Origin of the sequence: Chitinophaga sancti (assembly GCF_034087045.1) — a bacterium.
GTDB classification, from domain to species: Bacteria; Bacteroidota; Bacteroidia; order Chitinophagales; family Chitinophagaceae; genus Chitinophaga; species Chitinophaga sancti_B.
This window is the reverse complement of the sequence record NZ_CP139247.1, coordinates 1844796-1902466: the sequence shown is the minus strand read 5'-3', so window position 1 is coordinate 1902466 and position 57671 is coordinate 1844796. Positions and strand designations below refer to the sequence as shown.

Sequence of the window (57671 nt, the reverse complement as noted above, 5' to 3'; positions counted from 1 at the left end):
AAAAGTGGAGCGGTATCTATTGCTGCTCCGTAAACGAGAGATCGTAACTGCGTTTTAAATTGCAGATGCCTCGTTCTTGCCTGGTCAAATTCAAGCCTGGTCAAATTCATTGTCATCGCCGATTGTAAGCGTTGTTTTCTTAAAAGGAAATAAAGAATTTATCCCGTTTAGGGTATCTTTCATTGGTATCCCAATCAATAGACAACATTTCTGCTATTGCTTTCATAAGTTCCGAAAAGGAAGATGGCTTCCTGATATATCGGTTAGCTCCTGAAATGTACACCTGTTCTATAAATTCCGGTTGTGATGAGGTAGAAAAGATAATTACGGGAATGGACTTGAGACGCTGATCTGTCCTGATTTCCCTGAGACATTCAAAACCATTTTTACGTGGCATATTCAAGTCCAGGAAGATCATGTCAGGAGGCGGGGGAACGCGATCGTCCAACATATCCATGAGTTCTTTGCCATCAGAGATTGTAGTCAGAATAATATCATCCGCGACCTCTTTCAGAGCGTCTTCAAAAAGCAGACAATCGTCGGCGTCGTCATCGGCTAAAAATATATTCTTTCCACTTTTTGACATCGTCTTACATTTATCACTGAAACAAATACTTAGACAAAACCATGTGCTTTTATAGGTCAATAGGGATGGCGTATGTACGCATGTTATTTAAACTTACGCAAAATACACCAAAAGCCCCAGTGAATTTTTATTAAGTTCCAGTATTTAATGATATTATAATCATTTCCACTTGTACATTTCATCGCTTCTCTCGTCTTTCCTTTCCGGAACATCTTTTGCTCTCGTCTTACGGGCAAATTATCTTTAACTTTAAGTTATGGTAAACATTTCCACTGAATGGCTACAATCAGTCGAGGCGTTCAAAGACGTACCCGTCGAACAACTTAAATGGCTGGCTGAAAACAGCGAATCCAAAACGCTTCTACCAGGGGATTTCATGTTCAAAACAGGCGCCCCCCTCGATGCTACCTACATCCTTATTTCAGGAAAGCTCCGCCTGTACTACCTGCAGAACAACGATCCCGTCGAAATTACCGTCATGGAAGCAGGTACTATCAGTGGCTACCTCCCCTTCTCCCGCGGTATGACAGCGACCATCTACAGCGAAGCAGTAGAGGAATCACAACTCATGTGTTTCCCTATCGAAAAGATCGATGCCATGATCCATACCCAGTTTGAACTCACCCAGGCATTAGTGCATGTGATGACAAACAGGGTCAGGGAATATACCACCATGATGCGTCAGAATGAAAAGATGATGGCATTGGGCAAGCTCTCCGCCGGTCTGGCACATGAACTGAACAACCCCGCAGCCGCCATTGTTCGGGGCGCCTCCTCTTTAAGAAAACACCTGCAACTCATGCCGGATACCTTCCAGGAGATCATGGCTATACAGATGACCCCGGAAGATGTCACTTTTGTAAAAGAGAAAATGTTCGCCATCCTCAAATCTACCGACAGACCCAAACTTACCATGATGGAAAGAGGTGCAAAGGAAGATGACATGGTGGACTGGCTGGATGACCACGATGTGGCCAATGGTGTGGAAATAGCAGAAAATTTCGTGGAATTCGGCATTACCATCGACATACTGGAAGAATTCAAATCACATATGTCGCCAGGTTCACTATCGGCTGTCCTCAACTGGATCGACAAAAACCTCGTCACCGAAAGGATGGTGCTGGACATCGAAGAAGCTTCTGCCCGCATCGTAAAACTGGTCAGCTCTGTGAAGACCTTTACCCACATGGACCAATCCCATGATAAAAGACTCACAGATATTCATGATGGTATCCGGAATACGCTCAACATCATGGAGTACAAACTCCGCAAAGGACATGTACACCTCATCGAAAACTACGATACTTCTCTCCCGCCTGTCAGCATCATGATCGGGGAAATGAACCAGGTATGGACCAACCTGATCGATAATGCAGTAGATGCTATGCAGGGCAGGGAAAACAGTACCCTCGAAATAAAAACAGAGAAAGATGGCACCTGTGTAAAGGTCTCTATCATCGACAACGGGCCCGGTATTCCTGAGAATATCCAGTCCAGGATCTTTGACCCCTTCTTTACTACCAAAGAAATTGGTAAAGGTACCGGACTCGGTCTGGACATTTCCTGCCAGATCGTGAAGCAACATCATGGAAATATTAAAGTAAATTCAGTCCCGGGGAAAACACTATTTTCTGTGTTGATTCCAATCCATTAATTCACTAAAAAAACGGTGCGCTTATGCCAGATAAAGACACTGAGAAAAATACGAATCAACCTATTATTCTTTGTATTGACGATGATCCGCATGTTTTGCGGGCGATTGTGCGTGACTTGAAAAACAAGTATAGACAGCATTATAAGATCATCAGTACCACCGATGTGCAGGAAGCGCTCAATAGCCTGCTGGAACTGAAGAACAAAGGGGAAACCATCGCCATGTTCATCAGCGATCAGCGCATGCCGGTGATGGATGGGGTGACTTTCCTTGAAAAGGCGATCAAATTTTACCCGGATGCAAAAAGGGTATTGCTCACGGCTTACTCTGATACGGATGCAGCTATTAAAGCCATCAATACTGTACAACTGGATTACTATCTGGTTAAGCCATGGGATCCGCCAGAAGACAAACTCTACCCTGTGATAGATGATCTGCTGGATGACTGGAAAAGTGATTATCACCCGGAATTCAAAGGCATCAAGGTCGTTGGGTACCAGTACTCCCGCACCTGCCATGCCATTAAAGATTTTCTGGCAGGGAACCTCATTCCTTATAAATGGCTGGATATACATACCAACCAGGAAGGTTGTAACCTGCTTGCCCTGAATAAACTGGATGAAAAGGATGTACCTGTGATCTTCTTCGAAGATGGCACTTTCCTCTCCAATCCTTCTATACAGGACACTGCCCGCAAAGTAGGCCTGAATCCACAGATCAAGCATGAGGTATACGATGTAGTGATTATTGGTGCAGGACCTGCAGGTTTAGCAGCGGGTGTGTATGGCGCTTCTGAAGGATTGAAAACACTGCTGATAGAGAAACGTGCCCCCGGCGGACAGGCAGGCACCAGTTCCAGAATTGAAAACTACTTAGGTTTTCCAAAGGGATTGAGTGGTGCTGATCTGGCCCGCAGAGCCATCTCTCAGGCACAACGTTTAGGAACAGAGTTCATCACCCCACAGTCTGTGAAAGCCATTGAGCAAACAGGTGGATACAATAAGATCATCATGGAAGACGACACATTTGTAAACAGCCGGAGTGTGGTAATTACCACAGGTGTGGATTACCGCACACTGGATACAAAGGGTGTAGCTGATTTTACAGGTGCCGGTATTTATTATGGTGCTGCTATGACAGAGGCCCCTGCCTGCAAAGATAAAGATGTGTTCATAGTAGGTGGCGGTAACTCTGCCGGACAGGCAGCTATGTATCTTTCCAAGTTTGCAAGGAATGTGAATATCCTCATTCGCAGAGAAGATTTGTCCAGTACTATGTCTGCCTACCTTATAGACAGGATCGTGGAAACGGATAATATTCATGTACGCCCATTTGCTGAAGTGGTGGAAGCCAGAGGATCTGACAGACTGGAATGCCTGATTATTTCCAACACCAAAACAGGTGAGCAGACACAGGAACATGCAGATGGATTGTACATCTTTATTGGTGCGAAACCATTTACAGAGTGGCTGGAAATGAATATCATCAAGAACGATAAAGGCTTTATAGAAACGGGTCGGGACCTGTTCACGCACCCTGAGTTTGAGCAGATCTGGAAACAGCAGAGAGATCCTTATCTGTTGGAAACCAGTTGTCCGGGCATTTTTGCAGCCGGCGATGTAAGGGCAAATGCCATGAACAGGGTGGCGGCAGCTGTAGGCGAAGGGTCTATGGCCATCAGTTTTGTACACAAATACCTCGCAGAGGTGAAATAAATAACTATGTCAGAAATTTGTTCACATATTACAGCGATCAAAACACTCAAAGTTGATGAGGAGCATGTATGCGAAGAGTGCGTAAAAATAGGTTCGGACTGGGTGCACCTTCGTACCTGTCAGACCTGCGGCGCAACTTTATGTTGCGACCAGTCGCCGGAGAAGCATATGACGAAGCATTTTCATAAAACACAACATCCGGTGGTGATCTCGGCAGAGCCGGGAGAGAGATGGTTGTGGTGTTATGTGGATGAACAGTTTGTTGATTATTAAATAGCATTTTCCGGCTAACCGATGAATACCTGATAGCCTTCCCAGCCGGCCGCAGGCCATACCCCTTGCGAAAAAATCGATTTTACCTTCGGTAAAATCGATTTTTTCGTGGTTTTGTTTTCCTACATTTGCCTGCCCCATCAGGGAATGTAATTTATGAAGGTTTGCATTGCAGAAAAACCCAGTGTCGCCCGCGACATCGCTGAAGTAATCGGCGCTAAAACACGCAAAGATGGATACTATGAAGGAAACGGGTACCAGGTCACCTGGACCTTCGGGCACTTCTGTACCCTCAAAGAACCCCACGATTACACCGAGCAATGGAAATTCTGGCGACTGGAAGATCTACCCATGATCCCCTCCCACTTCGGTATTAAACTCATATCTAACAGTGGGGTAGAAAAGCAATTCAAAGTCATCGAAACCTTAGTGCAAGCCTGTGATGAGGTGATCAACTGCGGGGATGCCGGGCAGGAAGGAGAACTCATTCAACGTTGGGTATTACTCAAAGCCCAATGTTCCGCACCTGTGAAAAGGCTGTGGATTTCCTCCCTGACAGAACAAGCCATCCGCGATGGTTTCCAGAAACTCAAAGACGCTAACCAGTACGATAACTTATACGCAGCAGGTAGTGCCCGCGCTATTGGCGACTGGCTACTGGGTATGAACGCCACCCGCCTCTTTACCAAGAAGTTTGCCATCGGCAAAACCGTCTTGTCCATAGGCCGTGTGCAAACCCCTACCCTCGCCATGATCGTACAAAGACAAAAGGAAATTAACGCCTTCGTATCAGAAGAATACTGGGAGCTCAAAACCATCTATCGCGACACAGAATTCACGGCCACTATTGACCGTATCAAAAACCTGGATAGAGCCAATAAGGGATTGGAATACCTGAAACAACATCCTTTCGAAATCACAAGTTTCGAAAAGAAGGAAGGAAAAGAAGGTAACCCTCGTTTATTTGACCTGACAGGTTTGCAGGTAGAAGCCAACAAGAAATTCGCATTCACTGCAGACGATACCTTAAAATATATCCAGAGCCTGTACGAAAAAAAACTGGTCACCTACCCAAGAGTGGATACCACCTACCTCTCTGAAGATCTCCATCCAAAAGTTGAAGGGATCTTACAGGACCTGAAACCATACGCCAACCTGACGGCCCCTATACTGGCGAAACCGATCCCCAAACTTAAAACCGTCTTTGACGATAAAAAGGTAACGGATCACCATGCCATCATTCCTACGGGTGAATATCCCAGCAATCTTCCGCTGGAAGAAAAGCGCATTTACGACCTGGTGGCCAGACGCTTTATCGCTGCCTTCTACCCGGAATGTAAGATTTCGAACACCACCGTATTGGGTGTAGTAGGCCAGGTTGAATTCAAGGTGACAGGTAAACAGATATTGGAACCCGGCTGGAAAGAAGTGTATGCCAATGATGCACCCGCTCCAAAAGAAACCAAAGACGGCAAAGAAGAAATCGAGGAAAAAGTACTGCCCGTATTTGTAGTGGGTGAAAGCGGTCCTCATACTCCAAGGGTACACCAGGGTAAAACCACGCCTCCAAAAGCATTTACGGAAGCCACCTTGCTCCGTGCTATGGAAACCGCCGGTAAGCAGGTAGACGACGAAGAAATGAGAGAACTAATGAAGGACAACGGTATCGGCCGTCCTTCTACCCGTGCGAATATCATCGAAACCCTGTTCAGACGTAAATACATAGAGAAGAGAAAGAAGAACCTGTTCGCTACCCAAACCGGTATGGACCTGATCGATACCATTACTTCCGACCTGCTGAAAAGTGCAGAGCTGACTGGTCAATGGGAGCGGAAATTAAGACAGATAGAAAAAGGGGAATACCAGCTGGATACCTTTAAACAGGAACTGATCCAGATGGTGGTGGACCTGACACAAGAAGTGAAGAACGCCTCTTACAAAACAATTGTAGCTGTGCAAACGCCAGCGCCCGCACCAGCAACGGCGCCTGAAAAAGAAGATAAACCTAAAAAAGCACCTAAACCCAAACAGGAAATTTCCAGCATGCAATGCCCCAAATGTAAAGAGCATCCTTTACTCAAAGGGAATGCAGCGTATGGGTGTTCCAACTTTAAAGTATGCGGATTCAAGGTTCCTTTTGAAACCCATGGGAAGAAACTATCAGATAAACAAATGATTGATCTGCTGACCAAAGGGAAAACCACTAAATTAAAAGGACTGAAATTACCTGATGGCACAACGGCAGAGGGTAAGTTGGTACTGAATGCAGAATTTGGTATTTCAGTAGAAAATTAACCTATTTTCACATTACAATTTTAAACTATGCAAACCTCAATTAAGGCCAGGTTCTGGCGTCTCTTCCGCTGGGGAGCGGGAGTATTCTGTGTGCTATTTATTTTCAGATTGATTTATGGATATGTCGCGTCAAACACGAATAGTACCGGGGATTATTATGAGAATTACTTTGATCAGGTGAATGGACTGAGAAAGAATTATGCCACATCTAAAATGAAAATGGCTCCTACAGCAGGCCCACAACCGGATTTTTCCACTAATCAAAAGTATGAGAAAACCGCAGTGGTAAGAACGACCACCAGTAACTTTCCAAAGGACGAAGAAAATGTGCGAAAGAAAATAGAATCCTACAAAGCCATGATCCAATATGAAAAAGCATTAGGGAGAAAAGGTGACCGGGAGTTGCATTTGATGATTGGCGTGAATCCTGAAACGTTTGATTCGTTCTATCATGAGATACAGGGTATTGGTGTCATCAGGTCTATGTCAATTACGAAAGTTGATAAAACGAATGAGTATAGACAACTGAATGCGCAGAAAGTTTCTTTAGAAAAAACTGTTGCATCATTAGAAGCGTTGAAAAAACAACCCGGTACGAACCAGGAATTGTTACCTATTTATGATAGACAATTGGAATTGGAAGACAGGTTGCAAAACCTCGGTGTTGATTTAGGAAATTTCAATACAGAAAATGAATTCTGTACAGTTAAGTTGTCATTGTATGAAGGTGCGACTGCTCAATCTATCTCATTTATCCACAGGTTGAAAATTGCTTTGCAATGGACCATCCACTACTTTGCTTATACAGTCATTGGCTTTACGGTTTTATCAATCTTTGTTTTTGTATTGTTACTGATAATAGACAAACTAAATATTCTTGGTTTATTTAAGTAAAAAAGAAGTTGTATCAATAATAAATAAACCTCTCAAAATTACTTAATAGACTACCCCACCTCCACCAGGAACCCGAATTAAAAGAGGCCGTATCAAAGTATGATACGGCCTCTCCTTTTAAATTTTCAGGAACAATTTATTCCTGTACAAAACATACAACAAACATAACTGTACAAACGTCACTGACATTGCCGCAAACACCGGCTGCCACAATAACGGCGCATATTGTATTACCCCATTAAACACAAACCCTGCAGTATATCTAAAATCTACCATCCCCTCTGCCGCCATATAGATCAGGATTGAATTCGTACCAATAATCACAAATGGGAATGCCCATTTCCTAAATCCCCACACATCTATTATCAGATAAAACACTGCCAGGAACAACAAGCTAAAACCACCTGCATACAATACAAAAGAACTCGTCCACAGTCGCTTATTAATAGGGAAACTGAAACCCCATACATATCCTAACAACACCAACACCGCTCCAAAGACAAATATCATTACACCTTTTCTCAACGGCGTTTGCACCCCTCTCTGTATAAAAGTTCCTGCCAGCGTGCCTAACAGCGCCGTCCCGATCGCCGGCAATGTTGACAACACACCCTCCGGATCATGCACCTTATCATGCAACCTCCCTGGCACTAACACCCTATCAATATAAGACTCCAACGATCCATCCATCGTCAATACCCCCGCTCCATACCCCGGCACCGGCACCCACATCATCAATGCCCAATATCCCAACAGTATCCCAACTAACCAATACACCTGTCCCTTCACAGAAAAGTTCAAACTAATCAATCCTGCAAAGAACCACGCCAATCCTATCCTTCCCAACACACTTGGAAATCTTGTATTCTCCAATCCATTAAACTTCAATAACCCATTCACGATAAAACCCAATACCACCAATATCAAAGCCCGCTTCAGCATTACCTTATAGAGCTTCCGCTTCTCCTCGCCGGGCAATAAATAAGTATACTTTACACCCGCCACATCCATCTTCTTTTGCAACGACAATGGCATCGTCACCCCGGCTATAAACAGGAACAACGGAAATATCATATCATAAAAAGTAAACCCATTCCACTCCGTATGATTCAACTGTGCTGACATCCATTCTACCGGCGCCCACTTCATGGCCTTCGCCATTGTATGAATAATATGCTCCCCACTCATAATCCAGAACATATCAAACCCTCTCAGTGCGTCCAATGACTGCAATCGTTGATTATCTTTCATAAGCTGCAACTATTAGGTCATGATATTTTGTATACATCTGCAGTGATACCACGACCGGATCGCCACTGGTAGTCAAAGGATAGTTCTTCTGTGTCTTTACAAACTGCCACTCCCACTGACTGATCTTCTTATCAAACGCTTTGAAATCCGGTCGTTCCTCCGTCATCAGGTAATCAAAGAACTGCTCCCAGCGTGCCTTGTAAAAATCCTTGAGCAACCCACTCCATTGCCTGTTTGCATATTCATGCAATGGACTCTCCGCATCTCCCCACAAGGTGATCAGGTCACGGGCATTCTGTTCGTACAGCGCCTTTTCTGCAGGAGTAGTACCCCAGTTGCGCGCACTCGCAATCCATGGTCCTAACAGAAAATCTTTTTTCGTAGCTAATAAGCGATCCATATCATCTATCAATTCCAGATATGCTTTGCTATATTTATGAAACCCGGCCATATTGCGTGCCTTATAAGCGCTCACAAACTGCTGTTGCAAAGGCGTGGCATAGTTCGCCATCACCTGTCTTGTCACATCTACCAGGTCATACGTAAATCCATCCGTACGCACGCCTTTCTTAGCAGCCTGTATGAATAAGTCCCATGCAGGAACCAGGTCCAATGGCGCATAGTTCAGCTTAGTTCTTGTCCATATGGTAGTACTATCAAATGTAGGTCTGCCGGTAATGATCGACTCTGCTCCATCGCGTATCGTCTGTCCATTATAAGCCGTCTTTCTCAATACCTGCCATGCCTGTACCAAAGCATCATTATCCACACCATAACGGTTACGTGCATATTTTTTCAGCCACTCATCCAGCTGTATAGGGTCTGTTTGCCAGGTATGCTGCATGGTCAGTTCATAGATCACCGGATTATTCTCTATCGCTTCCATGGTCAATCCAATCCCTTTCAGGTTCTTTGAATTCGGATCCTGCAATGCCAGTGCGGGTCCTGCCGCTACACCTTCCAAACGACCAAACAGGTTCACATTGCCACCGAAGTTGTTCAGCTGGTTCCAGATCCATGGCTTGCCATAGAATGCATCTGTTCTTTTCCATACTGGTTCAATCTCTGCGGCCAGGTCTAACAGGATCATTTTATTATCCGGCACTGCTTTCAACAGCGCTTCGATCTGTGGAGCCTTCCAGAACTTACGATCACTATAAAACAGCCATCCCTGCATGACCCACACCGCACTGGTATCCGCCTGTCTCATGCCCTCATAAATCCGTGCACTTAATTTAGAGAGGAACTCCGGATCATCAGAAGGGGGTTCATTCTCATTGAATGTATCTGCTGAATACAAATGATCTGTTCCAAACAGCTTTGTCTGTGTTTCTAAAAACTGCTTACCAATTTTTGCAAACAAAGGATCTTCTGAATCTAAGATGTAGGTATCTGCAAAACCATTATTCCAGTTCGTCGCTTTCAGTTTTGCCTGAGGATATTTCTCTTTGAAGGCTGCCGGTACATGTCCTGTAAATGCAGGTAATACGGGTGTCATTCCTAACTCACGTTCCTGCTTTACGATTTGTTGTTGCAAGGTCTTATGACTCTTCATCCAGCTAAGAGGCAACGGGCCACCCCAGCCATCTAAGTTACCCATCCAGAACCAGGAGAAGTAAGCCGGGCCACAAAAGAACCCTTCCAGCTCTTTGTCTGTAAAGCCCATTTGTTTATACACCTCATACCAGGTATACTCTTCCCCTGTAATGGCCAGCGGCATATTGATACCATGCATCGCCATCCAGTCGATCTCCTTTTGCCAGCGCTTCCAATCCCACCAGCTCATGCTGTAGTTGAATGTGCAATAGTTCAGGTAATAACGATATTGATAAGGTGTGGTTTTCTTTACGGTAGCTACCGGCATTGGCAATTTTGCCGGTAGTTTCAGATGTGTACCATTCCAGGTGATCTGGCAATGGCAATATTCAGTCAGGTAATAATACAGGGCAGAAGCAACTGCAACTCCATTATTCCCTTTTAACAAGATCTTTCCCTGGTATGGTGTAATCTCAAATACATCTTTTGCTTCGGAAGCAGGCAATTCACCTACCTCAAAAGAAGCTGCCTGTGTAGGCAAAACACGTTTAATGAGTGCAAGTGCTGCCGGCTTATTCAATTGTGCCGACACAGACGAGTGTGCAAACATGACAAACCCACAGATAGTAAATACCCTCCTAAAAACTTTCATAGACCCTGTTTTCTTATTATTTGTGTATACGCAATAATACTGCACTATGTGGTTGTACAGTCTGCTTTATCATAACTTTGGTTGTTCCCTGTTCTTTTCCATAGATCTTTAGCCTGCCAGCTCCTTTTATAACTGAATATCCAGTACTTTCTTATTAATCAGTAATTTATTAATAATATCTATATTCTCCGGCATATTTCCTCTCATCATAAACGGAGATTGGAACATACACCATAAAGTAACGTGGGTACGGTGCTCACCACCATGACCAGTAATACATAACGGAAATTCATTGCATAATAGTTTAGGATAAATATATAATATAAGTGTCACAAAGACAACCTTTATACCCACAGAGATCCTGCTATCCTTCAATCGTGCACTAAACCCCTGAATTTATTATCAAATCGCTGGTCCTGATCAAAGTTTAATGCTGACCGTTGTGGAGGATTTTGTTTTTAAAAGAGAATCCTCTATCTTCACAAAATACTTGACATATCAAGTATTTTACAACTAAATACTATGACTACCATTAGTCCATCATTAAAGCTCATACTCAACCTCTCGAAGGCCCATGTGATTCTTTCCAGAAGATTAGAAACCCGGCTATCCGGCCATGGAATTGGCTATACCGACTTTGCCATCCTTTTGATATTACACGAAGCACCGGGGCAAAAGCTTCGCCGTGTGGACCTTGCCGAGAAAGTAGGTTTTACTGCCTCCGGCGTTACCCGCATGCTGATACCCTTAGAGAAAATAGGTCTTGTACAGCGGGAGGCTTATGAAAGAGATGCCCGTGTTAGTTATGTAGGTTTGACCGACATAGGTAAACAGATCTTTGAAGAAGCCCTTGCTTCTGCCGAAGTTGTAGCCCAGGACATTTTCTCTACAGATACCATCACCACTGCCAAAGCCAAAAAACTGGATGCTTTTTCTGACATGCTCACAGAACTTGGCGGCAACATTATTTAATTGTATGCACAACTCCTTACTTTCCATTTTGCCCCCGCACAAGCTGAAGGCGGTAGAAACTGCCCTGCAGCAAACCTTTGGAACATCCACTGTAGAAGCCATTGAACTCATGACAAGGGGACTATCGCCCGCTTTAGTGTATAAGATCCAGGTAAACGGGCAGGCCTATATCTTAAGGCTTGTTATGGCCATCAATGAACTGATTGACCCTGCACGTGAATACGCCTGTCTGCGTGCTGCGGCGGATGCTGGTATTGCACCAGCCGTATTATATGCTGATGCAAATGCTGCGGTGTCCATTTGCCGGTTTATTGCAGGACCTCCTATATGGGTAGGTCTGCCGGAAAAAGATGTGCAGCTGAAAAGCATTGCTGAAAAGGTAAAGGCGATTCATGCCCTCCCACTCTTTCCGCCATTGATCAATTTTCTCGAGGGGATGACGCATTTCAGGGATCGTTTTCTGGAAATGAATATGTTTCCGGAAAGTGCCACTGCAGAGCATTTCGCACACTTTGACCAGATAAAAAGTATTTATCCCATCAACGAAGAACTCGTGTCTTCACACAATGACCTGAATCCTGCTAATATACTTTTTGATGGAGAAAGGATCTGGCTCATCGACTGGGAAGCGAGTTTTAAAAATGACCGATATGTAGATCTGGCAATAGTGGCCTTGTATTTTGCAGCAAATGAACAGCATATCGATACATTCCTGACTGCTTATTTTGGGGAGACGCCTACTGCGTTGCAAAAGGCAAAGTTCTACCTGATGAGACAAGTAGTGTTCCTGTATTATGGTACGATCTTCTTAAGAATGGCAGCGGAAATGAAGGAGACACATGATCAGGATATGAAAGTACCTACGTTACTCGAAGTGAAAAAGATGATGAGTAAGGGAGAGGTGAACTTAGGAAGCTATAAAGGAAAGATATTGTATGGGAAGATGCTGATGCAGGAGGCATTAACTGAAATGAAACGCCCAGCATTTGAACAGGCGCTTTCTTTATTAAATTAAAACTGCAAATAAACGGGGCCGTGTCTTACTTAAGATACGGCCCCGTTTTATTCGGATACCCAATGGAGATAGGTAGTCCTTTAAGCACTTCTGAGGAGGTTTATTAATTTTTGATACACTCTCTTTTATTTGGTCGCTTATGGCCTGCGGCCGGCCAAATGCCATATTTTTTATCACGGATTTGTAGACCAGATACCCGCCTCCTTCACAAACACTCTCCTGTTCAGCTTCAGCTGACTTACAATCAACTCCGCAAAATCTTCTGCCTGCATCACCTTCTCAGGATTACCATCAGTCAGTTTCAGATCAATCGCCATATCAGTTGCAATAGTGCTGGGTGTTAACGTCGTCACACGGATGTTAGACTTACGCACTTCCTGCATCAGTGATTCAGACATACCAATCAAACCAAACTTCGATGCGCTGTAAGCACTGGTCACTGCAGCCCCATTCTTACCAGCTGTAGAAGAGATATTTACGATATCTCCTGTCTGGCGGGACAGCATACCAGGCAAAACCGCGCGTACAGTGTAGTAAGCACCGAACAGGTTTACCTTCACAATATTCTCCCACTCTTCTGGTGACAGATCCAGGAATTTACCAAACTTACCCACACCGGCGTTGTTGATCAGTATATCGATCGTACCCAGTTCTGCAGTCAGTTTAGCAATCGCAGTTTCTACTGCCTGTCTGTCTGCTACGTCAGCCGTAGCATATACAATCTTTACACCTGTACCTGCCAGTTCAGCAGCAACTGACTGTAAATCTTTTTCTGTACGTGCAATTAGTGCCAGGTTCACACCTTCTGCTGCCAACTGTTGAGCCACTGCCTTCCCGATCCCCTTACCTGCGCCTGTGATCAACGCATTTTTACCTTTTAATGATTCCATAAGTTAGCTGATTTTTATTGTTGCAAATATAAGCTCACCCACACGAAAAAATCGCTTCAGCCGAAGGCTGAAGCGATTTTTTCGCCTTTGCCCGCTAACCAAAAACATTGACCTATGAATTATTTTTATTTACTTTCACCCCTGCTAAAATATCCACAATCATGCTTAGAAAAGGTCTCATGCTGTGCAGTCTTTTGTACTGCCAGTCCCTATTTGCTGACACTACTGACCTGGTCAGGTACGTAAATACCCTTCAAGGTACCAATTCCAGTTTCACCCTCACCAGAGGCAACACCTATCCCACCACTGCCCTTCCATTTGGAATGCATACCTGGACACCACAAACAGGTAAAAATGGTGATGGCTGGAAATACCAGTACGAAAAAGACAGCATTCGCGGGTTTCAACAAGCCCATCAATGTAGCTCATGGTCTAATGACTATTGTGTATTCTCGCTCATGCCCGTTACCGGCACACTGGCCGTAAACCAGTTTCAGCGTGCGGCACGATTCAGCCACAAAAATGAAATTGCGAAACCCAACTATTACAAGGTTACGCTCGACAACAAAATCACTACAGAAATTGCACCTTCAGAAAGAGGAGCACACCTGCGGTTTACATTTCCCCGCTCCGGCGATGCATGGGTAGTGCTGGATGGATATACCCGTATCAGTAATGTAAAGATCATTCCTGCCGAAAGAAAAGTCATCGGGTATATTAACAACGGCCAGCAGTTATCCAGAGAGCTGCGTAGCTATTTTGTATTACAATTCGATCAGCCATTCACTGCGTTTGGTGTGTGGGATAGTAAGACAGGCACCATCACTGCCGATACACTCAGTGGTAAAAACGCATATATAAAATTCAAAAAAGGTGCTGTTGTACAGGTAAAAGTTGCCAGCAGTTATATCAGCCAGGATCAGGCTGAACTGAACCTGCAAAGAGAATTGGGTAACTTTGCGTCCTTTGATCAGACAAAGGCTGCTGCATGGAAAGTATGGAACGACTATCTGGGTAAGGTAAAGGTCGAAGGCGGTACACCTGCACAAAAAGCCACCTTCTATTCCTGCTTTTTCAGAGCCAGTTTATTCTCCCGCCAGTTCTTTGAATATGATAAGGATGGATTACCTTATTACTATAGCCCATATGATGATAAAGTGCATGCAGGTTACCTGTATACAGATACTGGGTTCTGGGATACCTTCCGTGCCCAGTTTCCGCTCAATGCGTTGCTGCATCCCACTATGCATGGTCGTTATGTAGCAGCATTGCTGGATGCATATGATCAATGTGGCTGGTTACCTTCATGGTCTTTTCCTGGTGAAGGTGGAAGTATGATCGGAAATCATGCGATCTCTTTATTGGCAGATGCATGGGTGAAAGGACTGCATACTTTTGATCCGCAAAAAGCATTGAAAGCTTATTTGCATGAGGCGACGAACAAAGGTCCATGGGGACCGGCGAATGGCCGTGATGGCTGGAAAGAGTATTATACTTTAGGATATGTACCTTATCCTGGTGTGAGAGAAGCGACTGCCAAAACACTGGAATATGCATATGATGATTTCTGCGGGTATACCCTGGCGAAGGAAACAGGTAATACATTTTGTGAAGGTGTGTTTAGCAGGCAGATGTACAACTATAAAAATGTGTGGGATAGTGTGACAGGGTTTATGAGAGGAAGAGAGGCGGATGGCAGTTTCAAAGCAGATTTTGATCCGATCGAATGGGGAGGCCCGTTTACCGAGGGGAATGCATGGCATTGGCAATGGTCAGTATTTCATGATATACAGGGATTGATCAACCTGATGGGGGGTGATAGTAATTTTGTGCATAAGCTGGATGCGGTGTTTGCTTCTCCTAATAATTATAAAGTAGGGACTTATGGTGGGCCGATACATGAGATGACGGAGATGGTAATGGCGAATATGGGGCAGTATGCACATGGCAATCAGCCCATACAGCACATGGTCTATTTGTATAACTATGCAGGGCAGCCGTGGAAGGCGCAGTATTGGGCGAGAGCTGTGATGGAGAAGTTGTATAATGCGACGGAGAATGGATATCCGGGAGATGAGGATCAGGGACAGACCTCTTCATGGTATGTGTTGAGTGCATTAGGGTTTTATAGTGTGTGCCCGGGAACGGATCAGTATGTGATAGGTAGTCCGGTGTTTAATAAAACCACCATCACTTTAGAGAATGGGAAGCAGTTTGTGATAGAGGCGAATAATAATAGTATGAAGAATGTGTATATCAAATCGGCTACGCTGAATGGACAGGTGTTGACGAAAGATTGGTTATCTCATACCATTATTACTAATGGCGGCATCTTACATTTAGAAATGTCCGATCAACCAGAGAGGTCTCGTGGTATTGCCATAGCCGATAGACCATTCTCCTTAACTCAATATGGCAAATAACAGCCCGAACAAAAGCGTCCTCCGCAGGAGGACGCTTTTGTTCGGGCTGTGCTGAATTCTACATGGTGGCTCTGCCACCATGTAGAATTCAGCACATATTTCATTTTATATCGTGCGCCCCATTACCGGGTCTGTAATACTCATTGCTCCTGTTTCCACCCTGCCTGCATACCTCCTTGCACAACCATCCACCATCACACTGAAATCATACCAACCACCATGATCTGATAAAGCAAACATCACCTGTTTCTTTGCCTTTGTCTCCAACATCAACTCCTGCTGTTCTCCTCTTTTATAACCATTATCCTTCACAAAGACCGTGTGGTTCCTACTATCCAGATTATTCAAATGAAACACTATCTTCGCCATCCTCGCATTCACCTCATACTTACACACACATTCCACCTGCGGATCTTTACTGTTCCCTCTGAACTCCCTTAAGAAACCATTCGGCCCATACACACTCAAATAATACCCTCCATTTTCAAACTGCGTCAACGGCCACTCATCCTTCAAAGTATCTCCTGCTGCAACCGTATATGCCCAATTCTTTGCAATGTCATGCGCATATACATTGAATGGCGCACCAATCCCTTTGCCACTGCCAAAGCTGATTTCAAAATGCTTTTTATCTTTACTCAACATCCCCTCTACATGCAAATCATACGGTAATGCAGAAGACGGCTTTGTTCCCTTTTCCTGCCTCGCCATATATGGTGCATTCGCAGGATCTGCATTGATAGCTGCAATTTCATCTTTTGACAATAACTTAAACCCTGCAGGAATCTCTTTGAACTTCGCCATGTGAATCGTTTGAATATATTCATCCCTCACAATCGGCTTCAGCTCCGTCGGCTTATCTCCGGTAAATGGTTGGAACACAGAACTCAAATCCCCACACACCGTACGTCTCCATGTACTGATATTCGTTTCTATCACTTTCTTGCCCGTCTTATGCTCCAGGAATTTCTCCAGGAACTGTAAGGTAGAAGTATGATCAAATACCTGTGAATTCACCACCCCTCCTCTACTCCAGGGCGATGCGATGACTAATGGTACACGATAACCTAATCCAATAACACTCTCGCGTATATCTTCCTCTTCCCAACCTTTCTTCTTCATCTCCTGCTCACGTGTTACGAATTCCGCTGCCAGATCAATCCCTTTAGACGCCTTCCCATGGCCCTCTCCATGGGGAGGTACAAATGGTGGCACATGGTCAAAGTCGCCATCATTTTCATCATATGCTAAGATGAACACCGTCTTCTTCCACACTTCCGGATTCTGTGTGAGTATATCCATTACTTCCGAAATATACCACGCACCATACCATGGTGAACCAGGATGATCAGAGAAGGCTTCAGGTGCTACCAGCCATGATACAGTCGGTAACTGCCCTGTTTTCACATCTTCGCGGAACTGGTATAGCACATCTCCTTTGGGTACATTCACCACTCTTTCCACATTGCCATCATGATAATGCAGTGGGGTGAGTTTGTGATAATCAGGGTCTTTCTTATTCGTTACAAAAGCTTTGTCATGCAGGTTCTTTTCACGTTGCGACAATGCAGCATACTTCTCAGCATTGTACTGTTCATGGTGTTTTTTCCATTCTGCCAGTTTCTCTTCGCGATCAGCTCTCTCATCATGCGGCAGTGCTTTATCTTCTAACTCTTTTTCCAAACGTGCAATTTCTCTCTGCACATGTTGCAAATGTGCTTCGGATAATTGCGGCTTATATTGTGTAAAGAACTCCAATGGATTGTCTGTGAAATTCGCCAGCCATGCATCCTCCTCTCCATCTAAACCTACCCCCACACTCAGTTCATTCTGGTACACTTTCCAGGAAATACCGGCATCTTCCAGTCTTTCAGGATACGTGGTCCAGCTACCAGGTTCAGGATAATCACATTCATTGTTACGCACTGCCGGAATCCCTTCCTGGTTACGTATCGTACCACTCCAGAAATACAAACGATTCGGCGTTGTACCTGTGAGTGAGGAACAGAAGTTCTGGTCGCAAATTGTGAAAGCATCTGCCAGTGAATAATAGAATGGAATATCTTCTCTTGTATAATACCCCATGGTCATCGGCAGGTGTGCATATGCTTTATTGCCGGAGCGTTTTACATCCAGCCATTTATCATACTTACCACCATTACGTGCATCTACCTGGTTCTCCCAACTATGTGGCAGGCTGCTCATCCACGTCGCTTTTGAATCTTTCAGATCCAGCCGGAAAGGTGCATAGGTTTCTCCTTCCTTGTTCGATTGCAGCCATACCAGATTTTTATTCGGCAACTGTATAGCGCGTGGATCATTGAAGCCGCGCACACCTCGCAATGTACCATAGCAATGATCAAATGATCTGTTCTCCTGCATAAGTATCACGATGTGCTCAGCATCCAGATATGTGGTGCCGGGAGCAGGGTCAATGGCCAATGCTCTTTGAATGGCAGGGGGCAATACGCCCGCCAGTCCGGCGCCGCCGGATAATAGTGCGGCTTTTTTAAGAAATTCTCTCCTGGTATCCATATGCTAGACAAGTTATTATAGAAATTACAAACTACTAAGTGGAATTGAAAAGATTCATACTTTTTTAATACCGGATTGATTCAGGATGGCTTCGCCATCCTGAATCAATCCGGAACCAAAACAAAAAGGGAAGGCTTGCTATGCAAGCCTTCCCTTTTTGTTTTGGTTCCGGCAATAAAAAAGCCGCTCGTTACGAGCGGCTTTTTTATTGTTGCAATATCTTTTGATTGCTGTAATATCTTACTTCTTATGCGTTGTCTTCTTTGCAGCTGCCGGTTTCTTATTACCTGTTGCTTTCTTACTACCTGCTGCTTTCTTCGCAGCTGGTGCCTTCTTCTTACCAACCGGCGCTTTTGCTCTTGATGCAGGAGTTGTTTTTACTGCTGTTTTTGCTTCCGGTGTCGGCGCTAATTTAGCCGGCGGTGGAAACTTAGACTTATCTACACCTGTCGCTTTATCATCCAGCATCAGGGCCAGAGATTCTTTCAGGATCTCCTCTTTTTCTGCCTGGAACTGTTTCATTTTGTCTTTTGGAATGCGCAGATCATAGCTATTATCTGGACCTGACATCATCCTTGCGAAATCAGGGTTCAGGTGTTCCAGCTGTGCCTGTTCTACATTCAGTTTCTTAGCGATCGCATCAAGGCGGTATTTGCCGGAAATGTTGAACTCTACAGTATTGTACATTTCTTCTTCTGTCAGTTCAGTTGAAGTGTAGGCTACTGAGGAAGCCGGAACATTGATTGTGCTTATGCCAGGATGATCACTGTTGTCATCATTCCCCACACCGAAGAAGGTATTGAACCTATCGAGGATGTAACCGGTCGCGATGAATTTGTACACATGGTTCCTGGATTCAGCAGGCAAAAAATACTGCATGCCCCAGAAATCGCTGCGCCCACTTGCAGCCATAGCGCGTTGTACACCACCAGGACCGCAGTTGTAAGCTGCTACGACAAGTAACCAATCACCGAACTGGTTGTACAGTTCATTGAGGAACTTAGCCGCTGCTACAGTGGATTTGTAGAAGTCTTTACGTTCGTCTACTTTCTTACCTACGCTCAGACCGAAGATGCGTGCAGTACCTGACATAAACTGCCAGGCGCCTACAGCCCCTACACGGGAACGGGCGTTGGTGTTAAAACTAGACTCAATAACCGCCAGGTATTTCATTTCTTCAGGAATACCATGTTCTCTAAAGATTTTTTCTACCATCACAAAGTATGGTTGACCCCTGGAGATCATTACCTGCAGATGTTGGCTATACCTGCTGGCAAAGTTATTGATGTATCCAGCTACAATGTTGTTGTTGATCTGTTCATAGACCTTTGGATTGCTGATGCTGGACGGCAGGCTTTGTGCGTTTTGACGCACGACCTGAGAGGTTACTGAAGGAACAACAATTGTGTCCTTGGGTAACCGAACTTTGTGGTTCAATACCGTAGTATCTGGGCCTCCTATGGGAGTAACCACCTTCTTAGGTATGCCGTTGCCACCATTCGCTTCAAAATGCCATGCACCCAAAGTTGGTAACAGCAGTAGTAAAAAGATTTTCCTCATACACATATTATATTTTAAACAGGAGTGACCTGCTTTGATTGCATAATTGTCTCTGCAATATTTAACAGGTTCGCTTCGCTAAATTTCTTTGTGATGATCTGTACACCATAAGGCATCCCATTTGAATGCCGCTGCAAAGGTACGGAAATTGCCGGAACTCCGGCCAGGTTTGCCAGTACCGTATAGATATCTGCCAGGTACATGGCAATAGGGTCATCTGTTTTCTCCCCTATTTTAAAAGCTGTCGACGGCACAGTTGGCATCAAAATCGCATCATAAGTTGACAGGATTTCTGATAATTTGTTGACCACCAGTCTCCTCACCTGCTGCGCTTTCGTAAAGTAAGCGTCGTAATATCCAGCGCTTAGCACGAAAGTGCCCAGTAAGATACGTCGTTTTACTTCTATACCGAAACCTTCCGATCTGCTTTTCTTATAAAAATCTGTTAAATCTAAATTCTGAAGCGGTGTCCTATGTCCATATTTTACCCCATCGAAACGGGAAAGATTGGATGAAGCCTCTGCTGTAGTTAATACATAATAAGCAGGTACTACATAATCCAGATAGGCGAAATCCACCGCTGACACTGAATTTCCTGAGGCATTCAGTTCTTCAAAAAAGCTTTGGTACGCCTCCTTCATTTCAGGGTCCAATCCAGGGTGAAATATCGCGTCCTTTAAATACGCGATTTTCCACGATTTATTGTGTTCCCTTGTTTGATAATCAGGCACTTCTTCTGAAGATGCCGTACTATCATAAGCGTCGGGCCCTGCTATTTGTTGTAGTACACCTGCCACATCTGCAACATTCCTGCCAAAGATGCCTATCTGATCAAAAGAGGAAGCATAAGCGATCAGTCCGTAGCGGGAGATCCTGCCATAAGTCGGTTTTAAGCCAACTATTCCACAGAAATCCGCTGGCTGACGTACAGAACCACCGGTATCGCTGCCCAGGCTTACCATACACAGATCCGCCTGCACCGCTACCGCCGAACCACCTGATGAACCACCAGGTACACGAGTGATATCCAATGCATTGAGTACTGGTCCATGTGCCGAATTCTCATTAGTAGACCCCATTGCGAACTCATCGCAATTGAGGTTACCTATCAAAATGGCATCTGCCTCCAGCAATCTTTCGATAGCGGTGGCGGAATACATAGATGTAAACCCTTCCAGCATCTTCGATGCCGCACTTATTTTATGCCCTTTGTAGCAGATCACATCCTTAATCCCGATCACAACACCCCCCAGCGACCCCAGCTTTTCCCCGTTTTGTAGACGGGCATCCAGCTCAGCTGCTTTTTGAAGAGCTTCCTCTTCCCAAACCTCCAGGTATGCATTCAGATGTTTTGTCTTTGCTATACGGTCAAGGTAATATTGCACCGCTTCCGTACAGGTTGTTCTGCCGGCGTATAATGCTTCATGAAAAGCCGATATACTGCTGAATTCAGACAAAGCCAAACCAGTTAATTGCTTGAAAAAATAAAATATCAGGTCAAACTCGTAAGCCGGACACAAAAAGTGTTGCGTCCAGGTTGTGGCATACTTCAGGTTTTATGACGTGGAAATGCTAGTCTATGACTATCATAGGCACACGACTTTTCCTTTTGTTTGAAATATTTAAATCAATAAAGTACAGGAAGGAATTAAGCTCCTTTCTGATCTGTAGTAGAAGGTGTTTCCTTCATTCCCTCTTCGATCTCCTTACGTACATTGTTTTTGGCATCGTTGAACTCACGGATACCTTTACCAAGTCCGCGCATCAGTTCAGGGATTTTCTTACCGCCAAATAACAGTAATACAACCAGGGCGATCAGCAACAGTTCACTCATACCCAGATCCTGGAACAATAACAGTGGTGATTTTACAATAACGGCAGTCATTTTCTCTGTTTTAAAATGTTAAGCTAACAAAGATAGGTAATAAAATCCGGGATTCAATTGTACCGTTCGAAGATCAGAGAAACTTTAATTCCATTTTAAGAGTGGGCAGACGGGGTCAACAAGGGATATTTTCCCTGCAGTAGTCAGATCAACATGAGTAGAGGTTGCTGGTATCGGGAAGTGACAAAAAAAACGGGAACCGGAATGGTCCCCGTTATCACTAATTTCCCTGTATTTATACTAAACCCTTTTTTCTTTAATACGAGCAGCTTTACCAGCGCGTTCACGCAGGTAGAACAGTCTTGCTCTTCTTACTTTACCAACTTTGTTCAGTACGATACCATCGATGTTTGGAGAGAACAGAGGGAAAACTCTTTCTACACCAATTCCATCAGAGATCTTTCTTACTGTGAATGATGCAGTAAAACCAGTACCCTGGATTTTGATTACATCACCTTTGAAGGACTGGATTCTTTCCTTGTTACCTTCAACAATTTTATAGTTTACAGTGACATTGTCACCGGCTTTAAACTTAGGGTATTTTTTTGTATTACCTGTCAGTTGCTCGTGAACAAAAGAAATCGCGTTCATCTTTCAAATTTATTTATCGGACTGCAAAGGTAATCGAGAAATCCACAACTTCCAAATAACAGTGCCTTTTATTAAGGAATATTTTTTTAACTAATTGAAAATGAGTTCAATTTTGGCTTAACTTTTTTAATGGATGAAGTTGCTGGTAAAATTTGCTTTGCGAATGCAGTCAAAATGCGAAGAAGGGATAAATGAGTGAAACTCCTTGCTGGTGGCTTTAATACGGGCAGATAAACCAATAGCCTGCCTGTTCTAGTGCTTATCCAGCAAATCAGGCCTGCGATCCCTGGTCCTTTCCAGGGCCATCTCATGCCGCCAGTTATCAATCTTCTTATGATCTCCGCTCATCAGCACTTCCGGTACCTTCCAGCCCCTGAACTCCTCAGGACGGGTATATACGGGTGGCGCCAGCAGGTTATCCTGGAATGAATCCAGCAAGGCAGATTGCTCATCATTCAACACTCCCGGAATCAGTCGACCTATCGCATCTACCAGTACCGCTGCCGCCAACTCGCCGCCGGATAGTACATAGTCACCAATAGAAATCTCCTTTGTCACGAAATGCTGACGGATCCGCTCATCGATACCTTTATAATGCCCACACAACATCAGCAGGTTTCCCTTCAGCGACAATTGGTTTGCAATCCCCTGGTTCAGGGTCTCGCCATCCGGTGTCAGATAAATGATCTCATCATAGGAGATCTTTTCCTGCAGGGTCTCAATGGCCCTTACTACCGGCTCCAGCATCATCACCATACCTGCCCCTCCCCCGAACTGATAATCATCTACCTGCTTTTGCTTCTGGGTAGAATAATCCCGGAGATTATGGGTGTGTATTTCCAGCAATCCTTTTGTCTGCGCCCGTTTTAATATCGAGTGCGAAAAGGGGCTTTCCAGCAACCCTGGCTGTACGGTAATAATATCGATCCTCATGTGTTAATAATTCTAATCCATGTAAATATCCAGCAATCCTTCAGGCAGGTCTACATGCACAATCTGTCCTTTCTTATCCACCTTTACCAGCGATTGCTCATTCAATGGCAACAGTACCTCTTTCTCCTTATACATGATCTTCAGCAATACCTGCATCGGCATTTCGATCACTTCTTCTATCACCCCCAGTTCGCCCAGCTCTTTGTCATGCACGGCATAACCCAGCATGGCCAGCGGAGCAGACGACGCTGCCTGTGCCTTAAAATCTGCCTCTCCCAGGTAAACAGGCGTTTGTACCAGCTTACGGGCATCTTCCTTGGTGTCAATGCCTTCCAGCTTCACAAAGGTATGCTCATGGTCCTTCACACTCGCTTTCTGTACGAAATAGGGTATAAAGCTGTTCTTACGCTCTTCCAGGAAGATGGCTTCCACCCCTTGCAGGGATGCCCTTTTGCCCAGGCTGTGCTTCAGAATAAACTCACCCTGTAATCCAAATACAGAAACCAGTTTACCTATGCTAAAGTAATTATTCATTATCTGACGACTAATAAGTAAAAAGGGAAATACCCTTGAGTATTTCCCTTTCAGTATTTTATTTGAAAGCCTGATTAAGCTTCGCCACCTTCCTGTTGAGCAGAAGCGTCTTCTACTCTTCTCACGATTGGTGTAGCGATTCTAGCTTTCTTGTGGCTATCGCGACGTGCAGCAACTTTCTGCTCGTGTTCAGCCTGCCATTGTTCGAATTTCTGGAAAGCAGTAGGCTCGTCGAACAGGCCCAGCTTTACACCCCTCAACAGGTGCTTCAGGTAAAGCACACCTTTGAAAGACAGGATTCTTCTAACGGTATCAGTTGGCTGAGCACCTTTCTGTAACCAACGCAGTGCCTTTTCAGTATCAATGTTGATAGAGGCAGGAACTGTCAGTGGATTGTAAGTACCGATCTTCTGAATGAACTTACCGTCTCTTGGCGCGCGAGCATCGGCAACTACGATAAAATAAAAAGGTCTCTTTTTAGCGCCATGACGTTGTAATCTGATCTTGACTGGCATAAATAATTCGAATTATTTTTTTGCGAGTTGTTAAAAAATATTATTCAATTGGGGCAGCAAAAGTAATCTTAAAAAGAATTAGTTCAAAATATTTTCTGTTAAAAATTCCCTTTGCTGCAAAAAGTTTTGTTTCCAGTTTACCTGGTTTCGCTCCTAAAGCTGGCTTTTTTATTTGCCCATTGCTCTCAGACCTCTACCTCCGGCACCAAATTTATTCATTTGTTTCATCATCTGGCGCATTTGTTCAAATTGTTTCATAAACTGGTTTACATCCTGGATGTCTTTACCGGCGCCTTTCGCAATACGGCGACGGCGGCTGCCATCAATCAGGTCTGGATTGCTACGCTCTGACGGGGTCATAGAGCCGATAATAGCTTCTATACCTTTGAAAGCGTCATCACTGATATCAATATCTTTGATAGCCTTACCGATACCTGGGATCATACCCATCAGGTCTTTCAGGTTACCCATTTTCTTAATCTGGTTCAGTTGCTCACGGAAATCATCAAAATCAAACTGGTTCTGACGAATCTTCTTTTCCAGCTTCTTCGCCTGCTCTTCGTTGAACTGTGCCTGCGCGCGTTCTACCAGGGTAGTGATATCACCCATACCCAGAATACGCTGTGCCATACGCTCAGGGTAGAACACATCGAGGGTATCCAGCTTTTCGCCCATGCTCACAAACTTGATGGGCTTCTCAACTGTGTATTTGATAGTTAATGCAGCACCACCACGGGTATCACCATCCAGCTTTGTGAGTACTACTCCACTGAAGTCCAGGCGTTCATTGAAGGCTTTGGCAGTATTTACGGCATCCTGACCTGTCATGGAGTCCACGACAAAGAGGATTTCGTTTGGTTTTACAGCAGCCTTTACATTGGCTACCTCAGTCATCATGGCTTCATCGACTGCCAGACGACCGGCGGTATCGATGATCACGACAGTATTACCATTCTGCTTAGCCTGTGCGATCGCATTCTGGGCAATTTTCACAGCGTCCTTGTTCTCAGGTTCACTGTAAACTTCTACACCAATCTGCTCGCCCAGTACTTTCAGCTGATCGATCGCCGCAGGACGGTAGATGTCAGCTGCTACCAGCAGGGGCTTTTTACCTTTTTTAGTTTTGAGAAAGTTAGCAAGTTTACCGGAGAAAGTGGTTTTACCGGAACCCTGCAGACCTGCGATCAGGATAACTGAAGGATTGGATTTGATATCCAGTTCGACTTCGGCCCCTCCCATCAGTTCCGCCAACTCGTCTTTCACGATTTTCACCATGAGCTGACCCGGAGAAATGGCAGTAAGTACCTTTTCACCCAGCGCTTTTTCCCTTACCCTGTCGGTAAAGTCTTTCGCGATTTTATAGTTAACGTCAGCATCTACCAGCGCACGGCGGATTTCCTTTACGGTACTGGCAATATTTATTTCACTGATACGGCCTTCACCTTTCAACTGCTTGAAGGCGGAGTCGAGCCGCTCTGATAATGATTCAAACATCAGAAACCTATTTTTAATTAAGCCGGGAAATAGCTTAAGGGTTGCAAAAATAATAAAAAGGTAGCGAAAAGAAATATCTAATAATCCCCCTCCCGCCTTCGGCAAAACAGGATTATCCGGCCAGGTAGCCCCCGGTGAGGAATAGAAAGGGGTTCTTCGCCCCGATTATAACAATAACCCATAGGTAAATCGCCCATAAGCCGTAGATAACCCGCCTCTTTATAAATGCGGGTTATAGGCGGGTTATAGGCGGGTTATGGGCGGCTTATAGGCGGCTTATCTCCCTGAGAGTGCTAAGGAAGTAGCGAAGCCGAACGATATCGGCCTGAAATAAAAAAAGGATAATACCAACCGGTATTATCCTTTTTCAATATGATGAACGTAAATCTATACTTAGTTGCCCAGGTAGTTCCTCAGCAGTTTGCTGCGGCTGGTAGTTCTCAGCTTGGTGATCGCCTTATCTTTGATCTGGCGAACCCTTTCGCGGGTGAGACCGAACTTCTCCCCTATATCTTCCAGAGACATCGGATGTTCTACTGCGATACCAAAGTATAGCATAATTACATCTTTCTGACGATCTGTGAGTGTAGATAAAGAACGTTCTATTTCGCGACGCAGTGAATCGTGGTGATCCAGTTCCTCATCTGCGCTGCTTGCATTTGGATTTGCCAGTACATCCAGCAGGGAATTGTCTTCTCCGTCGATGAAAGGCGCATCCATAGATACGTGACGTGCTGCAACACCTAAAGTGGCTTCAACTTCTTCCGTATTGATTTCGAGAATAGTAGCCAGTTCGTCTGGTGAAGGTTCTCTTTCAAATTCCTGTTCGAGTTGAGAGTATGCTTTGCTGATCTTATTGCTCAGACCTACCTTATTAAGCGGCAAACGAACGATGCGGCTTTGTTCTGCCAATGCCTGCAGGATAGATTGACGAATCCACCATACGGCATAAGAAATAAATTTAAAACCACGTGTTTCATCGAAACGCTGTGCAGCCTTAATAAGACCGAGGTTGCCCTCATTAATCAGATCACTGAGAGATAAACCCTGGTTCTGATATTGCTTGGCAACAGATACCACGAAGCGCAGGTTAGCCTTTGTAAGCTTTTCCAGTGCTCTCTGATCTCCTTGCTTAATGCGGATAGCCAGGTTCACTTCTTCCTCCGGCGTGATTAAGTCTACTTTCCCAATTTCCTGTAAGTATTTTTCCAGTGATTGGGACTCACGGTTAGTGATGGACTTAGTGATTTTGAGTTGGCGCATTGACATAAAGACTCGGAACAGTTACAGGTGAAAAAAACGTTACCTTTTTGATGAATGCCAGACAAAAATAAGTTTTTTTAGATAGTAGCCAAAATAAATTGTTACTTGTTGAATCATTTTTAAGCAAAAACGTTTCACCATTCACAACGTACATATTAGATGGCTGAAATGCTCATCTGACAGTAAATTGCTGTGAAAGAAGTGCTGCGAAATGCTAATGTATCGTTAATTTTCATAATAGAATTGTTATTTATAAAGTGTAAAAAGATTTGGGCAATTATTAAAAAAAAACGCAAAATAATTTTGACAGAATAAATATTTTTCTATAATTGCAGCCAGATGATATTGATTTACTAATTACTTTGAGCGATGTCTAAGAAAGTGCAATATGAGTTGGAATACCCCGTACGGTGCTCACCCAGTATCTTATATGAATTCCTATCTACACCTGCTGGATTACAGGAGTGGTTTGCGGATAAAGTAGATTACAGGGACAACGTATTTTCCTTCTCCTGGAATGGATCTGTTGAAGAAGCGGAGGTACTGGAACAGGAAGAAGATGAGTTTATTCGTTTACATTGGAAACATGCGCCCAAAGAAGAATTCTTTGAATTTCGCATTACCATTTCTGAAGTAACTAACGAGACAATCCTGATTGTAAGGGATTTTGCAGAGAAAAAAGAAATAGCTGACCAAAGCCAACTATGGGATTACCAGGTAAAAGACCTATTCCACCGTATTGGCAACTAACACCAACCGTTTCAAAAGCCGCACAATAACTGTAATAGTAGTGTATAATCGTCCACTACGCCAGGTATTAGTCCTTCCCAGCTCTCCAATGGCCAGGGCTTTGCGATCTTAATAAATGGAAGCCGGTGTATAAGCATTTCAAATTCCGATGCCGGCAAAGCTGATATAGAAATGAAATTCCCGTTCTCAAAATCATGATGCCAGGGATCGTCCTCTCTTACATAGATCTGAAACCGGGCAGCAGATAGTGCCTGCCAGCCATCGATGATTGTCTGAGAATACCGCTGTTTCAACTCCCCGCCGAGATGCAGCGTGGCGATAAAATAATGTCCCCACCAGAACATGGTCCGGAATGCAAAAATATCCTCACGGTTGAAGTAGCGTGGATAATCCAGCATGATATAAGGCAAATCTTTGTAACGTTCTCCCTTGCTCAGTTTACCGCCTCCATCTCCAGGAAACGACATTTCCTGCAGGGGAAGTGCTGCCTGTAAGGCAACATGCAGGTCGCCCAGCAGGCTCATCACCTTTTGCAAAATGTTATTTTTCAGATAAATCCAGTCAGGATTTGCCACAAGTGCCTGTTCCTCAACAGTAAGGATTACTTTGTTCATAGGTGCAAAGATAAATTTAACCTTATTTTAAACGCCGATATTCGTGACTATCGGAAATCATGTTAAATTTGCCCATTCTAAATGCCCGCTTTACAGTTATATGCAATTGCAACAACACAGACAGCGGTCATTTTAGCAGGGAAAAGGTTTTTTATGCCTTTTTTCTGCACAGGCATAAACCAAAGAATAATACTAATAAACAGCACCTTAACGTTAGAGCAGGAGTGAAAAAACTGGATAAGCTAATCATAAAGACCTTTCTGGGCCCCTTCGTGGCTACCTTCTTTGTCACCTTGTTCGTGCTCATCATGCAATTCCTCTGGAAATACATTGATGACCTGGTGGGAAAGGGACTGGATACACCTGTGATTATCGAACTGATCACTTATACCAGTGCTAACCTGGTATCCCTGGCACTCCCGCTGGCAGTACTCCTGTCTTCTATCATGACCTTCGGTAACCTGGGCGAAAGCTTTGAACTCGTTGCCATCAAATCGTCTGGTATCTCCCTGCTGCGCTTCATGCGCCCCGTACTGTACTGCTGTTCCATCATCGCTGTGCTGGCTTTCCTCTTTAACAACTATGTGATGCCGGTGGCAAACCTCCGCGCCAAATCACTCCTCTACGATATTACAAACTCCAAACCCGCCTTCAATATCAAGGCTGGCGTGTTCTATACAGATATTCCGGACTATACCATCAAAGTAGCCAACAAGGAAAAGGATAACAAAACTATCCACCAGGTCATGATCATCGACCATAGCCCAGGTGGCGGCGACAAACTGATCCTTGCCAAAAAAGGCGAAATGGTACTGTCTAACGACAAACGCTTCTTATACTTTATCCTGGAAAACGGCTGGCGCTATGAAGAACGCGGCAACCGCAACTTCAACCAGCCAGGTGACCTGATCAGACTGGGCTTCAGCCAGTATAAAAAAGCATTTGACCTGAGCTCTTTTGCTTTTAGCCGCCTGGATATGGGCCTCTTCGCCTCTAACCAGCAAATGCTGAATGTGAGACAACTGGATAAAGCCATCGATTCACTGAAGGAACAGGAAAAAGTCTTTACCCGTACTGTGAATGTATATATTACCAGCCGCTATCCGTTCGGACAATGGAAAGATACCGGTTGGCTGGCGACCGCCCCTCCTATCAAAACAAAGAACTTCAAGGACCTGGTGCCTGAAGATGCCCGTCGTTTTGTATTCGAGAGAACAGAACAAAGTGTTCGTGATGGTCAGAGTAACCTGGAAGGCCCTGCCAAGGAATTCCAGGATAAACACAATACCCTGATCCTGCACAAGGTAGAATGGCAGCGTAAATTTACACTGGCCTTCTCCTGTATCGTGATGTTCCTGATCGGTGCACCCCTTGGCTCTATCATCCGTAAGGGTGGCCTGGGTACCCCACTTATCTTTGCCGTTGCATTCTTTGTGATCTTCAATATATTCTTTATGACGGGCGAGAAAATGGCCCGTAAAGACGTAATGGCTACCTGGAGTGGCATGTGGTTGTCAAACATCGTGTTGATCCCCATCGCCGTGTTCCTGATCGTGAAAGCCATGAACGACTCCAACCTGTTCAATAAAGAATTCTATGTGAGGATCTTCAACAGGATAAAAAAGTTCTTTATAAGAAATACTCTCAAACCTACAACCTGAGTAGTTACACTATTTTGGCCTGCGAACTACAGGTATCCAATGCCAGCTGACGAAATGCGCATATGAAAATTCATATGCCCGTAAATGTCATGAGGATACTATGTCATGACCAATCGCAGGACTAAAAACGAGCAACTACTTAGCATACCTACAACGTTAAAATTCAAGAAAATTGAAAACGATTGTTACACTGTTCGGCAAGAACGCATGGTTCTTTGTGCCATTCCTGTTATGGGTAGTAACAGGAGCTATCCTACAAATTTTCTTCTTTACGCATGAAGAATTATTTCTGGCTATCAACAGCTTTCACGCTCCCTGGGCAGACGTTGTCATGTCCTGGCTCACCTATGTCGGCGACGGTATCACCTTTGCCATAATGCTGGTGGTGATCCTGGCCCTGCGTAAATTCCGGATGTTCCTCAATGCAGGTTGTATCCTGCTGCTGGTAACCATCCTGATACAAACTGCCAAACATTACTTCAACGCTCCCAGACCTATTAAATACTTCGAAGATCCAGCCATCATTCATACCGTAAAATGGGTAACCGTTCACGGAGGATGCAGCTTCCCTTCCGGTCATACCACGACTGCCTTCGCCATGTTTTGCTTCCTTTCCCTGATCAGCCGTAATAAGTTGATGGGACTGGTGTTCATTATGCTGGCATTTTGTGCTGCCTGGTCCAGAATTTACCTGGCGCAGCACTTCTTTATCGATGTGTATGTAGGAAGTATTATCGGTACATGCAGCAGCATCCTGCTTTACATGGTATTCGATAAAAGAAAAGGGAATACACCTGCCGAAATTATTCCCGAAGCGGCTATAGGTCTTAGTTGATTTAGTTATTTTTGTTGATTTGTTAATCAGGAAGAATAAAGGAGTCTTAACAGATCAATCTAAATTACGGAATGAAATACCTGCTTATCGCCATTGCGGCTGCTATCCTGTTCGTCCCTTTTCTGGGGCATGTGCACCTGTTTGACTGGGACGAGATCAACTTTGCGGAGGCAGCAAGGGAGATGCTGGTAACACATAACTACTCTCAGGTTCAGATCGACTTTGCCCCTTTCTGGGAAAAGCCGCCATTATTTATCTGGATGCAGGCCATCAGCATGGCCCTGTTTGGTGTCAACGAATTTGCCGCACGTTTTCCTAATGCCATCATTGGCATTGCTACTATCGTTACGCTGTTTGGTATCGGGAAAAAGCTGGCTGATGAAAAGATGGGCCTATGGTGGGCACTGGCATATGCAGGCTCATGGTTACCACATTTTTATTTCAAGTCAGGGATTATTGACCCAACCTTCAATTATTTCATATTCTTAGCGATTTACTGTGTGTTTCGCGTGCCTTATTCGGCAAAGCCAAACAGGATTGCTATCCTGGGTGGTGTTGCACTGGGATTGGCAGTACTGACGAAAGGGCCGGTAGCTATACTGGTGAGTCTGCTCACTTTCATCGTATACTGGATTGTGAAAAAAGGGAAAACAGGGATTAAGCTGCCGCAGCTGGCACTGATCACTTTGTTTGCCTTTATTACTACAGCGCTGTGGTTTGGGTATGAACTGCTGGCTCATGGCTGGTGGTTTATCAATGAGTTTGTGACTTACCAGATCCGTTTGCTCACGACACCTGATGCAGGGCATGGGGGGAATTTCTTTTATCACTGGATTGTATTGCTGGTGGGTTGTTTCCCTGCGAGTATTTTCCTATTCAGTTATTTCAGGGGAAAGAAGGATCGGTCTATTTATGGTGGCGCACAGGGTGCAGAGGTGAGAGATTTCAGAACATGGATGTGGGTGTTGTTTTGGGTGGTGTTGATCCTGTTCTCTATTGTAGAGACGAAGATTGTGCATTATTCTTCTTTGTGTTATTTTCCATTGAGCTTTCTGGCAGCTTGGCAGATATATAGAATTACAGAAGGGAAAGTGGTGTTGCGCGCATGGAATATTGTGCTGATGTTGTTGATTGGAATGCTGATAGGTACAGCGATCACTTTATTGCCGATAGTAGGTGTGTATAAGCAACAGCTGATATCTGCAATTGGAGACAAGTTTGCGAAAGCTAATCTGCAGGCAGATGTATCATTTTCATTGTGGGAGAGTGCGTATGGGGCAGTCTATTTGTTGTTGGTGATTGTGAGTGCTGTGTTGTTGTTTAATAAGAAAGTGAAGGTGGGGATAGTAATGTTGTTTGTGAGTACGATAGGGGCGATACAGATTACGGTGGTACATTTTACACCGAAGATAGAGGCGTTTTCACAGAGAGCGGCGATAGAGTTTTTTGAGTCGTTTCAGGGGAAGGATGATTATGTGCAGGTGTTGAGTTATCATAGTTATGCGCACTTGTTTTATACGAAGAAGTTGCCGGCGACGAATAAGAATTATTATAACCAGGAGTGGCTGTTGAAAGGGGCGGTGGATAAGCCGACGTATTTTATTTGCAGAATTACAGATAGTGAGCCTTGGAGGAAGGATCCGAATCTGGAAGTGATAGGAGAGAAAAATGGGTTTGTGTTCTTTAAGCGAAAATGAATTAATAAATAATAGCAAACCAAAACGCTCTTGCCTCCGGCAAGAGCGTTTTGGTTTGCACACAAATTAAAAGGGCTGGCTTTTCGCCAGCCCTTTTAATTTGGATAATTATTTCACTGCCGCAGCATACAACTTATCCACTTCATTCCAGTTAATCACATTCCAGAAAGCATTGATATAATCAGGACGTACGTTATGATACTTCAGATAATAAGCATGCTCCCATACATCCAGTGCCAGAACCGGCGTACCCGTTTCCTTCACAATCCCTTTCATTAAAGGATTATCCTGATTTGGTGTCGATATCACCTGCAGCTTTTTAGCTGGTGTAACAATGAGCCACGCCCAACCAGAACCAAACACTGTTTTTGCAGCAGTATTGAATGCATCCTGGAATTTCTCCCATGAGCCAAAAGATGCTGTTACAGCAGCTTTCAGTTTATCGGATGGAGTGGTTTTAGTAGGTGACAGCAATGTCCAGAACAGAGAGTGATTGTAGTGACCACCACCATTGCTACGAATGGCTTTATCATCAGCTTTTACCGCAGCCAGAATTTCATCCAGCGTCAGGCTTTCGTACTTAGTACCTTTTACAGCGTCGTTCAGATTTTTCACATAGCCGCCATGATGCTTATCATGGTGGATTTCCATTGTCATCTTGTCGATGTTTGGTTCCAGTGCATCAAAAGCATAAGGCAAGGCAGGCACAGTAAAAGGAGCTTTTGGGCTATTTCCGTTCGTATCTTTTTTCCCTTTCAATGAAGCAGCACTCACCATACCGGCAGGGTTGCCCACAGCAGCAGCAACGCTGGCAAGGCCGGCTAACTTAATAAATTCTCTTTTATTCATATACCAGGTATTAAAAATTATGATGTAGATAATTCTTCAATTTACGACGACCTGCTATATGCCACAAATACTACACCAATTATTAAAAAAATTTAATCAATGACTGCGTTGTGGCAACTACGTATTTCACGGTTTATTCCTAAAATAACGTCTATAAATCACATTCTTTTGAAATTAATTGTTATTTTACCATAGCTTTCATGTGAAACTTTAACAAATTTTTTTATTTGATTATAAAAACTATTTGTCCCGAAACTACATGATGACGAACCAATATATGTAGTACGCTAACTAACTAGGCTCTCTGAGGGCTTCAACCTTATGCCGATACATATCTCTACACTTATGGGTGGGTGCTGATACAATATTAAACTTATTAATTATACAATTAATATTCCAATTTATACCATTCTTTGTTCATAAATTTTTTTATGCCAGGCAAAATGAGAGAATTAGAAGAACATATAAAACAACAACAACCAGACACAGACAATTTCACACCATCCTTTTATAGGTTGGGAAATGCCGAAGAGTATAAAGCCCTTACCAGCTTATTGAGTAGTAACCCGCATATCCGCGTTTATGATCACATCGTATCACAGTTGAAGGAACTCATTAAGATCAGCAACCCGACAAAGCGTTTAACACCTGAAGAATATGAGCAGCATTTAGCCGCTTATGTTGGAACACAGGCGCTGGAAGAAATCGGAGTATGGGTGTATTATCCATGGGCTGACAGAGTAGTGCACATCGTAGATGAAGAAGATTTTATTGCATTGCGTACAAGCCGTAACCAGCATAAGATCACGAAGGAAGAAATTGAAATACTGCGTACAAAGAAGATCGGCATTATCGGTCTATCAGTAGGTGGCAGTATTGCGCTTACGATTGCTATGGAAAGAGTGTGTGGAGAGTTGAGACTATCGGACTTTGATAAAGTAGAACTGACCAATATGAACCGTATCCGTACGGGCATACACAATATACAAATATCCAAGGCTGTGGTAGCAGCCAGGGAAATAGCAGAACTGGATCCTTTCATCAAAGTAAAATGTTACCTGGATGGCGCAACAGAGCAAAACCTGGATGACTTTTTTACTGCTGATGGTACTCTGGATGTACTGGTAGAAGAATGTGATGGAATCGATATAAAAGTTCTGAGCCGGGTAAAGGCAAAAGCTTTGCAAATCCCTGTAGTAATGGACACCAATGACAGAGGGATGGTGGATGTAGAACGTTTTGACCTTGAGCCTGAAAGGCCCCTGCTGCATGGTTTTATCCCTGCCGATCTGGACCTGGAACGCTTAAAAGGGCTGACTGACGCAGAAAAATTACCCATCTTCCGTCCCATGGTTGCCCTGGATGATATGTCTGCCAGGATGAAATACTCCCTGAGCGAAATTGGTAAAACCATCACAACATGGCCACAGCTGGCATCCTCCGTCGTATTGGGAGGAGCTGCTGTTACAGACACCTGCAGGCGCATATTGCTGGATCAATACAAAAGCTCCGGCAGGTATTATGTAGACTTCGAGCAGATATTTGTTTAAATCAAGCTGGTTAGAATATAACTGCATTTTATTCTTTGCAAACGAATGCAATACAGCTATGTTCCCTCCATCTCCCTAGTACCAATGCTATTATTAAAGAGTACCCACATGCAAAATCATGATTATAGTAAGGGCATTTAGAGCACCAGACGATCCTGAAGCCTGCCTGAGGTTTTACAATGGCCACCTCCGGTTGTTGGAGATCTATTTTGGGATTGCTAAAATCACATCCGGTAATGCGGACTGGATGCAACATGAAAATAGTATTGTAATTATTGTTGAAGATGAATCCCGCACCAAGACCTACGGTGGCGCCAGAGTACAGCTGGCTGACGGTGTCATTCCCCTGCCTATAGAAACTGCGATCGGCAAGTACGACAACAAGATCTATGACATGGTGAAACCAGGTAGTGCGGAGATCTGTGCAATGTGGAACTCCAAAGAAGTAGCCGGTATGGGCATCGGTAGCCAGGTACTGGCCAGGGCTGGGGTAGTACTCGCTGCACAGCTGCCAATAGATAATTTTCACGTATTATGCGCACCCATCACCACACGTATTGGGAAGAGAGTAGGATTTATGATCGACGAATCCCTGGGGGATAAAGGCACCTTTTTCTATCCTAAAGACGACTTCGTAGCCACTGCCATGGTGATCAATGACGTAAATACCCTGGAATATGCAGATCCAAAAGAGCGGGACCTTATCTATGATCTGCGCGAAAATCTTGTTCAAACCAAAACAGAAGTTGGCCCCAAAGGCTCTTACGAAGTTAGCTATCACCTGGAAATACCTGACTATCAATATACCAAAGTGCAGAGTGAAAGGTGAATTTTCTCTAAATTTATCGCATGTTCCGGATCATTACCTTATGGTTATTCGCCCTATTATGCTATGTGCATACGCAGGCAGCTGCTCCCTTTGTATATGAGGAAGGCATGCCCCTCACCCGCATAGGCAAATACCTTGAATTATTTACTGACAAGTCAAACAAGCTCGGGATCGGAGATGTGCAACACATTTCCTTTGTCTCACCAGGAGAGAATGTACCTAACCTGCAAATCACATCCTATACCCATTGGGCACGGTTCCACATCGAAAACCCCGGCGCCGCCCGCAAGCTGCTGCTGGAAGTAGAATATCCCACCATCGACGATATTACCCTCTTTGAACAAATGCCTGATGGCAATTTCAAAGAAACCAGACTAGGGGAATTCACCCAGTTTCACAACAGAATTTTCGATCATCAGAACTATATATTCCCCCTCGTATTCCAGGCACACAGTACCCATTTGTACTACCTGCGCATTAAGGCGGGAGAACAGTTACAACTGCCTATCTACATTGGTACCAAAGAGCAGATTACGACCAAAAACAGCTCCCGGGGGCTTATCTTCGGGTTGTATGTCGGGGTCATCCTCGCTATGTCGTTTTATAACCTCTTTATCTTCCTTTCTACCAAGGATAACAGTTACCTGATCTATGTAGCCTACAATATATTCGTAGGTCTCACACAAGCTACCCTGCAGGGGTTTGCCTTCCGCTTTCTATGGCCATCATGGCCCTGGATGGAAATGCATGCCACTGTACTGGTACCCATCTTCAATGGACTAACGGCATTGATGTTCGTACAGCAGTTCCTGCAAACGAAACAACATTACAGGCGCGGGCACAACCTGATCAACTACCTCATTTATGCGTACCTGGTATGTTTCATACCTGCCCTGCTGGATTGGTATACCATTGCGCAGGTGTGGGTACAGCTGGTAGTTTCTGCCGCTGCCGTCATCGTATTTATCGTACCACTCAGGATGAGCCGGATGGGTTATAGCTCCGCCCGTTTCTTTTTGCTGGCATGGTCTGTGTTCCTCGTCAGTGTGATCATATTCGTATTACGCAATATGAACGTGCTGCCATATAATGACTTTACCTATTATGCACTGCAGATCGGCTCAGGAATGGAAGCCCTGCTCCTCTCCTTCGCACTGGCACACAAGATCAATGTATTCAGAGCCGAAGCCCTGCAAGCCTCACAGGAGAATGAGCGCCTGGTAAGAGAGCAGAATATTATACTGGAAGACAAAGTGCACAAACGTACGGAAGAGTTACAGGCCAGCAATGAAGAGCTGAATGTAGCCCTCAAAAACCTGAAAGACGCACAGACCCAACTGGTGGAAAGAGAGAAAATGGCATCTCTGGGTCAGCTTACGGCAGGTATTGCACACGAAATCAATAACCCGATTAACTTTGTCACTTCCAATATCAAGCCGCTCAAAATGGATATAGCCGATATCAAAACGCTGCTTAATAAGTACGATGACCTCGCCACCGCCACCGATGTGAAAACGGAACTGCAGGAGATCGCGGCTTACAAACAGGAGATAGACATCGACTATATTCACGAAGAAATCGCCTCGCTGATAAAAGGTATTGAAGATGGTGCCACACGCACTGCCGAGATTGTCAAAGGATTACGTACCTTCAGCCGCCTTGACGAAAGTGATGTGAAATCGGTTGACCTGCACGAAGGGCTGGACAGCACGCTGGTACTCCTGAAGAACAGCATTCCGCCAAATGTAACGGTCACGAAGCACTATGGCACCCTACCTAAGATCGAATGCTATGCCGGTAAAATGAACCAGGTATTCATGAACATACTGACCAATGCCTTCAATGCAATTAAAACCCATTCAAACGGCAGGGAAGAAAGTGTGATCATCACTACCTGGCAGGAAGATGAAATGGCCGTGATCAGTATCAAAGACACAGGTCCGGGTATGACTGAAAAAGTAAAAGAAAAGATCTTCGATCCATTCTTTACTACCAAAGACGTAGGGGAAGGTACAGGTCTGGGCCTTTCTATCGTATTCAATATCATAGAAAAACATCAGGGACGGATATTCGTAAATACTGCGCCCGGGGAAGGTGCAGAATTTATTATATATTTACCATTGAAGATTAGCGTTATGGCCTAGTGTCATACTCCGATGGTACCCCAGTCAGGAATACAGCCCTGCAATTAAATCATTATCGTTTTTTGTATAAAACATTAGTGGATGAAAGAAAACCGTATCAGGATTCTCTACATTGACGACGAAGTACACAACCTAAATGCTTTTAAAGCCAGCTTCCGCCGCAGTTATGAAATTTACACAGCTAACTCCGCCCAGGAAGGCAAGCAGTTACTAAAGAGCATCGATGTACATATTATCATCGCTGACCAGAAGATGCCCGTATCTACCGGTGTTGAATTCTTTAATGAGATTAAAGACACCTTGCCTGATCCCATGCGTATCCTGCTCACCGGCTATACCGATGTAGAAGACATTATCGATGCCATCAACAAGGGGCATATATTCTCCTATATCAAGAAACCATGGGATGAGCACGAGCTGCACAGAACCATTCAGAATGCCTACGAAATATATGCCACCCGCAAACAGCTGAAGGAAAAGATTATCGAACTGGAAAAGATCAATGATGAGCTGAACCGCTTTATCTACTCCACTTCGCATGACCTTCGCTCTCCGCTCATGTCTGTACTGGGTATCATTAACCTGAGCAGACTGGATAACTCTGTGACTGACCCTAACGGCTATCTGAATATGATCGAAGTATGTATTCAGAAACTGGATGGCTTTATTCAAAAGATCATTGAATACTATCGCAATTCAAGATTGGATGTGGAGTATGAGAAAATTACTTTTGACCACCTGCTGAATGAATGTATCACCCAATTCAAACATCAGAATACAGCGATAGAGTTCCAGGTCAATGTAGACCAGCCGGTTGAATTTAAGGGAGATACTTTCCGTATCAGTGTGATTCTAAACAACCTTATATCAAATGCTGTTAAATATCAGAAGCCGGATGAGGTGCATCCAAAAGTGAACCTGGCAGTAAAAGTAGAGCCACACAAGGCAACGCTGGTAATATCGGACAATGGTATTGGTATATTGAGTGAACACCTGAACAACATCTTCAAAATGTTCTTCAGATCTAAGAATAACAATAAGCCGGGTAGCGGCATTGGCCTTTATATAGTGAAAGAAGCGCTGAACAAGATTGGCGGTACGATCAATGTAGAATCCAAGTATGGAGAAGGTACACAATTTGAAATAAGCATTCCGAACAGAAATGATTTCGATTCCTGATTTACGTGTGATTTTGATAGATGACAATGAAGTGGACCTTCTATTGCATGAAAAGTTGATTGCCATACAGCAGATCAGCCGGACTGTGCTTGCTTTTAATAATGCCAATAAAGCGCTTGAGTTTCTATCGTCCAATATATCTTTACCTCGTATTCCTCCTACATTAATTTTGTTGGATATCCAGATGCCGGAGATGGATGGGTTTGATTTCCTGGAGGCTTTTGATAGTTATCCTGCTAAGATCAAATCACAGTGCCATGTGATCATGGTATCCTCTTCGCTTGATTATAGTGATATCAGCCGTACATATGCCAATCCGATGGTGGTGAAGTTGCTAAAAAAGCCTTTGCTGGCTAAGGAGCTGACAACTGCCGTCGCGGATATTTTCAGAGACTTTTCCTGAGCACAACTTTACTTCTCCATTATTAACTTTCTATGTGCACGTCCCCAGTTGCCAAGTTCTGAAATGACGGCAAACAGTGATTCTCCGTGGGGTGTGATCCTGTATTCTACTACAGGCGGGAAAGCATCATATTCAGTGCGCGAAATAATCTTATTAGCTTCCAGGCTTTTTAGCTCTTTGGAAAGGGTTCTGTCTGTAATGGGAGCCAGCTCTTTGGCGAGCTGGTTGAAACGCCGGGGACCAAAGCCTAGGTGAATCAGGAGCTGGAGTTTCCACCTGCCACCGAGTACATCGAGGGCATCTTTGACAGGAATGATGTGTTTTCTGCATGTTTCTTTGGTTCTTACACTCATGGTACAAAAATACGACATATTACTATCCTGTAGGATAGTGCTATCCGGGAATATAGTATCGCCAGCCGCGTGGAGATTGTAGATACTTTTGGGTTAAAATTTAAAATAAGCATCATGAGAATATTGCATTTGATCACCAGCCCGAGAAAGTCTCAGTCGTATAGCGCGCAATTAGGAAATGCCATTGTAGAAAAACTAACTGCTGCTCACCCCGGTAGTACAGTGGTGGTTCGTGACCTGGCCGCAGCACCGTTCCCACATTTGGAAGAAGCGCATATTCAATCTTTTTTTACCCCTGAAGAAAATAGATCTGCTGAGCAGGTGAGTGCGATTGCACATTCTGACGAAGCAATTGCTGAATTGCTGGCAGCAGATGTAGTAGTGATCGGCGCGCCGATGTATAACTTCAGTATTACTTCCAATCTGAAGTCATGGATTGATCATATCGCCAGAAGAGGAAAGACGTTTAGCTATGGAGCAAATGGACCGGAAGGATTGGTGAAAGGCAAGAAAGTATATCTGGCTATTTCTACAGGAGGCGTTTATTCTGAGGGAATGATGAAGGTGTATGATTATACAGAAAATTACCTGAGAGCAGTGTTAGGGTTTATGGGTATGACGGATGTGACCGCGGTAAGAGCAGAAGGGTTGAGCGTACCAGGTGTACAGGATACTGCGATGGAAAAAGCGTACGAAGCGATTACTGTGTAATTCATCCTGTAATATATTTTTCGAAACCGCACTCCTTTTACGGGTGCGGTTTTGTTTTTTCATTCAAAATACGAAATACGGTAAAAAAGGAATTGATCGTATTTAGTTTAAATAATTGATTTAAAACAAGTTAACTCGCGGCATGCAGATTGGTACCCCTGTGAAAACATCACAACATGCTCCATAATCACTAAGATGCTACAATTCCTGAAAGTCTGTATCACCGCGACAATCGCAGCCATCCTGTTATTGCTCACAACCCTTGTTTATGGGCAGGGGTTTAAGCTCATGCGCTTTGATGAGAAATATGATTCATCCAGCAAGGGTATCAAATACATTCCGCTCGGCCATGATAACAGCTATCTCTCCTTTGGTGGAGAAGCGCGTGTTGAATACGCAGACTTCCACAACGAAGATTGGGGACAACAGGGCATTGGCCATAATACTTTCTGGCTACAGCGCTACGATGTGCATGCAGACCTGCACTTTTCCTCTTCTATAAGATTGTTCGCACAACTTCGGAGCGGTTGGGAGAATGGCCGTAAAAACGGTCCCCGCCCTATAGATGAGGATCACCTGAATGTGCAGAACCTCTTTGTAGATGTCAGCATGGCTGGCCAGCGTAGTGTATACAGTGAACAAAAATTTCTCAGTCAATACAGGTATTCAATATTTCAAAACCGGTACACTGGTTGAAGACCTCATCCCTGATCATAAAGACGGGATCTTTGTCAATACACGTGTCGCATTTAAATTCTAATAAACATGAAACGCACAATAGTTGTAACCGCATTATTATTCGCGCACATTTTTGTACATGCACAGCAAACTACTACTGCTGTTGGCACCACCAAAGCCTGGGGTAAAGTGGATGGCGTCACCATCGAAGGACTGGTACAAGGTCCTTCTGCTGCAGTGGCAGACCTGCAGATAGCCTGTGTATTTGAATATACCGAAGGCGATATTTTCAACGCCCCTCCTGCCCTGCCAGCAGCACTCAATGGCATGGTGCATCTGGATGAAGCCACCAATGGCCTCATCACTGAAATCCGTAAGTCCGGCCAGTTTGCAGGTCATGCACTGGAAACAATTCTCATCACACCGCCAGCTGGCAAGATCAAGGCAAAGAAACTGTTGCTCATCGGCCTCGGCGATCGTAATCAATTCACGCCAGAGCTAATGACGAAAGTAGGGAGTGTGGCTATGCGCGAAGCACTATCACTGAATGTAGCTTCTCTCTCATTTGCAAGTGATCTGAAAGATGCGGGTATCGATTCTCCGACCGCACTGGTAGCAGAAAACGTGACTAGAGGTATGCTGCAGGCTTACAAGGTAGCAGCATACCTGAAAAGTAAACACTATGCTGCTTTCAAACCACTGAGCAAAATGATACTGCTGGCAGGACCTTCATTCTTCACCGTAGCAGGACAAGGCATTGAAACAGCTATTCAATCATTCCAGTAATAAGGAAAGCTGATCTCATTTTGATGCACTCCGCATGTTAAAAGAGCAGGTAGCACGATTGCTCTTCATTCTCCTTATAGGCGCAGGCCGTTTCTCCATTGACTATTTATTATTTTCAAATTTATAATTACATGAAAGCATCTATCGGAATTAAGGAAAATTACCTGGCAGAAGTAGCCCATTCATTAGGCAAAATTTTAGCTGATGAATTCGTGTTGTACACAAAGACCCGCAAAGCACACTGGTGTGTAACCGGCGCAGACTTTCACAGCAAACACCTCTTCTTCGAAGCACAATACGGACAGCTGGAAGAGATCGTAGACACCGTAGCAGAAAGGATCAGAAGCCTGGGCCACTTTCCGCCTGCCACTCTAAAAGAATACCTGGCACTGACGCACCTTTCTGAACAGAGCAGAGAAAAAAATGACAGCGTTGGTTTTATCGAAGAACTGCTGGCAGACCATGAAAGCATTCTCATTCACCTGAGAGAAAATATCAATGGTTATGCACAGGCATTTCACGATGCAGGTACCAGCGATTATATCACAGGACTGATGGAAATACATGAAAAAATGGCCTGGATGCTGAGAGCGCATCTGGAATAATTATAGCTTATGGAAGAACCAAAACATAGTATACACTGGGTCACCTTCATGCTATCGTGGGTAGCAGGGTTTTGTGACACGGTTACGTTTGTATCGGGTGGCTCGATCTTCTCTGCACACGTCACGGGTAACTTTATCACCTTTGCTGCACAGATGGTATCCGGCAAACAGAGTGGTGACTGGGTCAAACTCATTACCTTTCCCACCTTTGTGGCGGCGGTAATGATAGGTGGCTGGCTGGCCAGGGTACTGGTCAGAAAGTACAGGATCATGCTGGTGGAAAGCGTGCTGCTGATACTGACTGGTGTGCTGGCGATGTTCCTGCCCCTGATGAGTTCCTTTATGTTATATTTGCTGGTATTCATGGTAGTGGTGGCCATGGGCCTGCAGAATGCCTTTGGTAAACTCTTTGCCAAAGAAACGCACGGTCCGACCACGATGATGACAGGCAATGTGACACAGGCTGCTCTTGATCTGGGCAATCTGGTACTTACTGGTTTTAAAGAACCGGCAGCCTTGCAGAGTTTGCGAAACGTCTCCATATTAATCGGGGGATTTTTGCTGGGATGCCTGATGGGAGCTGTTATGGCCAGATACCTGGGATTGACGTCCATCATTGGACCAGGTGTAGCCATCTGTATCTGTTATCTGATGAGGGAAGCACTGCCACGCAAACAGCTGGTATAATAATATGATGCATGGTCTTCAAATAAAGGGAGTGGCCACTTTGGTGGCCCTCCTGTTTTTTATTACTTCATTTGGGCAGGATACTGCAAAAATCAATGCCCTGTACAGGGATGGGCAACGCCTGATCCTGAAGACAGGTTATGAAAAACAGGATATGGATTCTGCCTGGACCATTGCCAGACAGATAGATGCTCTCAGCAGAAAGATGAACTATCAGGGAGGCATTGGTATTGGTAAACTCCTGACCGCAAAGATCCTGAACGAATCACACAGGGATGATGGCCGTCGTGCTACCAGCATGGAAGCCTACAATATTCTCAGGCAGTATGGTACACCCCGGTTACAGGCAGAAGCCCTGATCGAAATAGGAGGCACTTTTCAAAACAAATCCAGTGATCTCCCTGCAAAGATTCACTATTACGAAGCTGCCGTCGACATTTACCGCAGCATCCACGATTACCTGAGCGCAGCCAGTATGCTGGAATTCGTAGGGGATCTCTATAGTGTGAACGGAGAGTATACCAAATCATTACAAACACTTCAGACCGCGTTACAACTTTACAACAAAGTACACTTTATAAGATTACACGGACTCTATAGCCTGATGGGGAATACCTATACTTTTCTGAATGATTTTCCCAACGCACTCCGTTATAACCTCATGGCTATGCAAACGGGAGAACAAGTACATGAAACAGGTATTATCATGAGCCCTATCTACAACCGTCTTGGTATGATTTATTATACCATAGATGAATATGAACAGGCATTGGAATACTTCAATCGTGGGTTAATAATTGCTTATTTAAACAGCGATACGAATAGCATACAAAGTATTCAGATCAATATTTCATTTATTCTTCGTAAGCTGGGTAAGTATAAGGCCTCGCTGGATACGCTTCACAAGATAGAATCCCTGATTCCCATTGCTGAAGAAGATGATGACGCGTGGGTAGATCTGTTGACCCGTTATATCAACACCTATCTTGCCATGAAAGATTTTAAAAGCGGAATGCCGTACTTCAATAAGATCGTAACACTGTACAACAGGCAAAAATTATCGCCTTATTTCAGACAGATAAGCAGGCTTGCAATAGCTGGCTATTTGCAGGGTATGGGAAAAATGAAAGAAAGCAAACCCTACCTGGTAGCTTATTCAGAGGATGTCCTGAACCGTGACGAACCAGCCATCAGGTTACTACAAAGCCACCAATTCCTGTATCGTGCAGATTCTGCAGCGGGCGACATTCAAGGGGCACTGGAACACTATAAACTATATAAATTATTCTCAGATTCTATTACTAATCTGAATAAATCAAGGCAACTGGCTGTGCTACAGATCCAGTTTGAAACCAATAAAAAGGACCAGGATATTCAATTATTACGACAAAAGTCAGCATTACAGGAAGCATCATTACAAAAAGAAATTATATTCAGGAATGTAATCTTTGCAGGGGTATGTGCATTGTTGATTATCCTCGCCCTGACATATAACCGTAGCAGGCTGAAACAACGCAACAACCTGCAATTGCAACAGAAACAGGAGGAGATCAATGATCAGAATGAATTATTGCTCAAGTTGCTACAGGAAAAAGAATGGCTACTGAAGGAAATTCATCATCGGGTAAAAAACAATTTACAGATTGTCATTAGTCTCCTTAATTCCCAATCCAATTACCTGGACAACCAGGACGCCATTGATGCAATCCGCAACAGTCAACATCGTATGCATGCCATGTCGCTGATCCACCAAAAGCTATACCAGACGGACAATCTGGCCAGGATTGACATGAGCTGGTATATCAGGGAACTGGTGGCTTACATGCAGGAAAGTTTTCCGACAAAAGCACAAATACAATTCAACCTGGATATTACTTCACTGGAATTGGATGTTGCACAGGCAGTACCACTGGGACTTGTGCTGAATGAGTCAGTGAGCAATGCTATCAAATACGCATTCCCCGGAACGCGTCAGGGTATCATTGAAATCTCGCTAAAAAACATAGATGAGCAGCACTGGCAGCTTCGTATCTTCGATAATGGTACAGGATTACCCGAGCAATTTAACATCGATAACACATCATCACTTGGCATGAACCTCATGCGTGGGCTGAGTGAACAGCTGGATGGTACATTTGAGGTGACGAGTGAGCAAGGTACTGTCATTACAATAGTATTCCCTGTTGCGCAAAAAGAAATGATATGAAGATATTGATTGTAGAGGACGAATTTATTGTAGCAAACGATTTGCGGCTGATGCTGCAGAAAGCAGGATATACGGTAGTCGGCATAGCATCGGGCGTGGTGCAGGCCCGCAAGCTGATTGAGAGCAAACAACCGGACTGGATACTGATAGATATTATACTCAAAGGTGATCTGACGGGCATTGATCTGGCGAGGGAACTGATGACACAGCGCTTACCTTTCCTGTTTATTTCAGCGAATGCAAACCAGGATATACTGGAAGCGGCTAAGACTACGAACCCGTATGGCTTTCTTGTGAAACCATTCAGGGAAAAGGATCTGCTGGTCATGCTGGATATTGCCTTCTTCAGACATGAATTAGAAGCCAGGCAACAACAGCCGGCAATACTACAGGATACAGGGATGGTAGGCCGGAGTAAAGCATTTTCGAATGTATTGGACCACATCAGCAAAGTAGCACCCAGCAATACTTCTGTGCTCATCACCGGCGAAAGCGGTACGGGCAAGGAAAGAGTGGCAGCGGCGATACATAGGGCTTCTTCCCGTAGTCATCAGCCAATGGTGACGGTAAACTGTGCAGCATTGCCTTTATCACTGGTAGAATCAGAGTTGTTTGGATATGAGAGAGGGGCTTTTACAGGTGCAAACCAGCAACGGATCGGGAAGTTTGAACAGGCAAATGGAGGTACCGTATTTTTAGATGAAATAGGTGAATTGCCCTTAGAAGCACAGGTGAAACTGCTACGGGTATTGCAGCAGCGGGAAGTGGAGCGATTAGGCGGACAGGCAATTATACCTATTGATGTGCGGATCATTACAGCTACAAACAGGAATTTGGAGAAAGAGGTTGCTGAGGGAAGATTCAGATTGGATCTGTATTACAGATTGAATGTATTTCCCATAGATGTGCCACCATTGCGGGAGCGGAAGGAGGATATAGAACTGTTAGCATATTATTTTTTAGAGAAGTTTGGTAAGACAGTCAACAAGATCAGCACAACTGTATTGCGGCAAATGAAGGAATATCCCTGGCCGGGAAATATCAGGGAACTGGAACACCTGATCGAAAGACAGGTATTGCTGGCAGAGGGATCGGAGATCACCTCGATTGATTTGCGGTCACAACCGGATATTACGCCAGTGGCTTCTTCGGAGGTGATCAAGACCATGGAGGAGATGGAAAAGGAGCATATTATCAGGGCACTGCGCGCCAGTCATGGCAAGGTGAGTGGTGCAGGAGGAGCTGCCGCAGCCCTGGGTATAGCTGCGCAGACCCTATTTGCCAAGATGAAGAAGTTTGGTATTCAGCAAACCTATCAATGAGTTATTCTACACCGGCATACATACTTTCCCACAAAACAGCATCGCGTCAATGCCTAAACTTTTTACGGTAATTTTAGTAAAAATCTTATTGGGACTATATTATATCCCGTTCAATTCATATAAATAATTGTTATAACACTACTATTTTTTAGGCTGAATCCCTATATTTGTAATAGTGGAAATTGTGAACAACTTAAGGGACTCGTCGTTAAAGGGGATAATATGGTTGCTGCTGATTACAGTATTTACTGTGGGCGCATGCGATTATTTGTACGCTTTTTACAAATCCTATAATATCGAGAATGTCAGTGACGAAGCGCCTATCGGCGACTTTGGGGATAACTGTATAAAAAAAGGTGGCAAGGAACTCTTCTCATTTTATGAAGACGGCCTCAGCTTTTCCACACTTACCTGGGCCTCCCCACTTTCTGTACATTGGGAGACCTATAGTTATAGCATTTTTAAAGAACCCCTCAGGGACGTGCTTACTCCCCCTCCACTTTTATTCATTTAAATTCTGATCAGGCTTCGTTATCGTCATAACACACCAGTATATATAGTAATACTACATCATCATCAAATCATTACTAGAATAAACTGTGTTTATGAAGAAGAAGAAGAAGCATGCGGATGCTCCGTCACCCTGGCAAAGGTTGGTGAGGTTGTTATATCACGAACGAACCTCTATCAATTACATTTTTATTTATGCCGTACTTATCGGCATCATTGGTCTCACGCTGCCGTTAGGAACAACGGCTGTCTATAACCTGCTATCCAACGGTTCTATGTATAGTTCTACCTATATCTTAATAGCGGTAGTACTGACAGGTATCGTGATTGGGGGGGCACTATTGATTGGACAACTGACGCTTGTTGAATTTCTTGAGCAGAAGATATTTGCCAAAGCGGCTATGGAGTTCGCGTATCGCCTGCCCCGTATCAAAAAGGAAGAAATAAATGGTGAATATCCACCAGAACTGGTGAACCGTTTCTTTGATATTCTAACTATACAAAAAGGCCTGACTAAATTGCTGGTAGATATTGTAGCTGCATCCGTCCAGATATTTTTCAGTGCCATACTCCTCTCCTTTTACCACCCTGTATTTATGGCGGTGGGGTTATTTGCTATTGCCGCCATCGCCCTGGTGCTCGTACTCTATTTCAGGCATGGGGTCAATACCAGCATTGACGAATCCGGCTATAAATATGAACTGGTCGCTCACCTCGAAGAGGTAGCTTCTGATCTTGACACCTACCGTGGTCATCCTGAAAAGATGGACCAGGTATGTAAAACCACAGACCAGATCACAGCGAAATATCTCATGGCCCGTAACGATCACTTTAATGTACTGAAGAAATTCTTCGTCAGTTCTGTAGCATTACGCACCATCCTGATGGGCGGACTGTTGCTGATGGGATCATTTTTCGTAGTAGAAAGAGAAATGACTTTCGGTCAGTTTGTAGCAGCAGAAGTGATCGTGGTACAGATTAGTTATGCTATTGAAAAACTGATGACTAGTCTGAATACAGTATTTGACATGGTAACCGGCGCAGAGAAACTGGCTGTAGTCACTGATCTTGAAATAGAGGAGGACAAATAATATGGCACAAAACAGATTACATCATAAGCATATGGAGGCTTTGAATACGCAGTCACAAGCCGAACTTATCCAGATAAAGGGATCGCACATGCTGGGCAAGATCATGAGCATCTGCCTCGTCATATTCTTTATCATACTGCTCATGCCATGGCGCCAGACCATTCCAGGAAAAGGGACTGTCACCGCACTAAGGCCTGAAGACCGTCCTCAGACTGTGCAGAACCAGATAGGTGGGCGTATTGAACACTGGGCCGTGCGCGATGGCCAGGAAGTAAAAAAAGGGGATACGATCCTCGTGATCTCAGAGACCAGCCAGTCTTACTTTGACCCTGAATTGCCAGAGCGGCTCGCAGAACAGCTGGAAGCAAAAAAGAACAGTGAAAGCGCTGCCATACAGAAAATGGAGGCAACAACAGCACAGATCCAGGCCATGAACCGTGGATTGCAATATCAGTTGTCCGCTGCCGAAAATAAGGTACATCAATCTGAAAACTATGTGAAGATGGACAGTGCTGACCTGGTAGCTGTACAGAATTATTACGAAACATCTAAAGCCCGTCTGGAACGGTACGAATCCGGTTATAAGAATGGCCTGTTCTCACTGACTGACATTGAAACCCGCCGCCTGAAACTGCAGGAAGACAATGCAAAAGTGATCAGCCAACAAAACAAATTGAACAACTCCAAACAGGGCTTATTAAATGCACTGATTGACCTGGACAATATCAGGGCCAAGTACCAGGAATCACTGGCCAAAGCCCAGTCGGATATGAGTTCTGCTATGTCAAGCCGTGCAGGCGTAAAAGGAGATATTGCAAAACTACGCAATGACATCTCTAATATCACTATACGCCGTGGCCTGTATGTAGTACGTGCACCACAGGACGGATATGTGGTAAAAACACTGAAAGCAGGTATTGGCGAGAATATCAAAGAAGGTGAATCTATAGCAACATTACAACCACTCCATCCGGAGGTGGCGGCGGAATTGTATGTAAATGCCATGGACGTGCCCCTGATCCTGGATACGAGCGATGTTCGCTTACAGTTTGAAGGCTGGCCATCAGTACAGTTTTCCGGATGGCCTTCTGTAGCAGTAGGAACGTTTGCGGGTAAGGTATGGGCGATTGACAGGATCAGCAGTAATGGTGGAAAATACAGGTTGCTGATAAAACCTACTATTCCGGTTCCTAAAAATGATGAGGCCTGGCCGATTCAGCTCAGACAGGGTTCTGGCGTGTATGGTCGTATTATTCTTCGATCAGTGCCGCTGTGGTATGAAATCTGGCGACAACTGAATGGTTTCCCGCCAAGTTTGGAGAAAGAGCCTTCAACAAAGGATTCAAATAGTAAGAAATGATGAAGAAATTAAGCTATTATTTAATTGCCGGCTTACTGCTGTTTTCGTGGGAATGTGCATATGCGCAGGATACGGCCAGAATCTTTTCGCTGGGGGATCTGGAAGATATGGTTTTTATGAATCATCCTATCGTAAAACAGGCCGCTTTATTGAGCGATGCGGCAAAGGCCAGCGTGCTGCAATCAAAAGGAGAATTTGACCCGACATTGAAATCTGCTTTCGGACGTAAATTATTTGGTCATACTACGTACTATAATAACTGGCATAATGAACTGAAGGTACCTTTATACATTGCCGGCGCTGATCTGAAAGTAGGCTATGACCGCAACACGGGTGTGTATACAAATCCTGAAACACATACGACCGATGCAGGTCTTGTGGCAGTAGGTTTAAACATACCACTAGGTGCAGGGCTGCTGATTGATGCGAGGCGTAGTACGCTCTGGCAGGCAAAAGCCATGCTGAGCTATGCAGAAGCAGATAAAGTGAAACAGATTAACAGCGTGTGGTTTGGTGCCGTAAAAGATTACTGGAACTGGTACTATGCCTTCAGGGAATATGTGTTGATTAAAGAAGGGCTGGATCTTGCCACAAAGCGTTTTAAAGCACTGACTAATCAGGCATTACTGGGTGATAAACCAGGACTGGATACCATCGAAGCAAGCATTACTGTGCAGGACAGAGAGATCCAGCTGGCTAAAAGTGAGATAGAAGTAAAGAATGCGATGCTGGTACTTTCCAATCATCTCTGGAACGAGAAAGGTATACCGCTGGAGCTACCCAAAGATGCGATTCCACAAGAGTCAAATCAGCAACTGCAATTGCCAGACAGAGTACTGCTGGACTCTTTACTTGGATTGGCCGATATGCACCCGGAGCTGGTAAAACTGCGTGCTAAGGGAGAGCAACTGGATGTAGAACGCCGGTTTGCACAGGAGAAGCTGAAGCCCAAGATCAATATAAATGGATCATTGCTGAGCCGACGTACAGATTTTGGTTCTTATGTACCGGATTATTATGACTTTGGATGGAGTAACTATAAGATAGGGGTAGATTTTGCTTTCCCGTTGTTCCTACGTGCAGAGCGGGGGAAACTGAAACAGGTGAGATTTAAACAGCAGCAGGTAGATTACGATCTGATGCAATCCGGACGCGAGATTAACAATAATATCACGGCCTCATTTAATAGTCTCACAGCTTATCAGTCACAGCTAATCTTGCAGGTGCAGAGTATTAATAACCAGCAGGCATTATTAGCCGGTGAATTGCAGAAATTTGATCTGGGAGAGAGTACGTTGTTTTTGATTAATAGCAGGGAAAGTAAGCTGATAGATATGAAGATCAAGAGAGAGAGTATCATATCAGGGTATCAGAAAAAACTGGCTGAATTATATTATAAAGCTGGAACCAGACAGCAATTATAGGATAACCTGGAGGTATTTACCGCTGCGGAGCTAGGGGTAGTGATCGCGCCAGGGTCATATGTGTGATTTATTTAAGGCATAGTGCAGACAATAAGCAGGTTACATCAAAATAAGTAACCCTCCGAAGAATTGCATGTGATAATTATGGCTTAACCCATTTCCTTTAATGGGAGCGGGTGGAGATGCTTATTCCCCCCTCCGCTAAAGTGAGATATTATTAGATAGCTATGTAATATTATCTACATTATTTACCTTTGCGTCTTCGCATTTAAAAAGAAAAGTCGTATGAGTCGTTATAATGAGTATCTCAATGAAATTGAGGAAAGAAAAGGTCAGGACCTCCATCCCAAGCCGATTGATGGCGCAGAATTACTAAGTGAAGTCATCGCGCAAATTAGAGATCTTGACAATGTGCACAGAAAAGATTCTCTTAACTTCTTTATTTACAACGTATTGCCAGGTACTACTCCTGCTGCTGGTGTAAAGGCTCAGTTTTTAAAAGAAATCATTCTTGGTACTGCCGTAGTTGAGGAAATATCCCCATCTTTTGCTTTTGAGCTATTATCACACATGAAGGGTGGTCCTTCCATCGAAGTGTTGCTGGACCTGGCGCTGGGTGAAGATATCGCTATTGCGAAAAAAGCTGCAAATGTGCTGAAAACGCAGGTTTTCCTCTATGATGCCGACACAGACCGTCTGAAAGAAGCATTCAAAAATGAAAATGAGATAGCTAAAGAAATCCTTGAAAGTTATGCTAAAGCGGAATTTTTCACTAAACTCCCTGAACTGCCTGAAGAAATTAAGGTAGTAACTTTCATAGCTGGTGAAGGTGATATTTCTACTGACTTACTCTCTCCGGGTAATCAGGCACACTCCAGATCTGACCGTGAATTGCATGGTAAATGCATGATCACTCCCCAGGCACAGGCCGAAATCAGGGCGCTGCAGGCGCAACATCCTAACAAGAGCGTGATGTTGATTGCTGATAAAGGTACCATGGGCGTAGGTTCATCAAGAATGTCGGGTGTAAATAACGTGGCTCTCTGGACAGGCAAACAGGCCAGTCCTTATGTTCCATTTGTGAACATTGCCCCGATTGTAGGTGGTACAAACGGCATTTCTCCTATTTTCCTCACGACTGTTGACGTTACCGGTGGTATCGGTATTGACCTCAAAAACTGGGTGAAAAAGGTAGACGAAAATGGTAAACTTGTTCGTAATGAAGCTGGTGAGCATATTCTCGAGGAAGAATACTCTGTTGCTACCGGCACTGTTCTTACCATCAACACAAAGACAAAGAAACTTTACAACGGCGATAAGGAACTGATTGACATTGCTAAGGCACTGACGCCTCAGAAAATGGAATTTATCAAGGCTGGCGGATCATATGCTATCGTATTCGGTAAAAAGATCCAGACCGTAGCAGCTAAGATCCTCGGTATTGAACCTACCCCTGTATTTGCACTACCAAAAGAAATTTCTCACGAGGGTCAGGGGCTGACAGCAGTAGAAAAGATCTTTAACAAAAATGCGGTAGGCATTACTCCGGGCAAAGTATTACATGCGGGTTCAGATGTTCGTGTAGAGGTAAATATCGTAGGTTCCCAGGATACGACCGGTCTGATGACTGCCCAGGAACTGGAATCTATGGCGGCGACTGTGATTTCGCCAATTGTTGACGGTGCTTACCAGTCAGGCTGTCACACCGCATCAGTATGGGATAAGAAGGCGCAGACAAATATTCCAAAACTCATGAAGTTCATGAATGACTTTGGATTGATCACTGCCCGTGACCCGAAAGGTGAATATCATTCCATGACAGATGTAATTCACAAAGTACTCAACGATATTACGATAGATGAGTGGGCAATCATCATTGGTGGTGACTCTCACACAAGAATGTCTAAAGGTGTTGCTTTTGGTGCTGACTCAGGTACCGTTGCACTGGCATTGGCTACAGGTGAAGCATCCATGCCAATTCCGGAATCAGTGAAAGTAACCTTCAAAGGAGAAATGAAGGAGCACATGGATTTCCGTGATGTAGTACACGCTACACAGGCGCAGATGCTGCAGAAATTTGCCGGAGAGAACGTTTTCCAGGGCAGAGTGATTGAAGTACACATCGGAACACTCCCTGCTGACCAGGCTTTCACCTTTACTGACTGGACCGCAGAGATGAAAGCAAAAGCTTCCATCTGTATTTCTGAAGATGATACCCTGATTCAATCACTGGAAATTGCAAAAGGCAGGATCCAGATCATGATCGAAAAAGGCATGGATAACAGCAGACAGGTGCTGCAGGGACTGATCAATAAAGCTGATAAGAGAATCGCAGAGATTAAATCAGGTGAAAAGCCTGCTTTAACTCCGGATACGAATGCTAAGTATTACGCTGAAGTGGTAGTTGATCTGGATGTAATTGTTGAACCAATGATTGCAGACCCTGATGTGAATAATGACGACGTTTCTAAGAGATATACCCACGATACCATCCGTGCACTCTCCTACTACGGTGATAAAAAAGTGGATCTTGGTTTCGTAGGATCCTGCATGGTGCACAAGGGCGATTTGAAAATTGTTTCTCAAATGCTCAGGAACCTGGAAAAACAGAAAGGTAAAGTTGAGTTCAATGCTCCGCTGGTGGTAGCAGCTCCAACTTACAATATCATTGATGAATTGCAGGTAGAGGGAGATTGGGAAATATTGCAGAAATATTCTGGCTTCGAGTTCAACGATAATGCTCCGAAAGGCGCTGCACGTACAGAATACCAAAACATGATGTATCTCGAGCGTCCGGGTTGTAACCTTTGTATGGGTAACCAGGAAAAAGCAGCTAAAGGAGATACAGTGATGGCTACATCCACCCGTCTTTTCCAGGGCAGAGTTGTGGAAGATTCCGATCGTAAAAAAGGAGAATCTTTGCTTGCTTCCACACCAGTAGTTGTTCTTTCTGCCATCCTTGGAAGAATACCTAATATGGAAGAATATAAAACGGCTGTAGCAGGTATCGATCTGACTAAGTTCGCACCTCCGCTGAAGAATCTGGTTTCAAGTCCGGTAGGTAAAGACAGCCTGTCTTATTAATAATTTTATACAAAAAAGCGTCTCATCATAATTGATGAGACGCTTTTTTATTTCTATTCCTTCATAAGCAGCAATAGCTATTTCGTCTGTAACACCCCATTGTCTCATAGACATGGCAATACCTATTTCATAATGGTTCTGCGCATTGTCTCCCATGTTGCAACCATTCAGTGCGCTCACTGCACGCAGGAAGTAAGTGCTGATTTTCCTTTTTGGTAGTAATGATGATAGCTCCATTGGCTGACCAAAAAAGGAAAATGAAGGTTCTGACAATTGTTTAAACGATGACAGAGCTCCATCAGGTGTACCCGAATAAATAAGGGCTGGCCATTACTTTTTGGTCAGCCCCACTAATAAACGATGCTTTTTTGTATAAGCCTATGTATGAGTTATTTTATTTTTGTCCATACAGTGGCATTAATCCAAAAAATCTGCGTTTGTCCATTATTAACTCCAAGTACGCCAACAAATGGCGCATCATCGGTAAAGTTTACATCTATTACCGGCGATGTTAAATCAATTTCAAAGCCTTGAAATGGACCTCGTCCATTATTATAGGTTACAGTTAAAAAATTTTGAGAACCGGTAATTGTAATGTTTGCGTTGTTTTGGTCTTGCCAAGTGCCAATAAATGAATTCATAGTTTATATTTTTAAATTTTTCCTACTCATAAGGCTTTTCGGTTAACTCCTCCTGTTGAATTGACTGAACAGGATCAGTCCGTTTTTAAAGGGTCAGCTATTAAACAAATTGAGCTCTTATTTGGCTAAAATTTCTTCTGAGAATTATACTTCTATACCATAAGATCCTTCATCAATTTCCAGAATAGAAATGTGGAATGCCGACCAAACTCCCTTTGGGGTAGCTGACCCATTATCTGGAGCCCCTACCATTTGCCCCCCCATTAAGTTTCCCTGGTAATTACCAACATACGATGTGATAGTGCGATTATTGAAATCGGCAATGGCAATAGCTATTTGACCAGGATTAGCTCCGTCCAATGCAGTGTATGTGCCAAAAAACTCCCCATCATTAATGGTTAAAGTGCCATTAATTAAAGTTGCCTTAAATGAATAATGTGAAGAGTCAGACCACCTTTGAATAAACTTCCAAGTTCCGTTTTGAATTGTGGACATAATTGTAATTTTAAGTCCTACTCATAAGGCTTTTCGGTTACCGCCTCTCATTGAATTGACTGAATGAGATCAGTTTCGCTTTATAAAATGTTTGTTGCTGCAGTTCAAGCGCTTTCGATGAAGAAATCATAAATTTTATGGGTTAACAAGTAAGCGGAAAAATCAAGCAGGGCATTCTGCAGTTAATAAAATTTGATGGTGAACAACAACAGGTATTCAAATAAAAGGACATCCAGCTTTCAAGTTATTCCGGACAAATAAATGGATATTCACTGTTATCGATGATCGGCTCTATACCAAAAAAATCATTTAACACTGATTCAGCGGTACAATATGCACCTTCCACCCAAGCCTGATCATTAGAGTATGCTTCGCCAACAATGAAAATATCTGCATCTTTTCCGGTAATGAGTTGTGAAGGTTTACGAATCTTGCGTTGCACATCACCTACATCAAAATGCGGTGCCCATTCGTGGTATCCTGCATTGAATGGGGGAAGAGACCAGTTCATATAGGCTGCTTCCAATGGTTCGGGAATATTGCTATAATCAGAATTCGGTCCATAATGAAGTTCAGCCAACATCTTTCGAAGCATCTTCACCATGCGTTCCGGCACTTTTCTTGGTCCTTCCAGGGGTTGCGTATCACTGGAAACAGGAACTGTGCGTTCGCTCCTCGCACCAAGTTCTAATTCCTGCCAGAAAGTGGTATTGTCTTCGTCATCATAGCTGGCAAGAATGCCATAGATAGGTTTTTTGCCTTGCACTTTAGCGTTGTTCCCAAAATAAACAACCATGCGTATTGGGGAGTTGGATACGCTTGGCCCAATGGTATCACGGCACGCAGCTATTGATAACTGATTTACCTGTGCAATGGTCAAAGCTTCTTCGGTTTTGTTCTCAATTGCTTTCACCATTTCATTGAGGCCAGAATAAGGAACATCTATCAGCGTGCTCATATCTTTTAATACCTTTGCAGGAAATTTATCCTGACCTAGTTGCTCAATTACATCAGGGGTTATAACATACCCGGTAATTTGCGCGGGGTAAATTGCAGGATTATTTTTTGCCGCTGTAGTCCACCATGGATCGTCAAAAAACATTCCTATTTTATAGGAGGGCTGCATGATTGTTGATTCCAGATAGAGATTTACCTTTTCATGATTAAGTACATCTACCTCATCTTTTGCCGGCTGATGGTAGCGGGTAGCCTGAGCTACAAGATCAATGGCTGCACGTGGAATAGCCAGCCATGCAGCATCCGCCTCACGTGTTCCTTCGGCTATGTTCGGATTTGTGCGTGATGCATAAGTAAACACCGCTTTCTTGTTTTTCCATAAAATGGAATGCAGGCGAGTGTCAGGATAATACTTGAAAACAATGCCTTTCTGCTTGCATAGCTTCACAATTTCGTCAAAGAGTGCATTGAACATTCCTGAATAACCAATAGACAATGTTTTATACTGGCTACCCGGAGTAAATTCATCATTGATATTCATGGATACCGCAGTGTTTGTGTTGATCACATTCGAACTATAACCATTTCCATCGGCTGCATAATCATATCCTTCCGATCCTACCTGGTCGTAAAGCAGGTTCCAGTAACCAATATCTTTAAGTAAATCCCCCTCCTGGAAAACAGAAGATTCCGGAAGTTTTTTGATGATTCGTCCTTCCTTGTAGAATCTGCACCATTCTAAACGGGTAAATCCACCGTCTTTTTTCACCCCGGCAGGAATACC

Annotated in this window: 51 protein-coding genes and 1 pseudogene (2 of these 52 cut by a window edge); 29 read left to right on the top strand and 23 right to left on the bottom strand. The window is 44.1% G+C overall.

The genetic code is table 11. The features are described from left to right. Positions 1–110, bottom strand: the 5' portion of a protein-coding gene (locus tag SIO70_RS08015) for a PAS domain-containing protein (RefSeq protein ID WP_320580414.1). The gene continues 2290 nt to the left of window position 1, outside the view; 110 of the gene's 2400 nt are visible here — the first part of the coding sequence; it begins with the start codon at positions 108–110; its stop codon lies off the left edge, out of view. Positions 111–139: 29 nt separating this feature from the next. Then, complete coding sequence (locus SIO70_RS08010; RefSeq protein ID WP_320580413.1) at positions 140–586, bottom strand: response regulator; 447 nt, start codon at positions 584–586, stop codon at positions 140–142. Positions 587–842: 256 nt separating this feature from the next. Between SIO70_RS08010 and SIO70_RS08005 the strand changes: the two genes are divergently transcribed. The 5 genes from SIO70_RS08005 to SIO70_RS07985 all read left to right on the top strand — a co-directional run bounded on the left by SIO70_RS08005 (position 843) and on the right by SIO70_RS07985 (position 7417). Next, positions 843–2240 carry an ATP-binding protein gene (locus SIO70_RS08005; RefSeq protein WP_320580412.1) on the top strand — a complete coding sequence of 466 codons (1398 nt, stop codon included), beginning with the start codon at positions 843–845 and terminating at the stop codon, positions 2238–2240. A gap of 23 nt (positions 2241–2263) precedes the next feature. Further along, positions 2264–3955, top strand: coding sequence for an FAD-dependent oxidoreductase (locus SIO70_RS08000; protein WP_320580411.1), 1692 nt, complete (start codon positions 2264–2266; stop codon positions 3953–3955). 6 nt (positions 3956–3961) lie between these two features. Further along, on the top strand, positions 3962–4228 hold the full coding sequence (locus SIO70_RS07995) for a UBP-type zinc finger domain-containing protein (RefSeq protein ID WP_320580410.1): 267 nt from the start codon (positions 3962–3964) through the stop codon (positions 4226–4228). A gap of 156 nt (positions 4229–4384) precedes the next feature. Next, entirely contained in the window at positions 4385–6523 is a 2139-nt protein-coding gene (locus SIO70_RS07990) for a DNA topoisomerase 3 (protein ID WP_320580409.1), read from the top strand. Positions 6524–6550: 27 nt separating this feature from the next. Beyond that, positions 6551–7417, top strand: a complete 867-nt coding sequence (locus SIO70_RS07985; RefSeq protein ID WP_320580408.1) for a DUF4349 domain-containing protein — start codon at positions 6551–6553, stop codon at positions 7415–7417. Positions 7418–7534: 117 nt separating this feature from the next. On the opposite strand, the gene SIO70_RS07980 is transcribed toward SIO70_RS07985, so the two are convergent. From SIO70_RS07980 to SIO70_RS07970, 3 genes are all read right to left on the bottom strand, one after another. Next, on the bottom strand, positions 7535–8668 hold the full coding sequence (locus SIO70_RS07980) for an acyltransferase family protein (RefSeq protein WP_320580407.1): 1134 nt from the start codon (positions 8666–8668) through the stop codon (positions 7535–7537). Continuing rightward, complete coding sequence (locus SIO70_RS07975; protein ID WP_320580406.1) at positions 8658–10856, bottom strand: alpha-N-acetylglucosaminidase; 2199 nt, start codon at positions 10854–10856, stop codon at positions 8658–8660. Before SIO70_RS07975 ends, SIO70_RS07980 begins: the two co-directional genes overlap by 11 nt. A gap of 126 nt (positions 10857–10982) precedes the next feature. Continuing rightward, positions 10983–11189, bottom strand: a complete 207-nt coding sequence (locus SIO70_RS07970; protein ID WP_320580405.1) for a hypothetical protein — start codon at positions 11187–11189, stop codon at positions 10983–10985. A 189-nt stretch (positions 11190–11378) separates the two neighbouring features. Here SIO70_RS07970 and SIO70_RS07965 point away from each other — a divergent pair, with 189 nt between their 5' ends. Both SIO70_RS07965 and SIO70_RS07960 read left to right on the top strand, forming a co-directional pair. Beyond that, complete coding sequence (locus tag SIO70_RS07965) at positions 11379–11828, top strand: MarR family winged helix-turn-helix transcriptional regulator (protein ID WP_320580404.1); 450 nt, start codon at positions 11379–11381, stop codon at positions 11826–11828. A gap of 4 nt (positions 11829–11832) precedes the next feature. After that, positions 11833–12843 carry a phosphotransferase gene (locus SIO70_RS07960; protein WP_320580403.1) on the top strand — a complete coding sequence of 337 codons (1011 nt, stop codon included), beginning with the start codon at positions 11833–11835 and terminating at the stop codon, positions 12841–12843. Positions 12844–13016: 173 nt separating this feature from the next. Here the strand turns inward: SIO70_RS07960 and SIO70_RS07955 are convergent, their stop codons facing one another. Continuing rightward, on the bottom strand, positions 13017–13733 hold the full coding sequence (locus SIO70_RS07955; protein WP_320580402.1) for a 3-ketoacyl-ACP reductase: 717 nt from the start codon (positions 13731–13733) through the stop codon (positions 13017–13019). A 161-nt stretch (positions 13734–13894) separates the two neighbouring features. Here SIO70_RS07955 and SIO70_RS07950 point away from each other — a divergent pair, with 161 nt between their 5' ends. Beyond that, entirely contained in the window at positions 13895–16156 is a 2262-nt protein-coding gene (locus SIO70_RS07950) for a GH92 family glycosyl hydrolase (protein ID WP_320580401.1), read from the top strand. Positions 16157–16261: 105 nt separating this feature from the next. Here the strand turns inward: SIO70_RS07950 and SIO70_RS07945 are convergent, their stop codons facing one another. The 10 genes and pseudogenes from SIO70_RS07945 to SIO70_RS07900 all read right to left on the bottom strand — a co-directional run bounded on the left by SIO70_RS07945 (position 16262) and on the right by SIO70_RS07900 (position 27466). After that, positions 16262–18691, bottom strand: a complete 2430-nt coding sequence (locus SIO70_RS07945; RefSeq protein WP_320580400.1) for a phosphocholine-specific phospholipase C — start codon at positions 18689–18691, stop codon at positions 16262–16264. A gap of 240 nt (positions 18692–18931) precedes the next feature. Then, the gene (locus tag SIO70_RS07940; protein WP_320580399.1) at positions 18932–20251 is read right to left on the bottom strand and encodes a lytic transglycosylase domain-containing protein; all 1320 of its coding nucleotides are present in this window, start codon (positions 20249–20251) and stop codon (positions 18932–18934) included. Between the two features lie 14 nt (positions 20252–20265). Then, positions 20266–21708 carry an Asp-tRNA(Asn)/Glu-tRNA(Gln) amidotransferase subunit GatA gene (gatA, locus tag SIO70_RS07935; protein ID WP_320580398.1) on the bottom strand — a complete coding sequence of 481 codons (1443 nt, stop codon included), beginning with the start codon at positions 21706–21708 and terminating at the stop codon, positions 20266–20268. A gap of 191 nt (positions 21709–21899) precedes the next feature. After that, positions 21900–22136 carry a twin-arginine translocase TatA/TatE family subunit gene (locus SIO70_RS07930; protein ID WP_116857021.1) on the bottom strand — a complete coding sequence of 79 codons (237 nt, stop codon included), beginning with the start codon at positions 22134–22136 and terminating at the stop codon, positions 21900–21902. A gap of 240 nt (positions 22137–22376) precedes the next feature. Beyond that, the gene (rplS, locus tag SIO70_RS07925) at positions 22377–22727 is read right to left on the bottom strand and encodes a 50S ribosomal protein L19 (RefSeq protein WP_083730152.1); all 351 of its coding nucleotides are present in this window, start codon (positions 22725–22727) and stop codon (positions 22377–22379) included. Between the two features lie 252 nt (positions 22728–22979). Next, entirely contained in the window at positions 22980–23660 is a 681-nt protein-coding gene (trmD, locus tag SIO70_RS07920) for a tRNA (guanosine(37)-N1)-methyltransferase TrmD (RefSeq protein WP_320580397.1), read from the bottom strand. 12 nt (positions 23661–23672) lie between these two features. Then, a complete protein-coding gene (gene rimM / locus SIO70_RS07915; protein WP_320580396.1) occupies positions 23673–24194 on the bottom strand; it encodes a ribosome maturation factor RimM in 522 nt (173 codons plus the stop codon). Between the two features lie 263 nt (positions 24195–24457). Next, positions 24458–24709 (bottom strand): annotated as a pseudogene (rpsP, locus tag SIO70_RS07910) (30S ribosomal protein S16); the annotation flags it as partial. 168 nt (positions 24710–24877) lie between these two features. Beyond that, positions 24878–26203: a signal recognition particle protein gene (ffh, locus tag SIO70_RS07905; protein WP_320580395.1), complete on the bottom strand. Its 1326-nt coding sequence runs from the start codon at positions 26201–26203 to the stop codon at positions 24878–24880. A gap of 393 nt (positions 26204–26596) precedes the next feature. Beyond that, positions 26597–27466 carry an RNA polymerase sigma factor RpoD/SigA gene (locus SIO70_RS07900; RefSeq protein ID WP_072365353.1) on the bottom strand — a complete coding sequence of 290 codons (870 nt, stop codon included), beginning with the start codon at positions 27464–27466 and terminating at the stop codon, positions 26597–26599. 369 nt (positions 27467–27835) lie between these two features. Here SIO70_RS07900 and SIO70_RS07895 point away from each other — a divergent pair, with 369 nt between their 5' ends. Then, a complete protein-coding gene (locus SIO70_RS07895; RefSeq protein ID WP_083730147.1) occupies positions 27836–28216 on the top strand; it encodes an START-like domain-containing protein in 381 nt (126 codons plus the stop codon). Between the two features lie 11 nt (positions 28217–28227). On the opposite strand, the gene SIO70_RS07890 is transcribed toward SIO70_RS07895, so the two are convergent. After that, the gene (locus SIO70_RS07890; RefSeq protein ID WP_320580394.1) at positions 28228–28830 is read right to left on the bottom strand and encodes a hypothetical protein; all 603 of its coding nucleotides are present in this window, start codon (positions 28828–28830) and stop codon (positions 28228–28230) included. A 224-nt stretch (positions 28831–29054) separates the two neighbouring features. On the opposite strand from SIO70_RS07890, the gene SIO70_RS07885 reads away from it, so the two are divergent. From SIO70_RS07885 to SIO70_RS07875, 3 genes are all read left to right on the top strand, one after another. After that, on the top strand, positions 29055–30491 hold the full coding sequence (locus SIO70_RS07885; protein ID WP_320580393.1) for an LptF/LptG family permease: 1437 nt from the start codon (positions 29055–29057) through the stop codon (positions 30489–30491). Between the two features lie 172 nt (positions 30492–30663). Then, a complete protein-coding gene (locus SIO70_RS07880; RefSeq protein WP_320580392.1) occupies positions 30664–31326 on the top strand; it encodes a phosphatase PAP2 family protein in 663 nt (220 codons plus the stop codon). A 71-nt stretch (positions 31327–31397) separates the two neighbouring features. Continuing rightward, on the top strand, positions 31398–33023 hold the full coding sequence (locus tag SIO70_RS07875) for a glycosyltransferase family 39 protein (protein WP_320580391.1): 1626 nt from the start codon (positions 31398–31400) through the stop codon (positions 33021–33023). A 108-nt stretch (positions 33024–33131) separates the two neighbouring features. Here SIO70_RS07875 and SIO70_RS07870 read toward each other — a convergent pair whose 3' ends face one another. After that, positions 33132–33872, bottom strand: a complete 741-nt coding sequence (locus SIO70_RS07870) for a superoxide dismutase (protein ID WP_320580390.1) — start codon at positions 33870–33872, stop codon at positions 33132–33134. A 443-nt stretch (positions 33873–34315) separates the two neighbouring features. Between SIO70_RS07870 and SIO70_RS07865 the strand changes: the two genes are divergently transcribed. The 5 genes from SIO70_RS07865 (at position 34316) to SIO70_RS07845 (ending at position 39977) form a co-directional block, all read left to right on the top strand. Then, positions 34316–35422, top strand: coding sequence for a ThiF family adenylyltransferase (locus SIO70_RS07865; protein ID WP_320580389.1), 1107 nt, complete (start codon positions 34316–34318; stop codon positions 35420–35422). Between the two features lie 118 nt (positions 35423–35540). Continuing rightward, entirely contained in the window at positions 35541–36251 is a 711-nt protein-coding gene (locus SIO70_RS07860) for a hypothetical protein (protein WP_320580388.1), read from the top strand. Between the two features lie 20 nt (positions 36252–36271). Next, positions 36272–38395, top strand: coding sequence for a 7TM diverse intracellular signaling domain-containing protein (locus SIO70_RS07855; protein WP_320580387.1), 2124 nt, complete (start codon positions 36272–36274; stop codon positions 38393–38395). A gap of 81 nt (positions 38396–38476) precedes the next feature. Beyond that, positions 38477–39574: a sensor histidine kinase gene (locus SIO70_RS07850; protein ID WP_083724206.1), complete on the top strand. Its 1098-nt coding sequence runs from the start codon at positions 38477–38479 to the stop codon at positions 39572–39574. Further along, positions 39558–39977, top strand: a complete 420-nt coding sequence (locus tag SIO70_RS07845) for a two-component system response regulator (RefSeq protein WP_320580386.1) — start codon at positions 39558–39560, stop codon at positions 39975–39977. Before SIO70_RS07850 ends, SIO70_RS07845 begins: the two co-directional genes overlap by 17 nt. 8 nt (positions 39978–39985) lie before the next feature. Here SIO70_RS07845 and SIO70_RS07840 read toward each other — a convergent pair whose 3' ends face one another. Continuing rightward, complete coding sequence (locus SIO70_RS07840; RefSeq protein ID WP_320580385.1) at positions 39986–40330, bottom strand: helix-turn-helix domain-containing protein; 345 nt, start codon at positions 40328–40330, stop codon at positions 39986–39988. Between the two features lie 114 nt (positions 40331–40444). Here SIO70_RS07840 and SIO70_RS07835 point away from each other — a divergent pair, with 114 nt between their 5' ends. From SIO70_RS07835 to SIO70_RS07780, 12 genes are all read left to right on the top strand, one after another. After that, positions 40445–41041: an FMN-dependent NADH-azoreductase gene (locus tag SIO70_RS07835; RefSeq protein WP_320580384.1), complete on the top strand. Its 597-nt coding sequence runs from the start codon at positions 40445–40447 to the stop codon at positions 41039–41041. Between the two features lie 195 nt (positions 41042–41236). Then, the gene (locus SIO70_RS07830; protein ID WP_320580383.1) at positions 41237–41737 is read left to right on the top strand and encodes an alginate export family protein; all 501 of its coding nucleotides are present in this window, start codon (positions 41237–41239) and stop codon (positions 41735–41737) included. 69 nt (positions 41738–41806) lie between these two features. Next, positions 41807–42505 carry a M17 family peptidase N-terminal domain-containing protein gene (locus SIO70_RS07825; RefSeq protein WP_320580382.1) on the top strand — a complete coding sequence of 233 codons (699 nt, stop codon included), beginning with the start codon at positions 41807–41809 and terminating at the stop codon, positions 42503–42505. Between the two features lie 131 nt (positions 42506–42636). Then, positions 42637–43110, top strand: coding sequence for a DNA starvation/stationary phase protection protein (locus SIO70_RS07820; RefSeq protein WP_320580381.1), 474 nt, complete (start codon positions 42637–42639; stop codon positions 43108–43110). Between the two features lie 9 nt (positions 43111–43119). Continuing rightward, positions 43120–43797, top strand: a complete 678-nt coding sequence (locus tag SIO70_RS07815) for a YoaK family protein (RefSeq protein ID WP_320580380.1) — start codon at positions 43120–43122, stop codon at positions 43795–43797. Positions 43798–43801: 4 nt separating this feature from the next. Next, on the top strand, positions 43802–46003 hold the full coding sequence (locus tag SIO70_RS07810) for a histidine kinase dimerization/phosphoacceptor domain -containing protein (RefSeq protein WP_320580379.1): 2202 nt from the start codon (positions 43802–43804) through the stop codon (positions 46001–46003). After that, the gene (locus SIO70_RS07805) at positions 46000–47325 is read left to right on the top strand and encodes a sigma-54 dependent transcriptional regulator (protein WP_320580378.1); all 1326 of its coding nucleotides are present in this window, start codon (positions 46000–46002) and stop codon (positions 47323–47325) included. The genes SIO70_RS07810 and SIO70_RS07805 overlap by 4 nt, the downstream gene beginning before the upstream one ends. 184 nt (positions 47326–47509) lie before the next feature. After that, positions 47510–47839, top strand: coding sequence for a hypothetical protein (locus SIO70_RS07800; RefSeq protein WP_320580377.1), 330 nt, complete (start codon positions 47510–47512; stop codon positions 47837–47839). Between the two features lie 91 nt (positions 47840–47930). Next, on the top strand, positions 47931–48926 hold the full coding sequence (locus SIO70_RS07795) for an ABC transporter transmembrane domain-containing protein (RefSeq protein ID WP_320580376.1): 996 nt from the start codon (positions 47931–47933) through the stop codon (positions 48924–48926). A gap of 1 nt (position 48927) precedes the next feature. Then, positions 48928–50286 carry an HlyD family secretion protein gene (locus tag SIO70_RS07790; RefSeq protein WP_320580375.1) on the top strand — a complete coding sequence of 453 codons (1359 nt, stop codon included), beginning with the start codon at positions 48928–48930 and terminating at the stop codon, positions 50284–50286. Then, positions 50283–51710, top strand: coding sequence for a TolC family protein (locus tag SIO70_RS07785; RefSeq protein WP_320580374.1), 1428 nt, complete (start codon positions 50283–50285; stop codon positions 51708–51710). Before SIO70_RS07790 ends, SIO70_RS07785 begins: the two co-directional genes overlap by 4 nt. A gap of 285 nt (positions 51711–51995) precedes the next feature. Further along, complete coding sequence (locus SIO70_RS07780) at positions 51996–54794, top strand: bifunctional aconitate hydratase 2/2-methylisocitrate dehydratase (protein ID WP_320580373.1); 2799 nt, start codon at positions 51996–51998, stop codon at positions 54792–54794. On the opposite strand, the gene SIO70_RS07775 is transcribed toward SIO70_RS07780, so the two are convergent. The 4 genes from SIO70_RS07775 to SIO70_RS07760 form a co-directional block, all read right to left on the bottom strand. Continuing rightward, complete coding sequence (locus SIO70_RS07775; RefSeq protein ID WP_320580372.1) at positions 54759–55031, bottom strand: SusD/RagB family nutrient-binding outer membrane lipoprotein; 273 nt, start codon at positions 55029–55031, stop codon at positions 54759–54761. The genes SIO70_RS07780 and SIO70_RS07775 overlap by 36 nt on opposite strands. Before the next feature lie 152 nt (positions 55032–55183). Then, positions 55184–55435 (bottom strand): hypothetical protein, encoded by a 252-nt coding sequence (locus tag SIO70_RS07770; protein WP_320580371.1) that lies wholly within the window; start codon positions 55433–55435, stop codon positions 55184–55186. Positions 55436–55579: 144 nt separating this feature from the next. Further along, positions 55580–55930, bottom strand: a complete 351-nt coding sequence (locus tag SIO70_RS07765) for a hypothetical protein (RefSeq protein ID WP_320580370.1) — start codon at positions 55928–55930, stop codon at positions 55580–55582. Positions 55931–56174: 244 nt separating this feature from the next. Next, positions 56175–57671 carry the 3' portion of a hypothetical protein gene (locus SIO70_RS07760; RefSeq protein WP_320580369.1) on the bottom strand. 522 nt of this gene lie beyond the right edge of the window, so 1497 of the gene's 2019 nt are visible here — the last part of the coding sequence; its start codon lies off the right edge, out of view; the stop codon is at positions 56175–56177.

Bases quoted from the DNA above. Each gene is read 5' to 3' on its own strand.
- SIO70_RS07775 (WP_320580372.1), bottom strand. From the start codon at position 55,031: ATGGAGCTATCATCATTACTACCAAAAAGGAAAATCAGCACTTACTTC.
- SIO70_RS07830 (WP_320580383.1), top strand. From the start codon at position 41,237: ATGCTACAATTCCTGAAAGTCTGTATCACCGCGACAATCGCAGCCATC.
- SIO70_RS07955 (WP_320580402.1), bottom strand. From the start codon at position 13,733: ATGGAATCATTAAAAGGTAAAAATGCGTTGATCACAGGCGCAGGTAAG.
- rimM (WP_320580396.1), bottom strand. From the start codon at position 24,194: ATGAATAATTACTTTAGCATAGGTAAACTGGTTTCTGTATTTGGATTA.
- SIO70_RS07835 (WP_320580384.1), top strand. From the start codon at position 40,445: ATGAGAATATTGCATTTGATCACCAGCCCGAGAAAGTCTCAGTCGTAT.
- SIO70_RS07845 (WP_320580386.1), top strand. From the start codon at position 39,558: ATGATTTCGATTCCTGATTTACGTGTGATTTTGATAGATGACAATGAA.
- SIO70_RS07820 (WP_320580381.1), top strand. From the start codon at position 42,637: ATGAAAGCATCTATCGGAATTAAGGAAAATTACCTGGCAGAAGTAGCC.
- rplS (WP_083730152.1), bottom strand. From the start codon at position 22,727: ATGAACGCGATTTCTTTTGTTCACGAGCAACTGACAGGTAATACAAAA.
- SIO70_RS07930 (WP_116857021.1), bottom strand. From the start codon at position 22,136: ATGACTGCCGTTATTGTAAAATCACCACTGTTATTGTTCCAGGATCTG.
- SIO70_RS07795 (WP_320580376.1), top strand. From the start codon at position 47,931: ATGAAGAAGAAGAAGAAGCATGCGGATGCTCCGTCACCCTGGCAAAGG.
- SIO70_RS07990 (WP_320580409.1), top strand. From the start codon at position 4,385: ATGAAGGTTTGCATTGCAGAAAAACCCAGTGTCGCCCGCGACATCGCT.
- SIO70_RS07780 (WP_320580373.1), top strand. From the start codon at position 51,996: ATGAGTCGTTATAATGAGTATCTCAATGAAATTGAGGAAAGAAAAGGT.
- SIO70_RS07900 (WP_072365353.1), bottom strand. From the start codon at position 27,466: ATGCGCCAACTCAAAATCACTAAGTCCATCACTAACCGTGAGTCCCAA.
- SIO70_RS07980 (WP_320580407.1), bottom strand. From the start codon at position 8,668: ATGAAAGATAATCAACGATTGCAGTCATTGGACGCACTGAGAGGGTTT.
- ffh (WP_320580395.1), bottom strand. From the start codon at position 26,203: ATGTTTGAATCATTATCAGAGCGGCTCGACTCCGCCTTCAAGCAGTTG.
- SIO70_RS07950 (WP_320580401.1), top strand. From the start codon at position 13,895: ATGCTTAGAAAAGGTCTCATGCTGTGCAGTCTTTTGTACTGCCAGTCC.
- SIO70_RS07985 (WP_320580408.1), top strand. From the start codon at position 6,551: ATGCAAACCTCAATTAAGGCCAGGTTCTGGCGTCTCTTCCGCTGGGGA.
- SIO70_RS07810 (WP_320580379.1), top strand. From the start codon at position 43,802: ATGATGCATGGTCTTCAAATAAAGGGAGTGGCCACTTTGGTGGCCCTC.
- SIO70_RS07785 (WP_320580374.1), top strand. From the start codon at position 50,283: ATGATGAAGAAATTAAGCTATTATTTAATTGCCGGCTTACTGCTGTTT.
- SIO70_RS07940 (WP_320580399.1), bottom strand. From the start codon at position 20,251: ATGAGGAAAATCTTTTTACTACTGCTGTTACCAACTTTGGGTGCATGG.
- SIO70_RS08005 (WP_320580412.1), top strand. From the start codon at position 843: ATGGTAAACATTTCCACTGAATGGCTACAATCAGTCGAGGCGTTCAAA.
- SIO70_RS08000 (WP_320580411.1), top strand. From the start codon at position 2,264: ATGCCAGATAAAGACACTGAGAAAAATACGAATCAACCTATTATTCTT.
- trmD (WP_320580397.1), bottom strand. From the start codon at position 23,660: ATGAGGATCGATATTATTACCGTACAGCCAGGGTTGCTGGAAAGCCCC.
- SIO70_RS07995 (WP_320580410.1), top strand. From the start codon at position 3,962: ATGTCAGAAATTTGTTCACATATTACAGCGATCAAAACACTCAAAGTT.
- SIO70_RS07790 (WP_320580375.1), top strand. From the start codon at position 48,928: ATGGCACAAAACAGATTACATCATAAGCATATGGAGGCTTTGAATACG.
- SIO70_RS07975 (WP_320580406.1), bottom strand. From the start codon at position 10,856: ATGAAAGTTTTTAGGAGGGTATTTACTATCTGTGGGTTTGTCATGTTT.
- SIO70_RS07895 (WP_083730147.1), top strand. From the start codon at position 27,836: ATGTCTAAGAAAGTGCAATATGAGTTGGAATACCCCGTACGGTGCTCA.
- SIO70_RS07825 (WP_320580382.1), top strand. From the start codon at position 41,807: ATGAAACGCACAATAGTTGTAACCGCATTATTATTCGCGCACATTTTT.
- SIO70_RS07890 (WP_320580394.1), bottom strand. From the start codon at position 28,830: ATGAACAAAGTAATCCTTACTGTTGAGGAACAGGCACTTGTGGCAAAT.
- SIO70_RS07855 (WP_320580387.1), top strand. From the start codon at position 36,272: ATGTTCCGGATCATTACCTTATGGTTATTCGCCCTATTATGCTATGTG.
- SIO70_RS07865 (WP_320580389.1), top strand. From the start codon at position 34,316: ATGAGAGAATTAGAAGAACATATAAAACAACAACAACCAGACACAGAC.
- SIO70_RS07960 (WP_320580403.1), top strand. From the start codon at position 11,833: ATGCACAACTCCTTACTTTCCATTTTGCCCCCGCACAAGCTGAAGGCG.
- SIO70_RS07965 (WP_320580404.1), top strand. From the start codon at position 11,379: ATGACTACCATTAGTCCATCATTAAAGCTCATACTCAACCTCTCGAAG.
- SIO70_RS07850 (WP_083724206.1), top strand. From the start codon at position 38,477: ATGAAAGAAAACCGTATCAGGATTCTCTACATTGACGACGAAGTACAC.
- SIO70_RS07875 (WP_320580391.1), top strand. From the start codon at position 31,398: ATGAAATACCTGCTTATCGCCATTGCGGCTGCTATCCTGTTCGTCCCT.
- SIO70_RS07870 (WP_320580390.1), bottom strand. From the start codon at position 33,872: ATGAATAAAAGAGAATTTATTAAGTTAGCCGGCCTTGCCAGCGTTGCT.
- SIO70_RS08010 (WP_320580413.1), bottom strand. From the start codon at position 586: ATGTCAAAAAGTGGAAAGAATATATTTTTAGCCGATGACGACGCCGAC.
- SIO70_RS07770 (WP_320580371.1), bottom strand. From the start codon at position 55,435: ATGAATTCATTTATTGGCACTTGGCAAGACCAAAACAACGCAAACATT.
- SIO70_RS07805 (WP_320580378.1), top strand. From the start codon at position 46,000: ATGAAGATATTGATTGTAGAGGACGAATTTATTGTAGCAAACGATTTG.
- SIO70_RS07815 (WP_320580380.1), top strand. From the start codon at position 43,120: ATGGAAGAACCAAAACATAGTATACACTGGGTCACCTTCATGCTATCG.
- SIO70_RS07945 (WP_320580400.1), bottom strand. From the start codon at position 18,691: ATGGATACCAGGAGAGAATTTCTTAAAAAAGCCGCACTATTATCCGGC.
- SIO70_RS07840 (WP_320580385.1), bottom strand. From the start codon at position 40,330: ATGAGTGTAAGAACCAAAGAAACATGCAGAAAACACATCATTCCTGTC.
- SIO70_RS07860 (WP_320580388.1), top strand. From the start codon at position 35,541: ATGATTATAGTAAGGGCATTTAGAGCACCAGACGATCCTGAAGCCTGC.
- SIO70_RS07765 (WP_320580370.1), bottom strand. From the start codon at position 55,930: ATGTCCACAATTCAAAACGGAACTTGGAAGTTTATTCAAAGGTGGTCT.